The sequence below is a fragment of the Stenotrophomonas maltophilia group sp. LNF247 genome, assembly GCF_054083135.1.
The window spans coordinates 169,167-224,790 of record NZ_JBSRQL010000001.1 but is presented as its reverse complement, the minus strand read 5'-3'; the positions used below and the strand labels follow the sequence as shown (position 1 = coordinate 224,790).

Here is a 55,624-nt window from a genome sequence, read left to right as displayed (position 1 = left end):
AACCAGGCGCCCGGCTGGATCGATGCAGGACCACATTCAGGCGCGGTGGATCACCCACGCCACCAGGCCTGCAAGTGGCATCAATGCAAGTGTGCCAACGACGCCCAGGCATCCGGACGCCCCGCGGTGCGGCGCGGAAGCCTGTGGATGCGATCGCAGCCAAGCGGCATGACAGGCCCTGCAGTAGAAGCGCTGCTTCCCGGCGCGCCAAGCGCCACGGGTACGTTCGTCATGGAGGGCGGCGTTGCCGCAGCGCCCACACTTGAAACTGCGATGCGGCGGGCGTCTCTGCCGACGCAGCGCAGCCACGATTGCAACCCCGATCAGCGCAGCAGCAGCGCCCCCTGCAAGCAGTTCACTGTTGATCATTCGCCTTGCTCGATCCTGCGGTTTCCGGTCCTGCTGCGCAGGATATCGAGTCGTACACCCCCTGCGCTACGACGCCCTAGCACGCGCGCATGTCACCCACGCGCCGTGTGATCTGACACCTCTCCAGTGCTTGCGGGCGGTCACAGCTTCGTCTTTTCGTCGTTGACCGAAAGACGACAGCTTGTGACGCTTACGACACCGCAGGGCCTCCACAGCCCAACAACGCGGTCACGTCCCACCGCAATCCGCTGCACCCGACTCCGCACCGTCTCCCCGTGACCTCGCCCTGCCAGGTCGTGGCGGACGGCTGCGCCCTGAACTTCTGCTGGAGAACCGCAATGCGCCTTGCAAGCTTCTTCTTCGCGTTCGTCCTCAGTGCCTTCGCCAGCGCTGCCCAAGCCCAGGTCGTCACCCTCAACAAGGGCGGCTTCGTGCTCACCTACGACTGCAGCATCCACAGCGCCACCCGCTACGAATACACCCTGACGGCAGACACCGGTTCGGCCGCGCGCCCGTCCAGCTTCTACAAGGATCCGGACCTGCCGGCAGGCAGCCTCGGCCAGACCAGCACCGCCTCCTACGCCAGCATCACGTCCGGCTATGACCGGGGTCATCTGGTGACGTCCAATCACATGGACTACAACGCGACCTACATCCGCCGCGCCAACTACATGACCAACATCGTTCCGCAGGTCTCCAGCTTCAACCAGGGCATCTGGGTGAAGGCCGAGAACGTGGCCGAGTGCTACCGTGACATCGCACCGGTGGATGTCTATGGTGGCGTGGTCTACGGCGACGCCTCCAACGACTATTTCCTTTCCAGCCACGGCATCCCGACGCCGGAGTTCTTCTGGAAGACGATCATCACCCGTGATCCGAACACTGGCACGGCCAAGGCGATCAGCTGGATCATTCCCAACGAAGCCAATCTGGGCAGCCTCGACAGCTACCTGGTGACCATCGCCGATCTGGAGGAGCTGTTGGGTGCGAGCTACGTTGCGATCAACGCACCGGCCTCGCTGAAGAACATGCTGCCGGCCAGCACCTGGCCGCAGCCGGCGGGGTGTGATCTGGGCTGACCGGTCTGCCGGGAATGGGTGGCACCCGGTCCGGGTGCCACGCAAGGATGGCTGTGGGAAAATGGCGGGCAATTGCACCACCGCATTGCCCCCTGGAGCTGTAGATGTCCTGTTTCCCCTTCGATGCCGTGCTGTTCGACTGCGACGGCGTACTCGTCGATTCCGAGCCGCTGGTCGCCCGCGTTCTCTCGGAAATGCTGACCGCACGCGGCTGGCCGCTGACCCCGGCGCAGGCGGGTGAAGTCTTCCTCGGGCAGTCCGTGGCCCATCTGGCAGGGCTGATCGCAGAGCGCACCGGCAAGCCGTTCACCGAGGAATGGCTGGAGGAGTTCCGCCAGCAGCGCAACCGGGCGCTGGAACGGGATCTGGAGCCGATCCGGGGGGCGCCCGAGGCCGTGCGTGCGATCGCCGCAGCGACCGGTGGCCGCATTGCCTGCGCGTCCGGTGCCGACCTGATCAAGGTGAAACTGCAGCTGGGCAAGGTCGGCATCCTCGATGCATTCGGCGACCACGTCTACAGCGGCCAGGACATGCCGAACACCAAGCCGCACCCGGACGTCTATCTGGCGGCCGCTGCCGCGCTGGGTGTGGATCCGAAGCGCTGCGCGGTCATTGAAGACACCGTGACCGGCGCGACCGCCGGCGTGGCGGCAGGTGCCACCGTGTTCGGCTTCAGCGAGGGCGGCCCGCACCACAGCACACCCGAAGCTCTGCGCGCGGCCGGTGCCCAGGTGATCTTCCAGCGCATGGAAGATCTTCCCGCACTGCTGGCGGCCTACGCCGCCGACGCTGCCGCCTGACCCGGCGTCAACCCGCAGCGCCCTGCCCGGCGCTGCGGCACCTGCCGCTGTAGTGCAGCGCAAACAGGTACAACCCGGTGAACAGTTGCAGGAACAGCGGCGGCAGCGGCGCATAGGTGATCCACGCTGCAGGTTCGCCCTGCCCCAGCCCGCGAACGGCGAAGTTGGCGATCACCGCCAGGGTGAACACGATCGAGGTCCAACGATGCACGGGCCGTGCCCAGCCACCGCGGCTCATTGCCGGCGCCTCGCTTCGGAACGGGCTTCGATCATCTTCCAGCCATTGCCTGACGGGTCACGGAATCCGGCGTCGACGGCGCCATAGCGCTCGATCGGCTCCTGGGTGAATTCCACGCCCTGTGCCAGCCATTGCGTGTAGCGCGCCTGGCAGTCATCCACGGCCAGCACCAGCGGCGGCATTGCGCCCTTGGCCACCAGCTGCTGCAGCGCAAGTGCGGTAGCGGCGTCGTGGGTGGGCGGGCCTGGCACGAACAGGCCCAGCTGGAAACCGTCCTGGCCCGGGCTGCGGACCGTCAGCCATCGGTAGCTGCCATTGCGCACGTCGGTATGCACTTCGAAGCCGAGCTTGCCGACGTAGAACGCCAGCGCCTCATCCTGGTCGCGCACATACAGGCCGACCGTGTTCACAGTGTTCGTCATGGGACCTCCCTCAGGTGGGGTCCACGTTAGCAACCGCCTCGCGGCGGCGCTTCTCCAAAACTGCGATCTTCAGGTCCGGGCGCTGCGCGGCGCGTGCATGGCATTCCGGAACGCTGGCCGACGCCGCCCGGATTGCACGCTCACGCTCACGCACATTGCCCGGGCTGTCACCGGTGATGTCACGGAAGATTCGGCCGAAGGTACCCAGGCTGCTCCACCCGGTTTGCGCGGCGATTTCGGTGACCGGCAACTCGGTGTCACGCAACATCGCCACGGCCCGTTCGATGCGCCGGCTAAGGAGATAGCGGTGCGGTGGCAGCCCGAAGGCCTGCTTGAACGAGCGGGCGAAGTGCGCCGGCGACACTGCACTGACCTCGGCCAGGCGCGCGACCGGCCATTCCTCATGGCTGGCGCGGTCCATCCGGTCCTTGGCACGCAGCAGGCGCCGCAGCAGTTCGGGGCTCTGGTTCATGGCACCACCGCCTGGGCCAGGTAGTGGCGTGCCGCGTGCCGCGCCTCAGCGGCCTGCTCGACCAGCCAGTCACGCAATGCAATCACCTTGGCACTGCCATTTCGCGCCGTGGGTGCCACGAACCAGAAGCTGCGACCGTCGCTGGCGACACCCGGATGCGCCTGCACCAGCCGCCCGCTGTCCAGCTCGGCCTGGAAAAGGATCGGCGAACCAATGGCGATGCCTTGCCCGGCGATCGCGGCGCCGACATCCAGATGCTCGACGGCAAAGGGCGCGACGAAACTCTCCGGTGCCGGCGGTGGAATGTGCCCGTGCGCGGCAAACCACAGGGCCCACCAGTCCGGCCGCCCGAGCAGGGGAATCTCCAGCGCGCTGCTGCCCAGCCCACGCGCCTCGTGCAGCAGCGCCGGCGCACACAACGGTGTGAACACGCTGGGAAACAAGGGAGTTGCCTGAAGACCCGGCCATTCGCCCTGGCCATTGCGGATGGCGGCATCGAAGTGACCGGCGGCCAGATCCTGCGGCGCTGCCGACAGGTCCAGTTCCAGCACGAGCTGCCGGTGGCGGGCACGGAACGTGCCCAGTCGCGGCGTCAGCCAACTGGTGCCCAGCGTGGGCAGCACGGACAGGCGCAGTCGCGCCGCATCCATGTCTGCGGCGCGCATGAAGCTGGCGCGCAGTGCATCGAATGCCCGGGTGGCCTCCTGGGCGACGCTGGCACCCGTCGCTGTCAGTTCTACGTGCTGTGCATGGCGCAGGAACAGGCAGGTACCGGTCTGGGCCTCCAGCCGCCGCACGTGGTAGCTCACCGATGCCGCACTGGTGTCGAGCTCTTCGGCGGCACGCGCGAAGCTGCCCAGCCGCGCCGCCGCCTCGAAGGCACGGATGGCGGCAAGCGATGGCAGCTGGCGTTGGGTGACCATAAGTGTGACTTAGCCTGAGCCCCGATATCTGCGTGGTCAATCCCCCTGGTACGCGCAACGATGGAGGCACCTTCGACAGGGGATCACGCACATGGATCGACGGCAGTTCCTGGCCACCCTGGCCGCCGCGGCGGCATCTACGGCGCTGCCCTCCGGGTGGGCCCTGCCCAGCCACAGCGAAGACTGGAAATGGTTGCAGGGCAACTGGCAGGTCCGGCACCGACGCCTGAAGGAGCGCCTGGTCGGCGATACCCGATGGGAGTCCTTCACCGGTTCCAGCGCGGTCTGGCTCACCCTGGGCGGACTCGGCACCATCGATGACAACGTCATGGCGCTGCCTTCGGGCCCCTACAGGGGCCTGGGCGTGCGTGCATTCGATCCGGTGTCTTCCACGTGGTCGATCTGGTGGATCGATGGTCGCAACCCTGCCCATATCGAAGCCCCTGTGCGCGGCGCTTTCAAGGGCGATGCCGGCAGCTTCCGCGGCACCGACCGGATCGACGGGCGCCCCGTCGAGGTCTGGTTCCGTTGGCATGACATCCACGGCGAGGAGCCGTGGTGGGAACAGGCGTTCTCCGACGATGCCGGTGCGCACTGGGAAGTGAACTGGCGCAACTGGTTCCGCCGCACTGCTGCGGTCCCCTCTCCGCTTCCGAAGCTGCCGGATGCACCGGGCGATTTTGATTTCCTGGTGGGCCATTGGAACGTGCGCCATCGTCGCCTGCGCGCTCGGCTGGCAGGCAGCGATGCATGGGACGCGTTCAACGGCACCCTGCACAACTGGCCGGTCCTGGGAGGATTCGGCAACGTGGGTGACAACCTGATGGACATGCCTGGAGCGCCGCTGCGAGGCATGGGCATCCGCGCCTGGAATGCGGCGGAGCGGCACTGGCTGAGCTGGTGGCTGGATGGCCGGGAGCCAACCCGGATCGGCGCGCCACTGCGTGGTGGTTTCCATGCCGGTGTCGGCCGCTTCTTCGGCGAAGACCAGCACGACGGTCGAACAATCCAGACGCGGGTGATCTGGTCACACATCACCCCGCGTTCGGCGCGCTGGGAACACGCGGCCTCGACCGATGGTGGACGCAGTTGGGAAACCAACTGGGTCAGCGACTTCGAGCGACAGGCATGAAGGCGCTGCTGGCCGTGATGCTGCTGGTTGCTGCGTCGCCTCCCGCGTCGCCATCCAGGGTGCTGCGGATCGTCGGCCCCGCCGAGCGCTTTGCCCCGGGCGTTGCATCCACGCTATACGACGAGATTCGACTGACCTTGAGCCCGGACGGAAAAACCGCACTGTGGTTCAGCCGCAACCGGCCCGGCGGGCCGGGTGGGTATGACATCTGGGTCTCCCGCAACGATGGGCAGCGCTGGCGGCCGGCGATGCCGGTGCCGTTCAACTCGCCGGGGCGCGACTTCGATCCCGCTTTTTCCGCCGATGGCCGCGTGGTGTATTTCTGTTCGGATCGCGCAGGCGGCCTGGGCGGCGACGATCTGTACCGGGTCAGCATTGGGAGCGACGGTCGATTCGGGAAGCCGGTCAATCTTGGCCCGGCAGTGAACAGCGTGGCCGATGAGTTCGCGCCGATGCTCTCGCCGGACGCAGCCACGCTGCTGTTCTCCAGCGATCGCGCAGGCGGTGCGGGTGGCCATGACCTCTACGTCGCAGCGATGGTCCGTGACATGGCGCAGCCGGCACGGCCGCTGCCGGGAGACCTCAATACCGCAGCGCAGGAGTTCGATGCCACCTTCCTGGGCGACGGCCGGACGCTGGTGTTTGCCCGCGCCCTGGACTTCGGCAGTGCACCGGTACGCCAGTTCATCGCCTACGAGCGTGGAGGCCGTTATGACGCGGGCCTTGCATTGCCCTCCCCCTTGAACGAGGCCTCCGGCGACAGCTACGGCGCGATGCTGGATGGCTCGCAACCCGACACCTTGACCTATTCGGCGCGGCGCGCGGACGGTGCAGGGTTGGACCTGTACCGCATCCGCTATCGGATGATGCGCCCTTGAAGGCAGATGTTGTCGATTTTCCGCGCCCCGGTTCGTCGAGAGGATGACTCCCCCAGGAGAAAACGCAGATGGCCTCACACCAGTCCCTTGCCTGCGCCTGCGGCCAGGTACGCCTGACCGCCACGGGCCAATCCATTGCCACCGTCGAATGCTGCTGCGACAGCTGCCGCAAGGCCGGCGCCATGCTGCAGTCGATGCCCCGAGCCCCGGACGTGCTGGGCCCGCACGGCCAGACGCTCTTCGTAATGCACCGCAAGGATCGCGTCAGCATCGATGCCGGGCATGCCATGCTGCGTGCCTTGCGATTGTCCAGCAGGGGCGGCAGCCGCCGCGTGCTGGCCGGCTGCTGCAATACGCCGCTCTTCCTGGAGTTCAGCGGCGGCCCTTGGTTGAGCCTGTATGGCCTGTTGTGGCCGGCATCGACAAGACCTGCAGTGGAGATGCGGACCATGGTCAGTGATCTTCCTGATGCGTCTGTGCTTCCTGACGATGTGCCGAACCTGAAGACCCGGTCGCTGCGCTTCTATGCGCGGTTGATGAAGGCGTGGATCGCCATGGGCTTCCGCAGCCCACGCATCGAGGTCGCGGGAGATACCCATGCCTGAGCCAGGACGGATCGAGATCGAAAGCATCACCACGCCCGGGCACATCCAGCGCGTGGATCGCGCCAAGTACCTCGCCATGCGCCATGCCCTGCTGCGGGCGCTGCCCGCGCAACCGCCCGGCCTGACCGTCGCGCAGGCGAAACAGGCACTGCTGCCACACCTGCCCGCCGCGCTGTTCCCGGCAGGTGCCACCGCCGGCTGGTGGTTGAAGGCCGTGCAGCTGGACCTGGAAGCCAAGGGCGTGATCGAGCGCGTCGCGGGCAAACCGGTGCGCCTGTTCAAGCACCTGGCGGCCGGCTGATCAGCGCTGTGCAGGCAGTTCCAACCGGTGCTTGCGGCACAGGCGATACACCGTGACCCGCGATATCTGCATCTGCCGCGCGCACTCGGAGACGTTGTAGCCGGTCTGGCGCAGGGTCTGCAGCAGTACATCGCGCTCGGCCTGGCCGCGTGCATCGTGCAGCATCGCCGCGGGCAGGGCCGCTACCGATGCGCCCAGCTCCAGGTCACGCTCACTGATCAGCTCGCCTTCGGCCATGATCGCTGCACGCTGCACACGGTTCAGTAGTTCGCGTACGTTGCCGGGCCAGTCGAAGCGCCGCATCGCCTGCAGTGCGGCCGGTGCGAAGCCGCGTGCACGCACGCTGTGGCGCAACCGGAAGCAGCGCAGGAAGTGCTCGGCCAGCAGCTGCACGTCGGCACCGCGCTCGCGCAGCGGTGGCATCAGCAGGCGCAGCACGTTCAGGCGGTAGTAGAGATCGCTGCGGAACCGCCCCTGCGCCACCGCGTGTTCCAGTTCGACGTGGGTCGCGGCAAGTACCCGCACGTCCGCGCGCAGCGGCTGGCTGCTGCCCACCCGCTCGAAGGTCCCCTCCTGCAGCACGCGCAGCAGGCTGGTCTGCGCTTCTGCCGGCAGATCGCCTACCTCATCAAGAAACACCGTACCGCCATGGGCGGATTCGAACACACCGATCTGCCGCTTGTCGGCACCGGTGAACGAGCCACGTTCGTGGCCGAACAGCTCCGACTGCACCAGGCTGGCCGGAATCGCACCACAGTTCACCGCAATGAAAGGCCTGCCGGCGCGCCCCGACAGCGCATGCAGCGCATGTGCAGCCAGTTCCTTGCCTGTACCGGTTTCGCCGGTGACCAGCACCGGCAGTTCCACCGGCGCGAACTTGTGCAGCACCGTGCGCACCGCATGCAGCGCGGCGCTTTCGCCAATCAGCGCGTGCGGTCCGTGCCCACCGCAGGTTGCGTCGACAGGCGGATCATCCGCATCGAACTGCTGGCGCATTGCGCAGACCAGGTCCTGAAGGCCGAACGGCAGCGTGAAGCGCGCGCCACATCGCTGCAGCAACGGCAGCCAGGCCGGCGATGTGGGTCCGGCGCCCGGTGGCAGTACCGCCAGCCAGGGCAGATGCTGGTGCTGCTCGATCCACGGTTCCAGCAGCTGCAGCGACGCCGCATCGAGATGGCGCAGATCGAGTACGGCGAGCAATCGATCGCGCCCACGCAGGCCTATCGCCATGGCGGGATCGGGATGGATGCTGCGCACATGCCAGCCTGCTGCCGCCAGCGCACTGCGCTCGTTCGCCAACGGCTCGCCAAACCAGAGCACGCAACGTGACGTAGAAGCCTCCGGGACCGCTGCCATGCTTCCCCCAGCATCCGGACACCGTCGGCGGACTGTCAGGCAATCGCCGGCGTGCCGCCCCCCCGCCGGGACCTCTACGGCCACCGGGGCGGCCTTTGTTGGGCGGATCCTAGCGCTTCCCTAAACGGCGGTGCAATGAGCAATGCGTCAAGAAATTCGTGGCTGAACCGGCACCGTTGCAGACGGCGGCGCCACCTGTAACACGCATGCAACAGTTGCCCGCCGCCCTTGCCCTGCGGTGCCTGGGGCTTCGAAATCCCAACGATTCCCCGACGTGCCTGTAACACCGTGGCAGCAGCACGGTCAGGTGCTGCACGGTCCCGACATTGGCGGCTGGGCACTTCCAGGTTGGCACGGTTGATGCGTGGTTCCGCCGCACCCATCGCGGGAGATCGGCATGGACGGCACCACCCTGGTTCGCGGCCTGGCCGCAGCACTGGCAATCGCCCCGCTGTTGGTTGGCACGGGCGCATCCGCGTCCGGCGCCCGCCAGGGCGTGAAGGCACAGCCGGGCGAAATCGTCCTGTTGCGGGACGTCTCCGCGCGGCCGGCCTATCGCATGGCACCACCGGGCATGGCCCTGATTGCCGACCCGAAGCCACAGCGCGAGATCGCCACCGCATTGGGCGCCGGTGGCACGACGAACGGCATGGACGAGTTGAGCGATGAGGACTATGCCGGCATGGGTGCCGGCCAGGCAGCGTCCGTCGCGACACCGGGCGGCACTACCGTTGAACGGGTCACCCAGCAGGCCCTGGGCGGCACGCTTGGCCGCGGTGGTGATGGCATGGTCGGCAGCAACCTCGGGGGCGCCATGAGCGGTCCGCTCGGTGCGGTCGGCAGCAGCACCCGCGGTATCGCCGATACCGTGCGCGGCGCACTGGCCCAGTTCCCCCTGCAGGGCACGGCCCCGGCAGGTGGAAAATGAAGGCCCTGCACGGCGTGCTTCTGCTGCTCGCTGCCGCGCCCTGGGCGACCCGGGCCGATGACTACGGCGGCATGCTCGCCTATCTCGACGTGGCCCGCATCGACGGCCACGCACTGGCCGGGGCGAATGGGGCCATCGCCGTCAACCAGGCCGCCGGCGACCTCAACGTGCAGGCCAACCTGCGGGGTATCGCCAAGGGTGATCGCGCCGACGTGGCGATCAATGCCCGGCAACTGCAGCAGGGCAACCGCGTGCTGTCCGGGCCGCTGCAGGCCACCGCGTTCATTGGCGGTGACGCACTGGCCGGTGCCAGTGGCATCGCATCCATCAACCAGGCCAGCGGCATCGCCAACACGACGCTCAACGTCGTCAGCGCGACGCTGGCCCGACAGGGCATACGCGAAACCGACGATACGGCCTTGGCCGCCGAGGGTTCCGCGTTGGCAGGGGGGCGGGACGACACCGGTTACGGCGTCGCGACGGGCACCCGCAGCGCCGGTGTAGCCAGCACCGCACTGCGGGGATTCGACGGGGTCCTGCAACTCAATCAGATCGCGGGCAACGGCAACGACACGGCCAACGTACTGGGCCTGGTCGTGCAGGACCGCCCGTGACAACCACCCAACCGATGCACCACCTGATGAGAGAGAGGGCACCATGAAAGCGACCGTCAAAAAGACCATGCTCGCCATGGCGATTGCCACTGCCTCGACCGCCGCTGCGGCCAATGGCTGGGACAACCAGAACGCCAACGCGAACATCAACCACAACCACACCGTCAGCGAGACCCGCAACGACACGCACAACCACACCGACAACGACGTGCGCAACCGCACTGTCAACGTCAACGTGCAGAAGCACAGCAACATCCAGGCCGACGAACGCAAGGAAAAGAACAACCACGGCGTCGACGTGAACCTGGAGAAGGACCTGCGCCTGAGCACCGACATCAATTTCTCCGGCGACCCGAACATCACCGGCGACATCGACCTCGACTCGGCGGCCATTGCCGTGATCGACAACCGGCAGTCGATCAGCAACAACGCCACCAGCAACAGCCTGGTCACCAACAGCGCGTCGATCGGTGACAGCGTCGGTGCCGGTGCCTCGGGCAATCTGGACTTCAATGTCGTCTCCGGCGACAACAATGCGCAGGACAACGCGGCCTCACTATCTGCGGCCGATGCGTCCTTCAGCTTCGGCATGGCCGACGCCGAGGTGTTCGTCAACCAGGCCGGCTTCGGCAACGCCACCATGAACTCCGGTGTCACCAACGCCGCAGGTCTCAGCGGCAACGCCTTTGGCGGCGCGTCCGGCAACATCGGTGTAAACATCGCCTCGGGCAACAACAATGAGCAGAAGAACGCGCTCGCGGCGTCGGTAGCGACCACGGCGGTGGCCCAGTCGAGCATCAGCTCCAACCAGGTCTCCACCGGCAACACGGTCAGCAACGCCGGCTTCGTGCAGTCCTACACCGATACCGTGCAGGTCGGCATGCGTGGCGGCGTCAGCGGCCTGACACTGGCCTATGGCGCGGGCACCTACCGCGGCACCGGCAACGCCTACCAGATGGCCAACTACTACCTGGATACGTGGAGTGGCGAGCTGCCGCACCCGGGTGGCAACAGCACCGGCCATATCGATCTGGACAACCAGATCCAGAACGCCACGATGAACCCCAACCGGCCAGGGGTGGGCGGCCTGGGCTTCGATACGCGTGAGAGTGGCACCAGCCAGTTCGTCGAACTGGGCGTGGCTGACCTGTATGCCAGCCTCAGCGGCACGGTCAGCACCACGCGGTGGGTGAACGTCAATGCGACCAACACCTCGGCCTTGTCCGGCAGTGCCTTCTCGGGCGCCTCCGGCAACATCGGCGTGAACGTTGCTGCGGGCACCGGCAACCTGCAGGCCAACAGCCTGGCCCTGGCAGTCGCCCAGCCCAGCACCGGCGGCGGTGGTGGCAGCGGCGAGTAAGCGCAACACCCCGGCCGTCCGCCAATGGCCGGGTCCCCGGGAGCCCCTGTTCCTCCTCCCCCTTGGAACGGGGGCTCCCCCCTGCTGCCGGAGAACGTAGATGATCCGTTGCCCTCCATCGATGCGCCTGCTGGCCTGCCTGTGGCTGCTGGGCACCGCATGGGCGTGGGCCGGCGAGGTCCACTTCGCCGGCGTGCTGCCCAACGGCGCGCTGCTGCAGCAGAAGGTCGAAAGCATGCAGGAGCGGCGCTACCGCAACGTGGTGCGCCAGCACACCGATTACAGCTGCGGGGCAGCCGCATTGGCGACCATCCTGCGCCATGCCTATCACCTGCAGACCGACGAAGCGACGGTGATCGAAGGAATGATGGGGGTTTCCGATCCAGCGCTGGTGGCCGAACGCGGCTTCTCCCTGCTCGACATCAAGCGCTACGTGGAATCGCTGGGCATGCGTGGCCGGGGCTACCGCATCGATGAAACACGACTGCGCACCCTTCGCGTGCCAGGACTGGTGCTGATGGACGTGCGCGGCTTCCGCCATTTCGTGGTGCTCAAGCAGGTGCGCAACGGCATCGTGGAAGTGGCTGACCCGATCCTCGGCAACCGCAGCCTGGCGCTGCCGGAGTTCCTGGCCGCCTGGCCATCGCGCGCGGTCTTCGTGGTGATCGGCAGCGACTTCGATCGCAACACCGTTCTTCTGCAACCCAGCGAACGGCCAAGCGCCCGCGCGCTCTACGCGCGGCAAGGGCCGATCACCGATGCCGAACTGGTCGACTTCGGCTTCAGCCACGCCGACCTGTTCTGAGGAGGTACGACCATGTTCCGTCAACACGTATGGATGGCTCTGCTGCTGATGGCCCCTGCCCTGCCCCTGCAGGCCGCCGACGGCAGGACGGGGCGTGGACTCACGGAAATCCCCGACCCGGAGCTGAGCCTGATGCGGGGGCGCTACACCGTGGGTGGCAACAACGTTGCCTGGTTCGGGGTCACCATGGTGTCGCAGTGGCAGGCCAGCAACGGCACGACCCTGCAGGGCAGCCTGACCCTGGGCATGGACTTCCGTGGTGCTGGCGCGCCGAAGCTCAGCTTCCAGCCCAGCGTGAATGTCACGGCAGCCGATGCGCCGCTGCCCGATACCCACGGACGCAGCATCGACAGCAGCGGCCTGGCCAATGCCAGCGGCCTGGTGCAGAGCGTGCAGGTGGCCGGCGATGGCAATGTCGCGCGCAACGTCACCACGCTGACCGTCCGCGAGGGTGGCGTGCCGGCTGTTCTCTCTGATGGCGCAGGCAACGTCACCGCGCAGCCGGCCGGCGCCAGCGCGACGGCCGTGCTGGAAGGCAACCAGGCACACCTGCTGCTGCAGGTGGATGGCCAGGGGCTGGTGCAGCAGTGGATCCGCAATGGCAGCGTCGGCCAGGGCATCGCCCTTACCGGTGACGGCCAGATCGCCAGCAACCAGCTGCGGCTGGAGCTGGTGCGCAACGCCGTGGGCGGCAACCTGCCGTTGAGCCAGAACGTGGCCCAGGCGATTGCGTTGAACCGCGGCATGGGGCCGGGCCAGTAGCAGGGCCTGGCATTGGGGGAAACGCTCCACAACGCAGGACACGAACATGCACACCCTGATGAGGATCACCCCGTTGGCGCTGGCGGCGCTGGCGGGCACCGCCCTTGCCGTGCCGCCGACGCCTGACGATGGCGCAGACGTGCAGGCCCTGGCCAACCAGCTGGAACAGCTGAAAGCCAACTACGCACAGGAAGTGCGGCGGCTGCGCGAACTGGACATGCAGGTGCAGGCCATGCAGGCACGCTTGGGCGGGCGGGTTGGCCCAGCCTCGACCCCACCTGCCGCGCCATTGGCGCAGGCGGCGGCCGCCGCGGTTCCACCGAGCAGCGAGGGCTACGCCAGTACCGCTGCCGAGGCCCAGCAGGCCAGGCAGGAGTCGCGGCGCAGCGTGGACGACGTGAAGCAGCAGCAATCGGCCCTGTTCTCGCGTCGCTTCACCATCGAGAACAGCCTCACCTACGCCCGCTATGACCGCAAGCAGCTCACCCTCAACGGCTTCCTCGCGTTGGACGCCATCTTCCTCGGCAATATCGCCATCGAGAACGTGGAGTCCGACTCGCTGACCTATAACGTGGCGGCCCGCTGGGGCGTCAGCCCGAACCTGACCCTCAACCTGGATGTGCCCTACCTGGCGCGGCGCACCGTGTACCAGAAAGGCGGCGCCGGCGGTGCAGCGGCCGCCATCGCGCAGGAGCAGACCAACGGCAACGGCCTGGGCGACATTGGCCTGAGCGCGAACTACCGGCTGTTCGGCGAACGCGGCTGGCGCCCTGAGACCGTGCTCACGGCCGGTGTCACCGCCCCCACCGGGCGCGCGCCCTACGGCCTGGACTGGAAGGTGATCGAACGCGATGACGACGACTACATCCGCTTCGCCGTGCCGCGCGAGCAACCCACCGGCAACGGCGTATGGCAGGCCAACCTCGGCCTGTCGATGGTGAAGACCGCTGACCCGGCCATCCTGTTCGCCAACATCGGGTACGTGCACTCCATCCCTCGCGGCTTCAGCGACATCGACAGCAATCCGGATACGGTCAACCCAGGCGACGTGAAGCTGGGCGGCTCGGTGTACTTCGGTGCTGGGGTGGCCTTCGCATTCAACGAGCGGACCAGCCTGAGCCTGTCCTTCAGCGACCGCATCAGCGCCCGCGCCTCCACCCGCTTCCAGGGTGGCAAGTGGATGAAGGTGATCGGCAGTGACGCCAATGCGGCATCACTGAACCTGGGCGTGACCTATGCGTTGAACCAGCACACCACGCTGGTGACGTTGCTGGGCATCGGACTGACCCCGGACGCACCGGACTTCACGCTGGCGTTCAAGATTCCTTACATGCTCTAGCGGCCACTGCCCATGGCATGATGGGCGCTCTGCGGCCAGCGGACGTCCATTATGCGCATCGGATTCCTGGGACTTGGAGTGATGGGAACGCCCATGGCGGCCCATCTGGCTCGCGCAGGTTACGAGGTATGCGGCTGGTCGCGCTCCGACCGCAACCATGCGGCCGCGCGCACCGCCGGCATCAACGTCTGCGAGGCGGTGGACGAGGTATTCGCGGCCTGCGACACCCTCATCCTGATGCTGGCCAATGACGATGCCATCGACAGCGTGCTCGATCGGCATGGCGCGGCGTTTGGCGAGCGGGTCGAGGGCCGCCTGCTGATCAACATGGGTACCAGCTCGGCAGCGTACTCACAGGCGCTGGCCGAACAGATCCGTGCCGCGGGCGGCCGCTACGTGGAAGCGCCGGTGTCTGGCTCACGCGTGCAGGCCGAAGCGGCGCAGCTAGTGATCCTGCTGGCCGGTGCCGATGTCGACCTCGCGGCAGCCGCCCCACTGGTTGCACCGATGGGCAGGCAAACGGTGTGCTGTGGTGCAGTGCCGTCCGCACTGCGCATGAAACTGGCGGTGAACCTGTACCTGATCACCTTGGTCACCGGCTTGGCCGAAGCGGTGTACTTCGCCGAAGCACACGGCATCGAGCTTGACCGCTTCGCGCAGGTGCTCAACGCAGGGCCGATGGCCAGCGAAGTATCGCGAATCAAGCTGGACAAAATGATCCGTGGTGACTTCAGCGTGCAGGCGTCGATCACCGACGTGCGCAAGAACAGTGGGCTGGTAGCCGCTGCCGCCCATGAGGTGGGCATGCATGCGCCCTTGATCGACGCCAGCGACGCGCTGTTCGCACAGGCACTGGCGTCCGGATCGGGGGCGCTGGACATGGCGGCCGTGCTGCAGGCGGTACGGGCCGGGCCAACCGGCACTGGCCGGCGCTGATCCGGATTCATGTTCCGGCACTACTGCCGTCCTCCACCGCTGCTATATTCAGTCCAGCTCGGCAGGCATGGTGCCTGCCCTCGAATCACAGGGAGTTGGACATGGGTCTGGTACAGGCGGTGAAGGGGGCGGTTGGCGGTGTGCTGGCCGACCAGTGGAAGGACTTCTACACCGTGCCGGCGGGCCTGCCGTCCACGGCCGCCCTGTTCGCGGCGGTGCCGCAGGGCACCAATGCCGGCCGCGGCTCCAACACCAGCGGCTCGTCCAACATCATCACCAACGGCTCGAAGATCATCGTGCCCGAAGGTTACGGCCTGCTGCTGCTCCAGGACGGCGCGATCACCGCATTCGTCGCCGAACCGGGTGGCTACGAATGGCGTTCGGACGACCTGAACTCGCAGTCGATCTTCGCCGGCGACGGCCTGGTCAGCACCTTCATCAAGCAGAGCTGGGAACGCTTCAAGTTCGGCGGCCAGCCGGGCGCGCAGCAGGCGGCCTACTTCGTCTCGCTGAAGGAATTGCCGGACAACCGCTTCGGCACCCAGTCGGAAATCTACTGGGACGACGGATTCCTCAATACCCAGGTCGGTGCGATCACCCGCGGCTCGTACACGCTCAAGATCGTCGACCCGATCCTGTTCGTGAAGAACTTCGTGCCGGCCAGCTACCTGCGGCCGGGCCAGGTGTTCGACTTCACCGATCTGGACAACGCCGCTGCCAGCCAACTGTTCAATGAAGTGGTCGGTTCGCTGGCCCCGGCCTTCAGCCTGTATACCAACGATCCGGGCAAGGGCAACCGCATCACCAAGCTGCAGCAGGACTCGCTGGGCTTCGCGCAGAGCCTGTCCGCCGCCGTCGAGCAGGGTTACCAGTGGAAGTCCGACCGCGGCCTGGCCATCGTCAAGACCGCCATCGTCTCGATCGAGTACGACGCCAACACCCGCGAACTGCTGAAGACCGTGCAGCGCGCCGATGCGCTGTCCGGTTCGCGCGGCAATTCCAACCTGCAGGCCAGCGTCGCCCAGGGCATCCAGTCGGCCGGCGAGAACGGCGGTGCGGCGGGCCTGGTCGGTGTCGGCATGGCCTCGGGCATGTTCGGTGTGGGCGGCATGCAGCAGCCGGTCACCCCGGCTGCGGATGACCCGGTGGCCAAGCTGAAGAAGGCAAAGGAAATGCTGGACCTGGGCCTGATCACCCAAGGCGACTATGACGCCCTGAAAGCCAAGGCACTGGGCCTGTAACAGCGGAACGCACAACCCACATGTCCGATCCCAGAAACGGCCCACCGCCGCTGCCCGGATCCGTGCCCGCGACGCCGCCGCCCCTGCCGGCGGCGTCGTTGGATGGGCCCGGTTCGCCGCAGGACGTCCCTCCCCTGCCCGGCAGCTTCCCGCTGGACACGTCGACTCTGCCACAGGCCATCCGCGATGAAGTGGAAGCGCCCGATCCTGTGGCCATCGATACCTCGGCCAGCGAGCTGAAAGACGGTCTCAACCGCTGCCCGAAGTGCGGCGCCACCGACATCCGGCCCAAGGCCGGCACCGATATCCTGGTCTGCCTGTACTGCCGTCACGAATGGCATGGCGCGCGCGTGGAGGAGGAATTCGGGCTGGGCGAGGCCATCGACCAGCTGCGCGGTACGGTCATCGCCTCCGGCGCGCGTGACATCGACGCCGACACCTCGGCGTTGATGACGTTCAAGTGCACCGGCTGCGGTGCCGAGGTCACGGTCAATACCGAAAGCACGATGACGGCGCGCTGCCACTGGTGCCGCCACGTCTTCGGCGTCAACGAACAGATCAGCAATGGCGCCGTGCCCGATGCGGTGTTGCCCTTCCACATCAAGAAGGACGATGCGGTCGCGCGTATCCGCCAGTTCGTCGACAAGCGCCGGATGTTCGCGCTGAAAGCGTTCAAGGACCAGTTCACCCCGGAAAACGTGGTGGGCGTGTTCCTCCCCTACATGATCGTCGACAGCAAGGTAAGCGCGGCCGTGGCCGGCAAGGGCGAGATCAAGACGCGCGAGTACACGGTGGGCAGCGAGAAGAACAAGCGCACCCTCTACGACGCCGATGTCTACCAGGTCGAACGCCAGGTCGATTTCACCGTTGATGACCTGCCCCTGGAATCCTCGGCCGAGCGCGGCAATCTGGATACCCGGGCCAACACCAACAACATCATCAACACCATCCTGCCATTCGACACCAAGAACGCGGTGAAATGGAACGCTTCGTACCTGGCCGGCTTCACCTCTGAAAAACGCAATCTCGACGTGGAAAAGCTGCGGCCGCGGCTGGAAGACCAGCTTCTGTCGATTGCCCGCGCACAGGTGGAAGGTTCGGTGAGGCGCTACAACCGTGGCGTGCGTTGGGAACAGGAACAGCTGGAGGTGCATGGAACACGCTGGGTGTCGATGTACCTGCCGGTGTGGTTGTACTCGTATCACCAGCCCGGAAAGAACGGCGGCATGTTGCACTACATCGCGGTGAACGGCCGTACCGGCGAAACCATGGGCAGCGTGCCCGTGCAGCAATGGAAGATGCTGCTGGCGGCACTGGCCACCGGCACCATCATTGAAGCCCTCGCAATTGCCTTCCTGGTAGCATCGACATGAGCGACGACAGTGGACTCTGGCTGTTGGCGGCAGGTCCAGCCGGCGCGACCGCGCTGTACTGGGCGCTGTACCGCTATTACCGCAACACCGACAAATCGCATTCCTTCGAGCACGAGACCGAAATCGAGGCACAGCCCGTGACCGGTTCGGACCAGCAGGTGGGCCGGGTCACCGGCACCGAGGAAAAGCGCATCCGCGGTGACAACGTGTACGAGTACCGGAAACGGGTGGTAAGGGTGAAACCCGACCCGTAGCGCCAAGCCATGCCTGGCTGCGGGAGGTGCCGGCCGCGGGCCGGCATTCCTTCGGCTCTGGGCGTCAAAGGGGAGCCGGCCAGCGGCCGGCACTACCCTTCAGCGGACAGCACCTGTTCTTGGCTGGCTTGCCTCAGGGCGCGCCCTCACACCGTCTCCCACCCCACCGGTTCGATACTCGCGCGATCCACCCTTCCGAGGATCCTGCGATGGCTGCTCTGCTTGCCCGTAGCTGCCTGTCGGCGCTGTACTTCCTGGCCCTGCCCGCCCTTGCCCAGGACGCTTCGTCCGGCTTCGGCGAACAGACCACCCACACCGACCAGACCACGCAATCCAGCAGCACCCAGACCCAGACCAGTGGTTCGATGACCACGCAGACCACCACCAGTGGCAGCTCCCAGTCCGAGTCGCGCACCGAAAGCAAGGAGATCGACGTGGGCTTCGGTTTCCACGACGACAACGACGACTGGAACCATGACCGCCACCGCGGCGACCGCGATGTGCGCGACAGCGATCTGTTCGGCAGCTGGACGCTGGGCCAGGAGAACGGCAGCACCTGCACCATCGAGCTGAAGAACAGTGAGTGGTTCGGTGGCTACAGCGCCTACGTGCCTGCCGGCTGCCCGGACGGCTTCTTCTCGGCCAACCGCTGGGTACTGTCGGGCAACCAGCTGCTGCTGACCGATACCAGCAATACGGTGTATGGGCGTTTCCGCGCGTCGGGCAGCGGGCGCTGGTCGGGGTTCCGCGAGTCGGATGGAGCCCGGCTTTATCTCAATCCCAGGGGCCGTTGACCGCGACGTGCACGCGATGGGCACGGGCAGACCGCGAAGATCAGCCGTCTACCGTGCCCCGCTGCTGACATGTCCGCTCCCACCGGTTCCCGCCTTGTCATCTATGCCGCGCTCGCGGGCAACCTCGCCATTGCGATCGCCAAGTTCATCGCCGCCGGTATCTCCGGCAGCTCGGCCATGCTCAGCGAAGGCGTGCATTCGCTGGTCGACACCCTCAACGAGGTGCTGCTGCTGTACGGGCTGCGCCGCGCCGGCAAGGCGCCGGACCCGGTACATCCGTTCGGCTATGGCCGCGAACTGTACTTCTGGAGCTTCATCGTCGCCCTGCTGGTGTTCGCTGCCGGCGCCGGTGTGTCGGCCTACGAAGGTATCCAGCACATCCGCCAGCCGGAGCCGGCCACCAACCACGCGTTGAGCTACAGCGTGCTGGGCATCTCCATCCTGTTCGAGGGTGCCTCCTGGTGGGTGGCGCTGCGCGAGTTCCGGCGTACCAAGGGCAAGCTTGGCTACTTCGAAGCCTTCCGCCGCAGCAAGGATCCTTCCACCTTTACCGTGCTGCTGGAGGATAGCGCGGCCCTGCTGGGCCTGGGTTTCGCACTGATCGGGCTCGTGGCCGCACAGATCCTGGACATGCCGGTGCTTGATGGTGTGGCGTCGCTGTGCATCGCGGGCGTGCTTGCCGCCACCGCCTTTCTCCTCGCACGCGAAACCAAGGGACTGCTGGTGGGTGAGCCGGCCCACCCGGCGGTGGCCGATCGGATCATGGCCGTGGCGGAAACCGATCCAGACCTGCGCCGCGCCAATGGCGTGACCACCATGCAGATGGGCCCGGAACAGGTCGTGGCCATGCTCAGCGCCGAGTTCGAGGATGACCGGCGGACCCCGCAGATCGAAGCCTGCATCACCCGCATCGAAACGGCGGTGAAGCGCGAGTATCCGGAACTGGTGGCACTGTTCATCAAGCCACAGACGCCGGAGGTCTATGCCGCACGGAGAGCCGCACTGGCCGCCGGTCCTGCGCAGCAATGACACTGCGTCTGCGCCCGTTTCACCTGCCTGATGCCACAGTGCCATCACCGTTTGCCCGAGCCTGCCTCTACCGTGCCGGATTGGTTGCCTGCCTCTCTTCAGATCCTCCCTCGCAGCTTCTACCGGCGCCCGCCCGTCGAGGTTGCGCCCGAGCTGCTCAACAAGCTCCTGGTCCGTGACGATGGCCGGGCCGGTCGCATCGTTGAAGTCGAAGCCTACGCGGGCAGTGTCGATCCGGCCGCACACTCCTATCGCGGGCAGACGCCGCGCACGGCCAGCATGTTCGGTGAGGCCGGCCACCTGTATGTCTATTTCACCTACGGGATGCACTGGGGCAGCAACGTTGTCTGCGGCGAAGTGGGTGAAGGCGTGGCGGTGCTGCTGCGGGCCATCGAGCCGCTGCTGGGCCTGGAGCGCATGCGCGAACTGCGCCCCGCTGCGCGCCGCGACCACGATCTGGCCAGCGGGCCCGGCAAGCTCTCGCAGGCCTTCGGGCTGGACCGCAGCTTCGACGGCGCTGATCTGGTGACCGGCAACCACGGCATTGTCATCGTCAGCGACGGCGTGCCGCCGCCGGAGGATCCAGTGGTCGGGCCCCGCATCGGCATCACCCGCGCTGTTGATTTCCCCTGGCGTTGGCACGTCCGTGATCATCGTCACGTATCGATACAGCCACGCCGCGCTCTCTCCCCGGCGAGGAAACGATGATGACCCCGCTCGACAAACCGCTGCGACGCGAACTGGACATCGATGGCCAGCCCTACACCCTCATCGTGGACCCCGAAGGACTGAAGCTGGTTGAAAAGGGGCGCCGCAAGGGCATCACGCTGCGCTGGCAGGACCTGGTGTCCGGTGATGCCGCGCTGGCTACCGCCTTGCAGGCATCGCTCCGGCAACACTGAGTCGGCGCGCGCGCCTCACGCCGGCATCACCCTGCCATGGCGATACATAACGCCGCACGCACTACCGTGATCCAAGACAGCCGCCGCAACCGCCCTCGCCACCCAGCCCTGAAAAGCGCCATGGACGAAGCCGAACGACTGCTCGAAATCGAACGACTGCACCTGTTGGATACGCCCCCGGAGCCGGTGTTCGATGCCATCGTCGCCGCCGCCCGCGCCGCGACTGGCCTGACGATGGGCCTGATCACCGTGGTGGCCGAAGACCGCCAGTGGTTCAAGGCCAACATCGGCCTTGAGGGCGTCAGCGAGACGGCTCGCGAAATTTCCTTCTGCACCCATGCCATACGCCAGGACGAGCTGTTCGAGATACCCGATGCGCGCCAGGATCCACGTTTCTCCACCAATCCGCTGGTGACAGGTGGGCCGCGCATCCGCCACTACGCTGGCATCCCCCTGGGCTCGGCGCACGGCGCACGTATCGGCACGCTGTGCCTGCTCGACCCGATGCCCGGCGTGCTGTCCCCCTCCCAGCGCGAACTGATGGTGCATCTGGCGCGGGTCACCACCCAGGTGCTGGAACAGCGCAGTACCCTGATGGCGCAGGTGGGCCAGGCGAAAGCGCTGCAACGCGAGCTGAAACGCAGCGAAGACTTCCTGGAGCGCACCAACCGCGCGGCGCGGGTGGGCGGCTGGGAGATGGACCTGGTCACCAACGAAGTGCGCTGGACCCGCGAGACCAAGCAGTTGCACGGCGTGCGCAGCAACTTTGAACCGACGCTCGACACCGCGCTGTCGTTCTATCGCGAAGACAGCCGCAACATCATCCGCGCGGCAGTGCAGCGTTGCATCGACGAAGGCACGTCCTGGGAGGTGCAGCTGCCAATGACGACCGCCGACGGGCGCGCGATCTGGACCCGGGTGGTCGGCAGCCGGCAACAGGTCGACGGCCATCCGCGCCTGGTCGGGGCCATCCAGGACATCACGGACGAGCGGGCCGCGCTCGACGCGCTGGAAGCCAGCGAAACCCGCTACCGGCGACTGTTCCACTACAGCCTGGGCCTGATCTGCACCCACACGCTGGACGGGACATTGACCTCGGTGAATCCGGCGGCGGTGCAGTCGCTGGGCTTCGAGGAAAGCCAGATGATCGGGCGCAGCCTGTGTGACCTGATGCCACCGGAAAAGCGCGAGGGCTTCAAGGCCTACCTCGCCCGGATCCAGGCAAACCACACCGACGCTGGCGTGATCGAGCTGATTGCCGCCGATGGTACGCGCCACTACTGGGCGTACCACAACGTGCTCGACAACGAAGCCAGCCCGCCCTACGTGCTGGGGCATGCGCAGGACGTCACCGCGCTGAGGATGCAGGAGCAGCAGCTGCGCGACATGTCCTTCAAGGATCCGCTCACGCAGTGCTACAACCGGCGTTACCTGCACCGGCTGGATGAACTGATTGACGAGCGCTGGGCGTGCGTGATGTTCGATCTGGACCATTTCAAGCACATCAACGACACCCAGGGCCACCGCCGTGGCGATGCCGTGCTGGTCGAGTTCGCCACCTTCCTGCGCTCGCCGCTGGGCAAGGACGAGACCGTGGTAAGGCTGGGTGGCGACGAGTTCATGGTGGTGCTGGTCGCGCCAGCGAATGGCCGCCTGAGCGAACTGGAGCATTGGTACCAGGACCACGCCGCGCTTTCGCCCAGCGCGTTCTCGATGGGTGCGGCCATCAACACGCCCGGCGAACCCGTGGCCGACACCATCCAGAAGGCGGACAGCCGCCTGTACCGCACCCGCGCGCGGGTACGCCGCGAGCGGCGCGAAGACCCGGCCGCACGCTGATCACGCCCTGACCGTCACCCAGGCTGGCGCGTGGTCGCTGGCCTTTTCCTGCAGTCGTACCCAGCGGTCGACGCCGGCATCCTTCAGTCGCCCCGCCAGTATCGGATTCAACAGCAGATGATCGATGCGCAGCCCACGGTCGCGCTCGGCATGTTGGCGGAAATAGTCCCAGAAGGTGTAGATCGTGGCGTCGCCGTGCACCTTTCGCAGCGCATCGGTCCAGCCCTGCGCGAGCAGCCGCTCGAAGGCATCGCGAACCTCGGGCTGGAACAGCGCATCGCGGCGCCAGGCCTTGGGGTCGTAGACGTCGGCTTCGTTGGGAATCACGTTGAAATCACCCAGCAGCAGCGCCGGGTGCGGCAGCTCGACCAGGCTGCGCGCATGCCGGATCAGGCGTTCCATCCAGCGTAGCTTGTAGTCGAACTTCGGCCCGGGCTGCGGGTTGCCGTTGGGCAGGTAGAGGGCACCCACGATGACGCCGTGCACCGCTGCCTCAAGGTAGCGACTCTGCGTATCCTTGGGTTCGCCCGGCAATCGTCGGCGGCTCTCGACCGGCATGGTGCCCCGGGCCAGCAGCGCCACGCCGTTCCAGCGCGCCTCACCCTGCCAGAGTGCACCGTAGCCGGCCTCTTCCAATGCCGCAGCGGGAAACGCGGCGTCGGTGGCCTTCAGTTCCTGCAGGGCAACCACGTCCGGCGATTCCCTGTGCAGCCAGTCCAGCAGCTGCGGCAGGCGTGTGCCGATGCCGTTGACGTTGAACGTCGCAATACGAAGCGTTTTGCGGCGGGGCATGGATAAAGGTTCCTCGACGCAGCGGGACGAGCATTCACTCTGCGCGCCCAGGCATGCAGGGACCGTGGATGCCACGTCATGATGCGGTGCCGTCCGGTTCACGGACCGCTGCCATGTCGCGCAGCAGGCTGGTCACCCTTGAACGGTGCTGGAGCGGCCCAATGGCGGTGCGTCCGCTGCGTGCGATCTACCAGGTCGACCCCTACCTCTTCCGCGACAGCAATGGGCGCGGCTGGGGCACTCTGGATGGCATCACCGAAAAGCTGGACTACCTGCAGTGGCTCGGTGTCAGCCACCTGTGGCTGCTGCCGTTCTACTGCAACGCCGGCCGTGACGGTGGCTACGATGTCACCGATCACTACCGCATCGATCCACGCCTGGGTGACGAGGCGGCGTTCCAGCGCCTGGTCGATGCTGCCGCCGCACGCGACATCGGCATCATCGTCGAGCTGGTGATGCAGCACACTGCCAGCGCTCACCCGTGGTTCGTCGCCGCGCAGCGCGGCGACCCGGCCTGGCGCCGCTGGTACCTGTGGAGCGACCACGTGCCCGACGATGGCCTGAAGCCGATGTTCCCGCCGATCGAGGCGTCTGCCTGGACCTGGAACGCCGAGGCCGGCGCGTTCAACCGGCATATGTTCTACCGGCACGAGCCAGACCTGGAGCTGGCCCATGCGCCAGTACGCGACGAACTGCTGCGGGTGATGACGTTCTGGATGCAGCGCGGCGTGGCCGGCTTCCGCGTGGACGCGGTGCCGTACATGGCCGAGCGCGCGCGACACGCCGACCCCCGCGACGACGGGCTGTGGCTGCTGGAGGAAATGCGCGCCACGGCAGACGCGCAGCAGCCAGGCCTGCCGCTGATCGGCGAAGCGGACGTCCCCGCGTCGCGCTACGGTGACTTCCTCTGCCAGGGCCGGCGGCTTTCGCACCTGCTGGATTTCCACCTCAACAATCATTTCTTCCTGGCCCTGGCGCGCGGCGACGCCAGCGAAGTGGCCCGGGTCATGGCCGAATACGGACCGCAGGCGCCGCCGCACACCCGCATCGCCTGGCTGCGCAACAACGATGAGCTTGACCTGGAGCAGCTGGAGCCGGACGAGCGCGAAGCGGTGATGGGACGCTTCGCCCCTGAGCGTGGCATGCGAATCTATGGCCGTGGCATCCGCCGCCGGCTGGCACCGATGCTGGAGGGCGACATCGCATGGCAGGGTATGGCTTGGGCGGCATTGCTGTCGCTGGGCCAGGTACCGGTGATCCGCTATGGCGAAGAGATCGGCCTCGGTGACTGCCTGGAGCTGCCAGAGCGCAATGCCGTGCGCATGCCGATGCACTGGCACGGTGGACCAGCGGCGGGGTTTACCGATCAACCGCGGCATGCCTGGCGCGCACCACCGGCAGACGGCCCGTACGGTTACCGCACGGTGAACGTCGAGGCGCAACGCGCGACGCCAGGTTCACTGCTGCTGCGGGTGCGCGAGCTGCTGCAGCAGCGCAATGCACATCCCGTGCTGCAGCAGGGTCCTCACACGCTCGACCCGCCATCTCCCGCGCTGCTGATGCTCCGCTACGGTGAGGCACCCCATCAGGCACTGGCACTGATCAACTTCGGTGACGAGCCGGTCGAGGTGGACGTGCCCCTGGGCGGTCCGTTGAACACGCTGGTGGGCCAAGGCGCCAAGCTGCAGGATCGCCGCTGTTACCTGCAAGGCCATGGCTATACGTGGCTGGCCGCCGAGGGTGCCTGAGTGCGCGGCGCAGGCAATAGGTGCTCGGCGAAATCATCGATGAAGCGTTCCTGCTCGCGGTTCACGTTGTGCAGGTAGATGCGATCGAAGCCCAGTCCCTGCAGCTCCTGCAGCCAGGCCCGATGCTGGCCCAGGTCTGCCGAGACATGCACGTGCTGGCGCACCACCTCGGCGCTGACCGATCGGGCCTGTGCTTCGAACTGTTCGGGCTGGTCCAGCCCTTCGGCCAGTTCCGGCGGCAGCACGTTGGCGCTCCACTGCTCCATCGCACCTTCCAGCGCCGCCTGTTCGGCGCGCGCGTAGGACAGCTTGGCCTGCAGGTACATCGGCTTGCCCCTGCCACCGCCGTCCTCGAACGCCGCCACCACACGCCGCAACTGCGCCAGTGGCTGGCTGATGGTGATCAGGCCATCGGCCCAGCCCCCTATCCAGCGTGCAGTTTCCTCGGTGACGGCCGCCCCCAGCAGCGGCAGGGGAAGCGCCGGGCGACTGTAGAGCCGTGCCTGGCGCACCCGGAAGCCACCGTCGTGGTCGACCTGCTCGCCGCCCCACAGCCGCCGCATCACCTCGGCCGCATCGCGCAGTGCCTTCTGCCGCTCGCGCTTGGCTGGCCACGGCTGGCCAGTGATGCGCTCGTTCAGGGCCTCGCCGGTACCCAGCGCCAGCCAGATCCGGCCCGGCGCCAACTGCTCCAGCGTCGCCGCTGCCTGTGCCACCAATGCCGGGTGCTGGCGCAGCATCGGGCAGGTCACCATGCCCAGGGTCAATGCGCTCTGCACCGCCAGCGCGCCGGCCCATACCCAGCTGTGGCCGGACTGCCCTTGCGCGGTCGTCCACGGGTGGAAGTGGTCCGAGCACATCAAAGCCTCGAATCCCGCCTGTTCGGCGCGCAGTGCCAGGCCCAGCAAAGTGGCGGGCGGGAACTGCTCATGCGATGCGTGGTAGCCGATGGTCATCACGGATTCCGTGCGGGGACTGGACACGATGGCAACACCCGCCGGGCTAAAACGGCGTCATGGAAACGAACGCTTCCTGCATCGGGCATCGACGCTGGGCTATCCCCGAAGGCTACATTCCAGCCTGGAGCAACGGACCGTCACCGGAGATGCAGAGTCACGAAACCTGCTGTGTCCTCAATGCCGGCAACGAGGACGCGCATGTCACCCTGACCCTCTACTTCGAAGACCGAGATCCCGTGGGCCCGTACCGGGTCACCGTGCCGGCACGACGCACTTGTCACCTGCGCTTCAATGACCTGCAGGATCCGGCGCCGGTACCGCGCGGCACCGGCTTCGCTACCCTCGTCGAATCCGACCAGCCGATCATCGTGCAGCACACGCGACTGGATTCGCGTCAACCGGCCAACAGCATCATGACCACCATCGCCCATCCGCTGTGAAGTCCTGCGCGCACACATCCACGCCGCAACGACACCGCGCCCTCCGGCCGTTTACCGCCATGGAGGGACACTGGCCCCGGTTTCCTTCCGGAGAGTGACGATGGCCCTGCCCGACTACCCACACCCGCCCTTCCCCGCCCAACAGCAATCCTTCCCCGGCAAGACCGCGCAGATGCAGCCCCGGCCGGACCACGGCGAGGACAGCTACCGCGGGCATGGACTGCTGCAGGGCAAGAAGGCACTGATCACTGGCGGTGACAGCGGCATCGGCGCGGCGGTGGCAATCGCGTTCGCGCGCGAAGGCGCCGACGTTGCCATCGCGTTCCTCGATGGTGAGCAGGACGATGCCCGCCATGTGCAGCAGCAGATCGAACAGGCCGGGCGCAAGGCCGTGCTGGTGCCCTGTGACATCAGCGACCCGGCACAGGCGCGCTCGCTCGTGGACCGCGTGGCCAGCGAACTGGACGGTCTCGATATCCTGGTCAACAACGCGGCGTACCAGCGCTACTACGAGCACTTCGACGACATCACCCTGGATGACTGGAAGCGGACGTTCGATACCAATGTGCATGCCGTGTTCAATCTGACCCGGCTGTGCGTGCCACACCTGCGCGGTGGCGGTGCGATCATCAACACCGCGTCGGTCAACTCCAAACGGCCGACGCCCAACATCCTTCCCTATTCTGCAACCAAAGGTGCCGTCGCCAACCTGACGCTGGGGCTGGCCGGCCTGCTGGCCGAGCATCAGATCCGCGTCAATGCCGTGCTGCCCGGCCCGATCTGGACGCCGTTCATTCCCGCAGGCATGGCCGCCGAAGAGGTCGAACAGTTCGGCGCGCAGACGCCATTCGGCCGCCCCGGGCAGCCGGCCGAGCTGGCCTCGGCCTATGTGATGCTGGCTTCGGACACCGCCAGCTACACCTCCGGTGCACTGCTGACCATCTCCGGCGGCGCGGCAACACTGTGACCCCTCATGGCCGGATTGCCCGCCTGGATCCAGGATTGGCTGACCGTGGTTGTGCCGGTGGCCGAGGTGCTGGCCATCCTCGGCGTCGCGTGGGTGATGGTGCGCGCCCTGGCGTGGCTGCTGGTGCAGGCCCGGCAGCGCGGCAGGCTGGCTCCAGAGCTTCATGTGGGCCTGCGCCGCGGCGGTGCATTGCTGCTGTATCTGGCGGCCGCGCTGCTGATACTGGAGCGGCTGGGCGTTTCGCGCTCGGTGCTGTGGACCGCGCTGACCGGGTTCATGGCGGTCGGTGCGGTGGCGTTCTTTGCAGCGTGGAGCGTGTTGTCCAACCTGTTCTGTTCGTTCCTGATCGTGGCTACGCGCCCGTTCCGCATCAACGACACGATCGAAGTGCTGGAAAGCGTGGACAAGCCGGGCCTGTGCGGCCAGGTGGTGGACATCAACCTGATCTACACCACGCTGAGTGATCGTGGCGAAGGCGCGCGCGGTTGCCTGCTGCGCGTGCCCAACTCTCTGTTCTTCCAGCGCATCACCCGGCACTGGGGTGACGGCGGGTATTCCCAGCTGCCGGGAGGCGTGCCAATCAAAGGCAAGGCGCGCTGAGTAGCTGTAGAGCCGAGCGCATGCTCGGCTTGCTGCGTGCAGCGCTCGGTGCAGCGAGACCTGAACGGAGTGCAGCCGAGCGCGGGTTCGGCTCTACAGGTGCCATAGCGGGCGGCCCTATTCCGCCGTCAATGCCAAGATAGGGTCCAGCTGTGCAGCACTGTGTGCCGGGAACTAGCCGAAGCCCAGCCCGATCACAGACGAACACACCAACGCGGCCAGCACCAGATCGGCACCCATGCGCCGCTTGGCGCTACAGGAACTCCGCCATGCGTTGCAGCTCTTCGTCCAGCGCGCCACGAAACACCTTGTCGCGGGCCAGCGACTTGCCGGCATAACCCACGTTCGACACCAGCTCACCCTCGCGCACGCTGAGATTGGCCCAGCCCACCACCTGGTCGTGCCACAACACCGGCAGTGCGTAGTAGCCGTACTGGCGTTTCGGCGCAGGCGTGTACGCTTCGAACTTGTAGACCCAATCCCACAGCAACTCGAAACGGCGGCGGTCCCACACCACCGGGTCGAACGGCGCCAGCAGGCGCACCTGCTCGTCTGGCGCGTGCCTGCGCGAGCGTGGATTCTCGTCTGCCGGCCAGTACCAGGTGGTGCCTTCCAGCGTGCAGCTGGCCAGCTGCTGCTTGGCCAGCGCCAATGCCTTGCGGGTCTGCTCGGCCAGATGCGGTGCACCATAGCCCAGCAGGCGCACCAGATAGGTCAGGCTGGCCGACGGCAGCGGCGCGTATTTGCGCACCACCAGGTCGATCAGGGCGGCGGCGCGCTCGATCTGCGCTTGTTCGCTGGCATCTGGCTCGGCATGCGCGGCCACTGCATAGATGCGGGTGCCACTGTCGCGCCGCTGTACGCGCAGCAGGCCGCGGTAGTGCATGCCGTCCAGCAGGTGCGTGCTGGCATTGCTGGTGCCGCCCCAGTAGTTGGTCACCCGGCCATGCGCAAACGCCTGGTCAACCTCACGGGGGTGCACACTGCCGCGCTCGCGCACGAACGCCAGCACCTCGGCCGCGCGGCGATGGGTCTCGGCGTCCCACTCGCGCTTGGCCGCGCGCGGGTGCATCAGTGCCAGATGCTCGCGCGGCAGGAAGCCGTAGTTCACCAGGCAATCCTCTTCCACCGGCAGGCGGGTATACCGGCGCTCAAGATCGCCTGCGCGATAGCCCTTCACCCGGTGGCGCAGGGTCAGGTCCTGCGCGCGCGCCGGTGCCCTGATCGGGTCGGCCTGCACGAAGCCCAGGCGCCGGATCGCGGTCAGCAGCGTGGTCGGCTTGAACAGGGTGCGCGCCACCGCGTAGCGGCGAAGGTCATCGAGAGTGGGCGTGGCAGGCATGGCCGCATTGTAGAGCCACGCCATGCGTGGATGGGGTCACGGCAATCCGTCCCCGTCGTCCGCATCCAACAACTGCAACGACCCGATCACCAGCGCCCGCATGCCCTGCTTGAACTCGGTGATCACCTGCCCCTCCTCGTCATCCGCAATCGCGTAGATGGTGTCGGCGCCGGCGATGCAGTAGAACGCGATCGTGGCCAGCAGCCAGCGCGCCTTGTCCACCGGCAGGCCGAACACCTCGGCCACGTGGGCCTGGTGCGAGGCGATCTTTTCCAGCATCGGTGCGGTCGCCACCGTGCGCCGCAGCAGGTACGGGGGCAGCCCGGGATGCGCCTTCACCACCTCGCACAGTGACTCCACGAACACCGTCAGGTAGCCCTGCAGGCCACCCGCCGCATCGGCCGAGGCGCGGGGGATCTGCCAGCGCTGGAACACGGCTTCGGCCACCAGCCGCTTCAACGCCTCCAGGTTGGCCACGCGCTTGTACAGCGCCGCCTGGGTCACCGCCAGTTCGGCGGCCACGTTGGCCATGGTCAGGTTGGGCAGGCCCAGACGGATGCCGATGTCGGCCAGGCGCTCCGGGGTGATGGTGGGCGGGCGGCCACGGGCCGCCGCCAGGGTCTCAGGGTGCATGTTCATACCGTAGCGAGGGTGCCAGCAAAGGGACCCTCTTGTCCGCTTCATATGATTTAGTTTAATTTACTCAACTAATTAGGAACGCGTGTGGTTCGCAACCCCGCCGCCGTCCGCAATCGAGCCCATGGCTCACTTCCCGCCAGGTCCCCACCCAGCCGACAACCCTGCGCTGCGCCCTCCCCCGTGCTTGCCGTCGGCAGCGCGCCAGGCGCGCTCGCACCTGCGATTCACAGGAACCTGGCATGACCGTGCACCACCTTTCCTCTCCGCTGCAGCGTGCAGCGGCCGCCGCGACCCGCGCGCAGATGCATCCGCCAATGGCCCGGCGCTACCGGGTGTCGGCCTTGGCGCTGGGGCTGCTGGCCTCGTTTGCCGCGCTGGCCGACTCCGCGCCGTCCACCCTGCCCTCGGTGCAGGTGCAGGAACAGCGCCGGGTCACTGCAGACTATGCGGGCGGGCAAGTGGCCGCCGGCAGCCGCGTCGGCCTGCTCGGCGACAAGGACTTCATGGACACGCCGTTCAGCACGATCAGCTACACCGAGTCGTTCATCCGCGACCGCCAGGCCAAGGACCTGACCGACGTCATCGCCGCCACCGACCCCAACGTCTTCAGCAACGGCGTCACCGGTTCGTGGAGCGAGAACTACGCGATCCGCGGCTTCGCCTCCAGCACCAGCGATACCACCTTCAATGGCCTCAGCGGCATGGCGCCCTACTACCGCACTTCGCCGGAAATGTTCGAACGCATCGAGGTGCTGAAAGGCCCCTCCGCGCTGCTCAACGGCATGCCGCCGGGCGGCTCGGTCGGTGGCAGCGTCAACCTGGTCCCCAAGCGTGCCGGTGATCAACCGCTGCTGCGGGTCAGTGCCAACTTCGCCTCCGATGCGCAGTTTGGCACCCATGTGGATGTGGGGCGTCGCCTGGGCTCGAACAAGCAGTTCGGCATCCGCTTCAACGGCGCCTGGCGTGATGGTGACGGCGCAGTCGGCAAGCAGCGCAAGAAAGTACAGCTCGGTTCGCTGGCACTGGACTGGCGCGGCGAACGTGCGCGGCTGTCGGCGGATCTGTACAGCGCCGATGACCGTGTTGACGGCCCGGCACGTGGCGTCGGCCTGGCACCGGGCGTCGCCATTCCGCGGCCGCCGCGTGGCGATACGCTGATCAACCCGGACTGGGCCTACGTGGACAGCCAGGACAAGGGCGCGATGCTGCGCGGCGAACTGGACATCAACGATAGCCTGATGGCTTACCTGGCCTACGGCAGCAGCAGGACCGACTACCGCTACAACGGCTCGATCAGCGCGCAGATCCTCAATCCAGCCGGCGACTTCACCACAGTGATCGGCCAGCTCGCCTTCGATATCAGGAAGCAGTCCGCAGATGTCGGCCTGCGTGGCTCGTTCCACACCGGCAGCATCGGCCATCAATGGGCTGCCAATGTGACCCACTACCAGCACACTCAGAACGACTATGGCCGCCGCAGCGTGCCTGGCTGGGACTGGACCACCAATCTGTACAACCCGGTGTGGGGCCCAGCCGCGCCGTTCGTGGCGCCGCACATCTCGCATACCGAGCTGCGCTTGGACAGCCTCGGCTTCGCCGATACCCTCTCCTTCGCCGATGACCGCGTGCAGCTGACGCTGGGCGTGCGCCGCCAGCAGGTAGTCAGCGAGACCTTCAGCGTGGCCACGGGCGCACGCACTTCACGCTACGACGAGAGCGCCACCACCCCGGCTGCGGCGCTGCTGCTGAAGGCCACCGACACGATCTCCCTCTACACCAACTACATCGAAGGCCTTAGCCAGGGCGCCACCGCGCCGATGACCGCCGCCAATGCCGGCGATGTGTTCGCACCGTTCCGCACCAAGCAGAAGGAGCTGGGCGTGAAGCTGGACCTGGGCACCTTCGCGCACACCTTCAGCGTGTATGAAATCAAGCGACCGAGCAGCTACACCGACCCGGTCACGAATATCTTCTCGTTTGGCGGCGAGCAACGTAACCGGGGTGTGGAATGGGGCTTCTTCGGTGCACCGATGGACGGCGTGCGCCTGCTCGGTGGCATGGCCTATGTACAGCCGAAGCTGACCCGGACGGCTGGCGGCGTGAATGAAGGCCGCATGGCCACGGCAATTGCGCAGCGGCAGGCCAAACTCGGTGTGGAATGGGATGTGCCCGCGCTGGAAGGCCTGACCCTCACCGGCAATGCCACGGCGATGTCGAAGCAGTACATCAGTGCCGACAACCGCCTGTCGGTGCCGGGGCGGACGTTGTTCGACGTGGGCGCGCGCTACAGCACCACACTGGCCGGCAGGCCGCTGGCGCTGCGCGCCACGGTGAACAACGTGACCAACAAGGCGTACTGGGGCATGCCGTTGCTTTCCAGTCTGGCGCTGGGAGCGCCGAGAACAGTCTTGTTGTCGGCGACGATGGATTTCTGAGCCGGCGACGTTCTCGCCAATGGCATCCACGCATGGCGTGGATCTACTGGGGCTTGCCACCGCCCGGGTAGGTGCCAACCTTGGTTGGCACTGCAGCATGCATCCACGCATGGCGTGGATCTACCGAAACCCAGTAGAGCCAGGCCATGCCTGGCTGATACCGTGGCGATCCGCCAAACATCCACGCATGGCGTGGATCTACTGAAGCGCACTGTCGGATTCGTACGAATCCGATAGTGTCCTTCCCGGCCGGACTGCACCATCGGCGTGACCCTCCTCACGCGGTGGTGCCATGCGCCTTCCAGCCTTTCCTTCGTTTGCCACGTCGTTGCGATACGTGCTGCTCGCAACACTCCTGCTCGTACCCCATCTGGCCAGCGCCGCCTCGGTCTGCGTCATGCGTTCGGGCGAGCGCATGCTGCTGGTGCAGGATGTCACCTCGCGCTGGCAGCTGCCCGGCGGAACAGCAGAACATGGCGAGTTGCCGCAGCACACTGCCATCCGCGAAGCGCTGGAAGAAACCGGGCTTGTCGTCGCCACCACCGGCCTGCTGGACGACGAGGCGGGCGTGCATGTCTTCGCCTGCCGCGCCCTCGAACCGGTCCAGGTGCAGGGCAATGCGGTGAACCTGCTGGATGCGCCGCACCTCGGGCGGGAAATCATCCAGGCGCGCTGGGTCGGCCGCGACGAGGCTCGTAGATTGCGCACGCGGTTCCCGCAGCAGCTGGAGCGCGCCTATCAGCAGCTGCACGCTGTACCCGCCAGCGAAGTGCACGCCGTCGAGCGCTTCGCGCCGGTATCGGCGTTTCGGCAGGCCGAGGTGGATCGCGTGCAGCGCACCCAGCAGTGGCCGGTGCGCGGGCTGGCGGTGGTCGGTAACGTCCTGGGCGAATTCTGGTTCTACCTGCTGGCGATGCCGGTGTTGTGGGTGGCGTTCGGTGCGCAGGCAACGCGCCTGATGCTGATGGCGTTGATGGTGGTCACGCTGGCCGTGCAGAGCATCAAGGTCTTCGCACCGGTGCCACGCCCCTTCAGCTTCGATGCCACGCTCAGCTTGGCCGGTGCCGCTGGCCCTTCCCTGCCCAGCGGGCACACCACCAGCGCTACCTGCTTCTTTGTACTGGCCGCGCTGTGGTTGTTGGCACGCCAACACATCACCGGAGGGTTCAAGCGCGGGGCAGTGCTGGGCGTCGCGCTGATGGCCGGGGTGATCGCCGGAATGGCCCGGGTCTGGCTGGGGGTTCACTATTGGAGCGATGTTGCCGCGGGGTTGCTGTTGGGTAGCGCGATCGCAGCTGGAATCCATGCGTTCGGGACATCGCCGGCACGCCACGAACACCCGGCGGTGCGCGAGCGGATCTGTTGGGCTGCCATTGCCTCCGCCAGCCTGGCGGTGGGTGTGGCCTGGCAGGCCGTGCCGCTGCTATTGCCGTTCTGCGTAGCAGCCGCCTGCGCGGTGGTGCCACGTGCAACCCAGGAGCGAGCGTCGGTGGGATCTGCGGCATTGCTGCTGGTCGGCCTGCTGGTGCTGGGTGGCGTATGCCTGCCGATGGCCCAGCACGTCGAGCCATTCGTGCTTGCGGCCAGCCTGCAGGCGCTGGTCTACATGGGGCTGGGTGCCTGGGTGGCCTGGGGCGCGGGCGCCGTTACCGCCTTGTGGCCGATGAAGCACCCACGGTAGCGTCCACGCATGGCGTGGCTCTGCTGTAGAGCCGAGCCATGCTCGGCTGCGTATTGTCCGGTGAGCCGAGCGTGGGCTCGGCGCTACCCGTCGTCAGGCGATCCGCCAACAGCATCCACGCATGGCGTGGATCTACTCGGGGTGCAGGCGGAAGATGGCGTGGTTGGTGAGCGCCAGCGCGGCCAGCTTCAGGCCTTCCATCACGCGGTCGCCCACGTAGTGTTCCGGGCCGCCGTTCTGGCGGGCGCGCTCGGCGGCCAGCAGGATCTCGTTGACGATACGCAGGCCGGCCAGGGCGCCATCGCTGTCGGCCAGGGCCAGGCAGCGGCCGGGTAGCTGATGGCGCTCGGGCCAGGGCTGGCCGTCGGCAGCGGCGCCCAAGCCAATCTGGTGCAGCAGCGCGATGAGGTTATGGGGATCGCGCGATGCGTCCTCGCCCTCTTCGGCATTGGCCGGGGCGTAGTGCGCGCGCAGGTGGGGAATATCCGATGCGTTCATGGCTGGTCTCCGTACAGGGATACGGTGCCACCGCCCTTAACAAGGGCGGCGGGACGGTACGTGTGTGGAAACCGGTAGCTAAGCGTCATTACCCGGTGGGTGCGCTTGCGCGCACCCCACGTACCGCCCGCCATGGAACGCGAACGGAATGCCAGCCGGCGCCGCGCAAGGCGACGCCGGCTGGCAAGCGTAAACAACGCATAGCTAAACGGGTTTCCACACCCGGCCACCCTTTTCCGGTGGCGATCCATCATGGGCACAGCAGGCTTGCCATCAGCAAGCGCTGCGGTGCACAGACGGAGACATTCATGCAGCAGGCGGCATTGTCGCATACCCGCAGACGCCTGTGTTTCAGGGGGTTTGGCGCACGAAGGCCAACGATCGCGCCCCCGCTTCCCGAGAGCCCGTTCCGCGCCACCCACCGCCCTTCAAGTCATCCGCAACGCCAATCCCGACATCACGAAAGCACACGGGCCAGCAGCACCAGCGCCGCCAGATGCCCCACGTAGTAGCCATAGAACGCCCAGCGCCAGCGTGGGATGCGCCACTGCACACGCGCCAGCGCCCACGCCACGGGAATGGCCAGCAACGCCCAGCCGTTGTGATTGGCCCAGCACACCGCCGCAAAGCCGATCAGCAACAGCCACCACGCGCGGTGCCGGAACGCGATCCAGCCCAGCACCACGAAGCCGACGCCGGCCCATTGGTAGTCCACCACGGCCGGCAACACCCCTGCGGCCAGCAGCAACAGTAGTGGCCGGTTGCGGGCCAGCGCGAACACCGCCAGCGCGGCTACGGTGAAGGTCAACAGGATGTTCAACGGCAGCCAAGCGCCGAAGGCCAGCGCATGCAGCGGCTGCGCGACCAGACCCCACAGGCCCAGACGGCGGATCGACCTGACCAGGTCGGCGCCTGGCCGGGCCAGGTTGCAGGCCATCACCAGTGCGAACAGCGGAAACGCCAGACGGCCCAGCTCGCTCAGCACTGGCACGTACCCGCCGCAGAGCACCTTGGCCACGTGGTCGCCGGTCATGGACAGCAGTGCCAGCCATTTCAGCGCTTCGATGGCGCTGCTGGTGAAGGCAGGTTGCATCGGGGCAGCAGGTGTGTCTCGGACAGGTGCGCGAGTCTCCATCTTGCGATTATGGACAGGAGACTCACTTCAAGGGAGGGCAACGATCACCGTCATCACCGTTCCTTCCCGTTCGGCGGACATCCGGGCCTGGGCCTTCGACCGCAAACGATACGTCAGGGGCGGGTCGCCACGTCCAAAGTTCGAGTGGCCGGGTGCAACTGCCCGTCGTCATCGATCCACTCGATGCGAACGTTTCGTGGATTTGCGGGAGCCTCGGCAGGCACTGCAATATCCACAGCCTGTCGAGGCGGCACTGCAGGATTGTCCAGTTCAACTTCGTTGCCGGTGTCACCCAAAGTAATGCGGCCCAGGTTGAAGTAGAACGGTGTCGCGTTGGTTACCTTCAACGCGCGCCGCTCTCCGTCGCCCTGCAGGGTGAAGGTGATCCCTTCGGTGCGATCCACAGGAGGCTTGGGCAGTCCTGCCGGCCGATACAACACCTTGTACCGGCTGCGCACCATGACATTGAGCTCATTTTCTCCGCTCTGGCCCGATTTCGGTGGCACCGCCATCACGTTCAACCAGTAAAGATGCTCCCGGTCGTCAGTGGGTGCCTTTTCGCGCAGTTGCAGTACACGCAGCTGGTTCTTCTGCCCGGGCTCCAGCCGCAGCAGGGGCGGACCCACGAGGAACGGCGCAGAAGAGGCTTCCGGCGCCTGCTCCGCGTCTTCGTCACCGATCCACGCCTGCACCAGCACCGGTACCTCGCTGGCATTTGTCAATGCAACTGCAACCTCCTTGCTGCTGGCCGGGAACACCACCCGGGTGCCATCCATAGCTACCTGCGCCCAGGCCGCCACGGGCACCACCGTCAATACCGCCCCCACTACGATCTGACGCCAGCGAGCGCAGGCAGACCGGCCACTATCAGTTTCGGTTCCAACCACGCGAATCATCTGCAGGGATCCTCTGGTTTCCAGTTCAACGGCACACTCTCATGGATAATCAATGCGGAAACGCACCGTAGCGTTCGCGTCACCGGGAATCAGATCCGCAGTCTTCACCGCAATGCGGAAGTAGCGTGCGCCAAATTTCTCAGAGCGAGCACCATCGGCCGCACTGTCGCCAAACCAGTAGGCCCTATCAAGATCGATGGGTTCACTAAAGATCCCCAGCAGTTGAATGCCGACACCTTTAGCCCCCCCCTCCACATTCACAATGCCCCGGCTACGGTCAAAGACCGTGGTAGTACCTGCTGGCTCCACAAAGTAGCGGACCCGACCGGCACCCGTTTCGCACGTTAGATCCACGGTGAACTGGCGGGTGGCGCCGTAGGAATCCACCGTTGGCAGGCGGGTGACTGAAGTAAGCCCCATCGGCACTGTTTTGGATGCAACACGGCAGAGCGGTCGATGGTCCACTTCAAGGGTCATTGCACTGAGCCGGTGTTGCTGGCGGAATCTGTCACTGCTCTGGAAATGCTGCATGTCCAGCACGTGCTGCCCCGGCAGCGCGTAGCTGTCTGGCATGGTGTTTCCGGTCTTGATGAAGCGAATGGCGATCAGACCGGAATTAACCTTGTTGCTGGCCGGACCTGACCGCACCCTCTCTCCGCTGCGTATTGCCCCATAGAGATACGAACCGGCTGAAGCCGGGTCAGCGCGCACTCGGATCACCATACCGATGCCAGGGGCGCCCGTCTCGAAGACACTATAGGTACGCCCCCCCTCGTGGTATGTACCCGCTTCCGGCAGGACGCCGATATGGTAATTGATGTACGGCGCCCCGCCGCTGGTACCGCAATTCATGTACTCCTGAGCACCCGAGTCAATCCAGGGGCCCAGTGCTTCGCCAATCTCCACCGTGTTGGCTACAACGCGGGTTGTTGCCGGCAATGGAAAGGTAAACTCCGAGCCCCAGGAAATGCAGGCAGCGGCCGCCATTCGAGGCAACAGAAGCGCCACGATGACCAGTCCTGCCTGCAATCCACTATAGATATGCCTTCCGAGACTGCCATTCATGATCCCTTGCCTCGCTCCCGATTCAGTGAACCCATCGGTGAAGGGGGACTAGCAAGGTCGCCTGCCCCAGCAGCCCCCAACCTAACGGCTAGTGTCGCCGCAGATCATAAAGCATCCAGTATCGTCCGGCAGGGGGGTCAGGGGTAGTCCACGCGGAAGCGGACTGTGGCATTGGCATCGCCAGGACTCACATCCTCATTCTTCACAGCAGTACGGAAGTAGCGCGCACCAAAATCCTCACTGCGAATCCCATCTGCAGCGCTGTCACCGAACCAGTATGCGCTGTCGAGATTGATGGGGTTGCCGTCGATACCCAGCAACTGGATGCCGATGCCATTAGCCCCGCCTTCCACATTGGCAATACCCCGACTACGGTCAAAGATGGTGGTGCCACCTGTAGGCTCTACGAAGTAGCGCACTCGTCCGGCGCTCGTCTCACAGTTCATTTCGACGCTGAAGCGGCGAGTAGATCCATAGGTATTGACCGATGGCAATCGAGCGACCGCGGTCAAGCCCATCGGCACGGTTTTGGATGCTACATGACAGAGGGGGCGATGGACCACCTCCAACGCCATCGAACTGAGATGGTGTGCTTGCCGAAATTTGTCACCCCGCTGATAGTGCTGCATGTCCAGCACATGTCTTTCCGTGAACGTGTAATGCCCTGGCGTGGTTGCGCCCGTCTTGACGAAGCGGATGCTGATGAGGCCGAAGTTCCGCTTGTTGTCAACCGCTCCCGCCCGTACCCGCACCCCTTCGCGAATTGCAGCGACAGGATTCGACCCGTAGTCCGGGTCAGCTCGAGCGCGTACGACCATTCCGATCCCGGCGATGCCTGTATCGAAAATGCCATAGGTACGTCCCCCCTCTTGGTAGGTGCCCGTTTCCGGAAGAACCCCAATGTGAAAATTCTCCTGCAATATTCCGCCGGACGGCCCACAGAAGATATAGCCCTGTTCCCCCGTGCTGATCCAAGGCCCGATTGTTTCACCGATTGCGGCAGAATTTGCCACAACGACGGCTCGAGCTGGCAGCGGAAATGTGTATGAACCCCAATCGGGAGAGCAAGCTGCAGTGGCCAGTCCAGGCAGTGCCAAGGCTGCGAACGTCAACAATGCGGCGCAGCTACGGTGGGTGGAATTTCTTGAAGCAGTCTTCATTAGTTTCGTCCTCGATTTGATCGCCGACTACTTGGTGACATCAACCAGCCTGCGCTCCTCACCCGGCGCACAGCTGCTCTGATGCAACACACCGGCCTCGACGCCACGCAGGTCATACGGAATGCGGCACTGGTCTGAGACTGCGCTGCCGTAGCGCACCGTCAGTTCCCCTACCTCTTCAACACCGCGCACCCACAGGCGGCTGCTCTGGCCCACCACGCCGACCACATCACCGGCTTCATTGGTCACATCGTTGCCAAACGGCAAGGGCTTTCCATCCGGCAGCAGCGCCTCGATCAATGCGCTGCGCCCCACCTGGGTTGGCAGCACCATCCGCACCACTGCACCGGCATTGGGTACAGCCGAAACGGTCCCCGAACTCAGCTCGACATCCAGCGGCAGATTGGTGGGATCCACATCGAACGCGTTTCGACGGAATGGAGACAAATAGGGCAATACGGCATAGCCACGGGCATCGGTTTTGACGCCGGTCATGCTGTCCAGCGCCGCACCTGCCGCACCCGGGATGTGCACCACGCCCACGGTTTCCCCCAGGCGCTGGGCCAGCGTGAGGCCGCCCGCGTGCAGCACCAGGCCACCACTTGCACCCATACTTAGCTGACTGGTGGAGCCACGACGGCTGTAGCCACCGCTCACGTATACCGTAGGCATTTGGTAGTACGCGCCCAGGTCGTAACTTGTCTGGCCGCCGTCGCGACTGACCGATGCGTTGTAGTTGCCCAGATACTGCTCACCAATGGCACCAGACACACCTACGCGCTGCGTGCTCCGCCCATTGCTCTCGCGACTGATGCTGGTATCCAGGCGCGGTGCCGCAGCCGGTACGCCCAGCGGAACGCTGTAGCTCAGGTAGAGGCTGTTGCTGGTATGGCTGACGCCGCCGGAGAACAGCGACGACTCGGTCGCCCGGCGGGCGCTGACCGAATAGGTGCCCCGCCCCAGTCGATTGCTATAAGTCGCAGAGAACGATGTCTGACGGCGGTTGTCGGACCAGTAATCGGTCATACTGCCGGTGAAGTGCAGCGTACCCTTGCCCTCAGTAAGGCGCTGATTGACGGTCAGGTCCAGACGGCTGCGCTGACGGCCCACAAGATCGTAGCCATCGCTCAGGTCCTTCTGGGCGCGCAGGCGGATTGCATCACCCAGATTCAGGAAGTCGCTGGTCGAGTAGCGATAGGCCGCCAAGGTGATGTTCGTGCTGTCTGAGAACAGCGCCTTGTTGAAGGCCACGCGATAGGACTGGCCACGGCGCCGCTCGCTGGCCACCCCATCCGCTCCCGGAAGACGAGCATCGCTGAAGGTGACGTCACCGGAGAACGCGCCCAACGGTGTATTCCAGGCAGCGCCAAGTACCGCCCCGGAATAACCTTCCGCAACGGTCAGGCCAGCATAGCCGGTGAACTGATTGCTCAGGCCACGGCGCAGGGTGGCTTCCAAGAAGCGCGGATTTTCCCCGCCGAAGTCGTCACGGAGTTCACCTGCGGTGACACTGAAGCGCTGCTGGCCCGGCCGCAGCAGCTGCGGCATGGCGGTGAATGGAATGGTGAACTGCTCTACCCGGCCATCGGCTTCGGTGATCTCCACTTCAATATCGCCACTGGAGCCGGCCGCATGCAGATCATCAATCTCAAACGGGCCCGGCGCTACCGTGGTCTCGTAGATCACATAGCCACGCTGGCGGATGGTGACGCGGGCATTGGTCTGCGCCACACCGGTAACAACCGGCGCGAAATTGTTCAGCGTATCCGGCAACATGCGCGGGTCGCTGCTGATGTTCACGCCCCGGTAGTTGACACCCTGCAGCATGTCGCCGTTCGTCGACGACTCGCCCAAGGTCAACTGCGCCCCCCACTTCGGCAGGTTGCGCTGCAGGTAGCTACGGCCAGCCGCATAGTCGGTACCGGCAGCATCGGTGTGCTGCAGATAGCCACTATGACGCAGACGCCATTCGCCCAGATTCAGGCCCGCGTCGACCGTCATGCTGGTGTGGCTGGCCTGCTGGCCACCATTACGCTGCCGATTGTGACTAACGCTATACCCAAGTGTGGCCGCGTTGATGCCCTTTTCCCAAAGCGCAGGATCCACCCAGCCGCGCGGGGTACGCAGCAGGTAGATCTGGGGAACCGAAATGACCAGGCTCTGCTCGCCTGAATCGAATTCGGCCGACGCACCCGGCACATAATCCGAGAGAGGCCGACAGGCTGCCTCGGTGGGCAACGGCAAAGGACTGGCAGTGCCCGCTTCCGGCGCATCACGCATTGCGTCCAGGCGCGCATGATTCAGGCCCAGCATTTCAAAGAGCGCCGGGGTCAGGCAGATGCGGACAGCATCATCCTCAGCAACGCGCGCCACCAGATCCAGCCGCCCGACCAATGTGCCATTGAGGAGGATGTCGGCGTTGTAGGTACCCGGCAGCAGGCTGCCTTGCTCGAAACGCTCCAGATCGATACCGCTGGCATTGCCGAACAGCATGTCCGCACTGAACTCAACGTTGGGCGCAGCGAAAGCCGACACCGGCAACAGCGCTGCCACGACAGCGGCAACCAAGGGTCGGCGTCGCGAAAGGGTGTGCTGGGGATGACGGTTCATGTCGAACTTCCTTGGGCATGAGGACGCCTGCCCCGTCCATAATCGGACAGGCGCCACTCAAAGAATGGGAATCGGAGGTTGCGGGCTCAGGGGTTGCGCAGTGGCACCGTGTGCTCGATCAGAGCACCATGCTCGCTGGCAAACTTGAACTTCACGCTTCCAGAGCGTGCATTTGCGTCACCCGGTAGTGCGAAGTGCTGCGTGGTCAGAGGAGCAATCATGGCAATGCCCTTCGCTTCCGCGCTGTTGTTGCCGTTGATGACCTCGGCACGAATCAGGCTCACGTGAAAGACACTGGGGTTTCGCACCTGCAATGCCCAGCCACCTTGGTGCGGCACAACCGACCATTCCAGATTCTCGATCACTCCGCTGACCGATTGCTTGGCCAGCGACTGCGGGCGATAGAAGAGCTTGATTCGGTTGCGCACTGAAATCTGAAGCTGTGCCGAGCCTGACCCACGCTTTTCAGCGGCCGGAGCGTCCAGGATATTGAGCCAGAATGCCGACTCACGGTCCTGCGGCAACTCGCCACCGATTTGGCGCAGGCGCAGCACCTGGCTCTTTCCTGCGTCTACACGCAGCAACGGTGGTAATGCGACGAACGGAGCACGCGTGGTGCTTGGGTCGGCCTTGACGTTGATTTCATCCACCCAGACCTGCACCAGGCTCGGGACCTGCCCGGTGTTCTGGATCCGAACGGACGCCTCCTTCATGTCGGCCGTGTAGATTACCCGGGTGCCTTCCACCACCACGTTGGCATGCGCCACCAGCGAGGTGGCAAGCAACGGCATGAGAGCAGCATAGCGAAGGGCGTTGCGGAAGAAGGTCTTCATGGCACTGTCTCCTGGATCCGGATGGCAGGACCGTGAGGTTCATGACTCACGGCCCTGCGCTCACCCGTCTGTGGGTCAGATCAGTAGTTCTCGACGTCGAACATCAGCTGCGAGGTGAAGCCACCCGCCTTGGTAGCGCCTGCTGCAGCCGTGGCCTGATAGCGGGTGGCGAACTCGTATTCGAACTCACCCGAAGCCTTGGTCGCTTCCAGCTCGGCCGTCTGCAGATTGATTTCAGTCTCGGTGCCAGATTCGATGCGCGACAGCTTCAGTGCGACATCGGACGCCGGGTCATCAACTGCATCGGTATACTGATTCGCGAGGTGACCGTTGGCGTTGACGGTGCTCTTGTAGACGTAGAGCTTCGCAGTGTCCTTGTCACAGGCCGCGCCGGAACCGGTGTCGGCCGACAGCTTGATCTTGAAGGTACGCTTACCGGCGTCAGGGCCATCGACAGCGCCGACAGTGACGTCCGGCAGTGCCACGGTGGCAGTGGAGCCGCCGCCGTCGCCGATTTCCACCTTGCAGGTGGCAGCCACGATCTTGCCGGTGAAGGTAATGGTGCCATCAGCCGCCGAGGCCGAAGCAGCAGCACCCAGCGAGAGCGCGGCGGTCAGAGCAATTGCAAGCTTGTTCATGATGTTGAATTTCCTGTTGGGTTTGGTTTTTGGCGTTCAAGCCGCGCTGTGCTGGGCCTGAGCGAAGGGCATTCCCTTCGAGAGGAAATGCTAGGGATGCCGGGCATTTCCAGGCATAGGACAACGACTAGTTTTCGCTGGCCCCACCCTGCCCGGCCGATCGGTTCAGAATGCATAGCGCACGCCCAGCGTCACTTCGCGCGATGCCAGATCCAGCTGCATCTTTTCGTCCTGCAGGCCGCGCGCGTTGGCGAAGCGGTTCCATCCGCTTTCGGTGGTGCCCAGGTCCGTGTAGCGGTAGCCCAGGTCCACCGTGGTGTTGGTGCCTGCCGCAACCGAAATGCCTACGCCCGCCGACCACGCCAGTTGCGTGCGGGTGGACTTGCCGTACTGGCGGTTCGGGTTGCCCTGCCAGCCACCGGACTGCAGGTGCGACAGGCCGGCGCCGGCCATGCCGTAGACCGACCATGCATCGTTGATGGCGATATCGCGGTACGCGTTGAGCATCAGCCGCTGCGAACGCACGTCGTGGTTGTTGAAGCTGGTAGCAAAGGCGCTGGAGCCGCTGGTGTAGGTGTCGGTGCGGCGAACCACATACTCACCTTCGGTGCGCCAGCCATTGCCGTGCGCGTAGCCGAAGGCCGCCGAACCGGTGGCGAAGTGCTGGCGCTGGTCGCCGGCGACGAACTGGCCGATGCCCGGGCGGGCACTGGCATCCATGTTGCGGGCCTGGTGGTGAGCGTCGATGACGCGGATGCTGGCGTAGTAACCCGCGTCGTCGCTGGCCAGAGCCACTGCAGGCACGCAGATCGCTGCCGCGACGCAGGCCGCAGAAAGAAGGGTCTTCATGTGATACCTCGGTGAATGAGTCGATACGAACCCAGGCCGCTGAGCGGCCTGGGTGGTCTGCGTGCGACGGCCGGTTACTTGACGCGCTGGTGGATCCAGCGGCCCTGGGCACCATCGAAGCGGAAGACGTAGCGATGGCCCTTGCGGATCAGCGCACTGTTCTTCAGATCGGTGTTTTCCGCCGACACGCGGGTGAACTGCGCAGTGTCCAGATTGGTGAACTGGTAGACGTCACCACAGACCGCTTCGCGCGGCAGGCGCATCTCCTGCGGCAGCAACGGGTCATCGGCAGGGCTGCTCAGGAACACATCGGTCCAGCGCTTGGCCGGGGTCGGCAGCGATTCGGTGGCCTGTTGGCGGCCATTGCCCAGGCGCACGTACCACACGCCATCGGCACCGTACACGAACGCGCAGTTGCGGCCCGCTTCGCAGGTGCTGGCACTGCCCTGCGCCTGCACGCCGCGCACCGTCACGTCCGCACTGGAGGCGTTGGCCACCACCAGCAACGAGCCGTTGCGGGCCAAGGTCGGCAACTGCACCGTTGAAGCACGCTTGGTGTCGTACAGGCCAACCTGGGTGAGCGTGTGATCCGAGTCTGGAATCTGCAGAGTGTCGGTGTTGCGGCCGGTCACCAGGCGCGCGGTCAGCCCACCCACCACGTCCCAACGGCTGTAGGCCGCGCTCCAGCGGAACTCGGCATTGCTCAGGCTGTCGACCGGGATATGGACCTGCTCTTCAAACACGGTCTTCCGGGCGTCCAGAATCGCGTAGCTGTCGGCCAGCGAACTGAGCGTCACGCGGTCACCGGCCTGCGGGCGCCCCGGCAGGGTGACGATACGGGCGAAGTCATCCTCCGCCAGTACGAAATTCAGGTGCGAATAGCCTGAGGGCATCTTGCCGCTGCCGCCATTCGTGCCCGGGGTCAGGTAGCCATCCGCCGCGGCGGCGGAAAGCGGGGCGACGCATGCCAGCACGGCAGCGCAGAGGAGCTTGCGTGAAATCATGATGTCTCGCTGTTGATGGGTGGAATGCCGCTCCACCACCTTCGTGGCGGTCGGCATCCGAGACAATGACGTCGACTTGCCGCTCAATCTGTCTGACGAGTACGATTTTCACGTACGCTTCACATTTGTAGCAGAAGGGGAAACCGGAACCGGCATGCAGCCCTCATTTGCTGCACGCTCAACCGCAGATCTACGGAGAGCCGGGCTCGTCCTCATGGCAGGTGCAGGGTTCGATCACGAAATTCGGCCATTGACGCCGGAGCTGCCTGCGCTGCGCTGCCGAGGCGTACAGGTACTCATTGAGCTGCTCAAGGAATCGCTTCTGCGCCTGTGGCTTGAGCTGGGCGAAGCTGGACATCAAGGCAGCAATGTGGCCATCAAGCGGGCGTGGCACGGCGGCTCCGGTGTGGAAGGACAGGATTCTCCCCACCCTACCGCTTGGATCTGGCGTAGCCATCGGACGATGCCTGTTTTGCGCATGTTCCAGCATCAATCGGATCCACCACGCCGAAGGTGCGAGGCCTGCGATGCAGAGACCAGGCCTTCGCGTACGGCATACTCGAATATGTCCGACGTGCGCTTCAGGCCCAGCTTGCGCATGGCCGAGTGTTTCTGCGTGCTGATGGTCTGGCGGCTGCGTTGCAGCTGTTCGGCAATTTCTTTCTGCGAGCGCCCCTCGGCGATCAGGCGCAGCACCTCGGTTTCGCGCTTGGTCAGCGCTGCCGCCGATACCGCCTGGTCCAGGCTGCCGATCTGGCGCTCGATGTCAGGCGAGAGATAGCCTTGACCCTTGTGTGCTGCCTGGATGGCGCATACCAGGTGATCGATGAGATCGGTCTTGGCCACGATGCAGCTTACTTCCGCGCGGCGCAGGCTGGTCAGTATCTGGGTGCCGCCAATGCCGGTCAGCACCACCAGCGGCACCTTGGGAAAACGGCGCTTCAGGAACCCCAGCAATGCCACGCCATCGCCATACTGGCCGCCGGGCATCGAAAAGTCAGTGACCGCCACATCGACGGGAGTACCACTCAACGCCTCGACCAATGACGTAGAATCGGTGGCGCTGGCGATGATCTGGATGCCCGGCACCTTCGCCAGTGCCTCCTGCGCACCGGCGATGACGACCGGGTGGTCATCGGCCACGACAATGCGAATGCTCATGCAGTAGTTTCCTTGTGTATGTGCGACCGGCTGTTGAACCACTTCCATTCCACCAGACCCAGGGAACAGCGCCCCATGAATCATCTGTTGATCCGCGTGGCCCTTGCTGACGACCACCCGGTGATCCGCTTGGGCGTGCGGGCCGCGCTGGATGAGGCGCCGGCCATCCAGTGCATTGGCGAGGCCAAGGATTCGTCCGAGCTGGTGAAGCTGCTGGAACAGGCCGAGAAGGACGACGCGCCCTGCGACGTCGTGGTGACCGACTATGCGATGCCTGGCGGCGATCATGGCGATGGCCTGGAGCTGCTCGACCATCTGCAGTCGCGCTTCCCGGACCTGCGCATCGTGGTGATGACCGGCCTGGACCAGCCAGGGCTGCTCAACCGGCTGAACAGCCTCGGCGTGGCAGGCATCCTCAGCAAGGGCGATGACCTGCAGCATGTGGCATCGGCGGTGATGGCGGTCTATGCGCAACGGCGCTACCTGTCGCCCAGCGTGGCCGAGCACCTGCAGCATCTGGAAAAGCGTCGCGTGACTTCGCTCTCGCCCAGCGAGAAGAAGGTCATCGCCCTGTTCATTTCCGGCCTGAGCGTTGCCCAGATCGCGACGGCCCTGGGCCGCAAGAAGCAGACCGTCAGCACGCAGAAGATCAATGCCATGCGCAAGCTGGGCATTGCCGGCGATGCCGAGCTGCACACTTTCGCGGCCGATCTTGGCCTCAAGGCGGACTGAGCGCCCCGCCACTCTACAGCACGCCCTCATGATTCCCGCTCCAGCCTCTCGCGGTAGGCCTGCAGGCAGGCCGACAACGCAGACTGCAGCGTGTCGAGCGTGCCCGGGTCGACCGTACGGCCATCACGCAGCTGCTGCTCAACCTCGCCGCACTGCGCACCCAGCTCCCGTTCGCCGATCATCTGCAGCACGCCCTTGAAGGCATGCACGCGATCCAGCAGGCGCTGCGCATCGTTGTCGCTGCGAGCCTCGGCAATGGCGGCCAGGTCCTTGTCGCCGGTTTCGACGAACAGCCTTCGGATGGCGACAGAGATCCCTCGGGGGCCCCCGGTCTCCGCTACGACCGGCGACTCCTGCACAGGTGGGGCAATCGGCCGCAGTCGTGACAACCCCGCCTCCAGCCGTTCCAGGTTCAGGGGCTTCAGCAGCAGATCGTCGATGCCGGCCGCCAGGCAACGCTCGCGCTCACTGGCCAACGCGGTGGCGGTGATCGCCAGGATCGGCAGCGATTGGCCACGTGCACGCAGTTCCCGCGCCAGCGCGTAGCCATCCATGACGGGCATGTTGATGTCTGTCAGTACCGCCATGAAGGCATTGTCACGCCAGAGGGCCAGTGCTGCCTGGCCATCCTCGGCAACCTCCACCGCGTACCCGAGTTCTTCCAGCTGCTGCTGGATCAGTTCGCGGTTCACCGCGTTGTCTTCCACCAGCAGCACGGTGCCCCGCGACCGCGTGGGTGCTGCCGCGGTTACGGCACGTTCGGCGGCCGGTGCGCCGTCACCTTCCAACGCCAGCAGCAGCGCATCGCTGGCATAGCAGGTGACCTCAACGCGCGTACCGTGTTGCTCCGGCGTCAGCGGGCCCTGCGCATGCGCAAGCACGGTACGCCGATGCAGTGCCTGCAACTGCTGCTCTTCGTCCTCGTTCCATGCCCGGTGATCGCCGACGATCAGCAGCACATCGCCGCTGTCATCCGCATTCGGCCGATCCAGCGCGGTCACGACCGCGCCCCAGGCCTGCAGCACGCGCGTCATTTCGGCGCGCCATTCCGGCGTGGTGGACAACACGGTCACCTGCTGCCCCGCCAGTGCCGCCGTGGCAGGCGGCGCCGCCTGCAGGCGCACCGGCAGGGTCAGGGTGAAGCTGCTGCCCACGCGTTCGGTGCTGTCCACGGCCACCTGCCCGCCCATCGCCTGCGCCAGCTGCTGGCACAGGGCCAGGCCCAGCCCGCTGCCACCGAAACGGCGCGAGACGCTGGCGTCGGCCTGCTGGAACGGCTGGAACAGCTGCGCGGCCTGTTCGGCACTCATGCCGATGCCGGAGTCGATGACTTGCACCCGCAGCACGCTGCCCGCCTCCGCCGGCCGCAGCTCGGCGCGCAGCAGGATTCGCCCGGATTCAGTGAATTTCACCGCATTGCTGACCAGGTTGTTGAGGATCTGGCGGATGCGATGCGCATCACCGATGCATTGGTGGTCCGCCGGCGCTTCCACGGCGTAGTAGAGGCGTACGTTCTTGCGCAGCGCATCGGGCGCGTACAGCAGGGCAACGCTTTCAATCAGCGGGCGCAGCGCGAACGGCGCCGGTTCCACGTCCAGCTGGCCGGCCTCGATCTTGGAGAAGTCCAGCACGTCACTGATGATCCGCATCAACGCATCGGCCGAGAAACGGATGCGATCCAGGCGCTCGCGTTGCCCGGCCTGCAGCGGCGAGCGCGCGAGCAGTTCCAGATGGCCCAGCACACCATTGAGCGGGGTGCGGATCTCATGGCTCATGGTCGCTACGAAGGCGGACTTGGCCCGGTTGGCGGCCTCGGCCGAGTGCCGGGCCGACTCCGAGTCTTCGCGCGCCCGGCGCAGGTTGTCTTCCAGTTCGCGCTGCGCGGTCACGTCACGCATGGCGCAGACCCATACCGGCTGGTCGTGATAGGTGGCACGCGACAGACTGACCTGTAGCTGGCTGCCAGCCCCGCCCTGCTCCGGCGACCATTGCAGCTCCACGATCTCGTCTTCGGCCGCATTGCGCCCCAGCTCCACCAGGCGTGCATACAGCGGCGTAATGCCCTCGTGCCGCGGCGATGCGCCCGCCGTACCGCCCACCAGGTGGCGCGCGGCCTCGTTCTGCAGCAGCGCCGCCCCGCTGTCGCGCGCCAGCAGTGCCAGCCCGATCGGCGCGGTGCCGATGATCACCCGGCTCAGCGCCTCGCTTTCGTACACGCGCGAGGCATCGGCCAGCGCCGGGGTGAACACGCGGCGGTCGATGCGCCGCAGCAGCCACCACAACAGGCCGATGATCAGCAGCGCACTGAGCCAGCGCGCCAGCAGGTAATAGCCTTGGCTGCGCCAGATATCGCCCCAGTCGTAGACATGGCTTAGGGTCCAGTTCACCCCTGGCAGGCTGCAGGTGAGGATGAAACGGCCCTGCACATACTCGCGCTTGGGCTGGCTGGCGGCCGTGCCGCCCAGCGTACCCAGCAGGATGGCCTGATCCTGCGCGGACAGGCCGCCAGTGCTGAACACCACCTGCTGGTTGCTGGACGCCACCAGGTAGCGCCCCTGCTCGCGGGACTGCAGGCGGGCGCGGATGTTGTCGATGGACTCGAACACCACCCGGCGGAAGTACGGGGTGGTGCCCTCGGCCATGGTCACCATGCCGATCAGGGCCGGCTGGCCAGTCAGCGGGTTGGTGCCGTAGTGCGACAGCAGGCGCCCCTCGCGGGAGGCGGCGCGGATCGGGCCCGGCCGTGGCGCCAGTTTGCGGATCTGCGGTTCGTTGCTCAGCAGCCGCGCAAACGCCTGGCGCCGGGTCGGTACACCCAGCATCTGCAGCAGCTGGGCCTCGTCACGCACATTGGCCACCGCCACCAGCCGCCCCTGCGGCTCGTAGGCGTACATCAGCACCGGACCACCTGCGTCCTGGGCGGTGATCGAATCTGCGGTATAGGCGGAATAGATATCGACCATGCCGAGGTAGGCACGCAGCTCGGCCTCGGGCAGCGGGTTGTCGCGCGCGCCAAGCACCAGCCATGGCACGGCGGTACGGCCCTGGGCACGCACCACCACCTCGTCACCCTGGCCGTGGAAGCGCTCGGCCAAGGGTGTTCCCACGTGCTGCAGGGCCGGGCGCTGGTCGCGCCACAGCACGTCGTTGCCATTGATGGATGTGGCGTACGCACGGTCGCGCTGGAACAGGAAATAGTCCACCGCGGCGCGCGCTTCGCCGAAGGACTGCCGTTCGCGCGCGTGGAACTCTTCCACATCGGCCACCGAACTGACCAGTGTGGCCAGCAGCACCAGCACCGCGATCAGGACACCGCCGCCCAGAAGCAGGCGCCGCCGCAACCGGCGCAGGTCGTCCAGGCGTGCGGCCGCCCGGCCCGTACCGTCTGCGGTGTCGGCGTCTGCCATGACCTTGATCCTCAGCTGAGTGCACATGCAATTTATCCGATTGCGCCAACAACTGACGTATTCGACTCTGCGAGGCCGGGGCCTGCCGTCAGTGCCTGGCGCAGGGCCTCGCTGGCGTAACAGGACACTTCAACGCCACGGGGCAAGCGGTGGGGTCGCAAAGGTCCCTCCCGACCGACCCAGACCAGTGGGTGGCCCGCGTCCTGCACGGCCTTCAGCCCTGCTGGGGAAGGCTCGAAGACCACCACCGGCGTGCCTGCGCGCAGATCACCCAGGCCACCCTCGGTGCCCGGACAAAGCAGCCTGACCTGCCCGCCCCAGCCGCGCAGCCGGCGTTCCAGTTCACCGCGCCAGGGCCCTGCGGCGGCCAGCAGTCCAATCTCGCGGCCAAACAGGGGCAGTGCTGGTGGTGTGGTGATCGAGGTCAACAGGGGCACTTCGAATACGAAGCGGCTGCCGACACCCGTGGTGCTCTCTACCCAGATGCGCCCTTGCATGCGCTCGCACAGCTGTTGGCACAGGGCCAGGCCCAGGCCTGAACCGCCAAAGCGCGACAGGATGCTGGCGTCGGCCTGCATGAACGGCTGGAACAGGCGCTCGCACTCGGCTGCGGTCAAGCCGATTCCTGAGTCGGTCACGTCCAGGCGCAGCCGCGCCTGCCCTCCCTCGCGGCGGCAGGCCAGCCGCAGCTGCACGCGGCCAGAGGCCGTGAATTTCAGCGCGTTGCTGGCCAGGTTGCGCAGCACCCGTTCAATCGCCGCCATCGGTGCCACGGCCACCTCCGGCACCTCCGGGTCCACCACGCAGTCCAGCTGCAGGCCCTTGGCCTGCGCCATTGGCGCATACAGCACCGCCACCCGTTCCAGCAGCGCCGCCGGCGCGAACCGCTCGGGGTTGAGCGTCCATTGCCCGGACTCGATGCGAGACAGGTCCAGCACGTCGGTGATGATGTCCATCAGCGAGTCGGCTGACTGGCGCAGGCGGATCACCCGTTCCAGCTGTTCCGGATGCAGCGCCGCACGGGCCAGCAGCTCCAGATGGCCGATGATGCCGTGCAGCGGGGTACGAATCTCGTGGCTCATCGCGGCAACAAAATGCGACTTGGCCTGGCTGCAACGCTCGGCCTCGCGGGTGCGCTCCTCCTGCTCCCGAAGCGTATGCACCTGATCGGTCACGTCTTCCACCACCAACAGCACACTGCCCGGCCAGGTGCGGCCACCCGGCCGCAAGCGGGCGCGATGGTGCCGCAACTGGCGTGCGTCGTGGATCGAGGGTAGCTCGCTGTCGATCAGACCCGCAGCGGCAGGATCGTTGCGTAGTGCCGCTTCACACAATCGCGGCAACAGGCGGGCGCCTGTCCCCAGGTCCATGCGGCGCAGCGTTCCGTTCTGGTCCTGTACCGCGCCGCTGCGTGCGTCCAGCAGTGCCACACCCACAGGCAGGTGTTCGAGCAGCTGCTGCAGGCGTTCATCGCGCGCGTAGATGTGCTGTACCTGCTCCAGCGCCGGCGTGTACATGCGTCGATGCAGCCATATCAGCAAGGCCCACAACAGCGCCAGCGCCGCCATCAACAACAGGCCACCGGCCACCAGCACCGGCGCGATGCCCTGCAGGATGTCGCGCCAGCAGTAGGTCTCCACCAGCGTCCACGGCGTGCCGGCCACACCCAGCGCCAGGGTAAACCGGCCCTCATGGAAGCGCGCCCGGGTGGCATCGCCCAACAGCACCCAGTCGCCCTCGGACAGCGGCGACTGCGGGGCGGCGCCCGGCTCGCTGGACGCCAGCACGCGCATTCCGTCGCGGTCCACCAGCGTGATATGCCCCTGGCTGTTGCGCCGGAGCAGCGCCTGCAATCGCTCGATCGGCTCGTAGGCAACGAAGGTCGCAATGGGCGAGGCCCCGTCCAGGGCCTGGAACACCGATACCAGCGACGGCTCACCGCTGATCGGGTGGCGCGCGAACGAGCGCCTTGGCTGGCCACGCTGGGTCACGCTTTCCAGCAGCGGCACCTGGTCATGGCTGGAGGCCGGTGCCAGCAGTTGTGCCGGTGCACGCAGATGTTCGAACACCTGCTGCCGGGAGTCGACCGCCAGCGCGTCCATCAGGCTGCGCTCGGTCAGGCCCCTGTCCAGTGACAGGTACTGGCCACTGGGATCGAAGAAATAGGAGGCACTGGCGGGCTCACCGTCGGTGGTGCTGGCGGTCAGGCGCTGGATCAACGACACCGCCGCACTCAACTGCAGATACCGCTGGAGTTCGGCGGCTGGCCAGTCAGCCGTGGCAAGACCCAGCGCCATCTGCGGGCGGCTGCGGTCATCGGCGACCACCATCAGCCGCTGGCCGCCCTCGAGGTAGGCCCGGCGCATGGCCTGCGGCGGCGTATCGCCCAGTGAGATATTGCGCCCCCACGCGTAGCCCGCCATGTTGGCCACGCGCGCGTAGCTGGCATCCTGCCGCGCCAACTGGATCTGCAGTGCATTGTGCGCGCGGCGGAAATCGGCAATCCGACGTGCTTCGAACCGGTTCACCTGCACCACCAGCAAAGTGATCAGCACGCTGATCGAGAGCAGGCTGAGCACGGCACCGCAGGCCAGCATCAGCCGGCGCGGGTAGCGCTTCAGCGCACGCAGCTCATCGGCATCGGTGGCAGCTGCACGTGCACCTGGAAGGGCGCGGAACGGATCAGCAGCAGTGGAAGGAGCAGGGGGGCGCATGAGCGTGGCCAGGGGCGACCGGAGCGTTTGGGTGGATGAAGAGCATGCAAGCCGGTGTTCGCCGCAGATGTAGGACGATGTCCAAAAGAGCCGGATGCGGTGTCGCATTCGTCCTGATGTGAACGCCACATTTCGAACTTGTCCGGTTCTTCCCCATGGCGACGTTGCCGAAGCTGGGTTCCTCTGTGAAGAAGGGCCACGCAATGACGTCACGACGACTGGGAGAACTGCTGTGGGCGCTGCGCCTGATCGGCCACCATGCCGGGCTGGAAGCGGGCTGCGCGGCGGCAGCCGTGCTGCCGCTGCGGGTGCACGCCCGGCTGGCGGAGTGCGCTTTCCGGCAGTTCGGGCCCTGGCTGTGCAGGCAGCGCCTGAACCGCACGCGGCACGCCCTGCTCCGCCTGGGCTGCCCCCCCGAACATGCTGCCAACCTGGCCCCGCACGTGCTCGCACGAGACTGGCTGCGCCGTGTCACCCGCAAGCGGCTGCATGCACTGCCTTTCGATGCACAACAGCAGTGGCTGCGCGGCATGCTCTGGCGTGATCCGCAGGCGCTGTGGGCCGCCGCCGGCGGGCGGCGCCGCGTGGTCTGCCTGCTGCCCAGTGGTGACCCGGAGCTGGCGATGGCTGCCCTGCTCGATCGCCCCGGCGCGCCCGCACACTACTTCCTCAACAGCCCCCATCGCGAGAACTCGCCGCCACATCGCGCGTTGAAGCAGCTGCAGCGCCGCGGCCACAGGCTGGACATCGGCCAGCCAGGCCAACACGGACGCGCATGGCGTCAGCTTCGACAAGGCGCGACCGTGCTGACCGTGCTGGGCCCGGAGCTGCTGGTGGCATCGTCGCCGGAACCGGCGCCGATCCGCCTGGCACGCCTGGCCGGGGTGCCGCTGATGCTGCTCGGACATCGCCAGGAGACGTCCGACGTCGGCACTGTGCACGTGCTGCGCGAATTTGCCCCGCACGAACTGCACGCCGGCACGCATGCCCTCCAGAGCGTGGCGCGCGCCTTCCTGGCCGATGCGCCGCACGACTGGCCGGATCTGGACCGGTAAAATGCAACGGCCGCAGCGTTGCCACTGCGGCCGCGGCTGCCCTTGAGCCGTGGCGTCAGGCCAGGATCAGAGCGACATTGATGTTGTTGCGGGTGGCGTGCGAATAGGGGCACACCACGTGTGCCTTGCGCACCAGGTCGTCGGCCACTTCACGGTTGACGCCCGGCAGCGATACGGTCAGGGCGACGTCGATGGCAAAGCCGGTGCTGACCGCGCCGATGCCCACGCGGCCGGTGACTGCCGCAGTGTCCGGAAGGGCCACGTGTTCCTGCCCGGCCACATAGCGCAGTGCGCCCAGGAAGCAGGCCGAATAGCCGGCGGCGAACAGCTGCTCCGGGTTGGTACCCGTGCCACCGGTACCACCCAGCTCCTTCGGCGTGGACAGCACGATGTCGAGCGACCTGTCAGACGACGTGGCATGACCCTCGCGGCCGCCGATAGCGGTGGCCTGGGCGGTGTAAAGGATCGATTCAATGCTCATGGAAGCTCCAATCAGAAAGGGTGGTCAGGTGCCCGCACATGCGGCACCCCTGCATCCTGTAGGGTGATACCCGGCACTTCCATCGGACAGCGACGATTGCCAATGCGTGGTGCGTCGACCTGCAATGGCCGTAGAGACAGCACGCATTGCTCATCCCGGATGGATGGCCTGGCAAAGAACACGCGTCAGCCCGTGCCGTGCCCCTTGCTGCAGCGCTATGCTGCCCGAAGTCCCTGAAGGCACCTGCCATGCGCTCTCTCTACCCCGCCATCGAGCCCTACCGCCAGTTCACCCTGCAGGTGAGCGATCTGCACACGCTGCACATCGAAGAGTGCGGCACGCCGGAGGGAATCCCGGTGGTGTACCTGCACGGTGGCCCGGGCGCTGGCATTTCACCCACCCATCGCCGCTTCTTCGACCCGGCGCGCTACCGCATCGTGCTGATCGACCAGCGTGGCAGCGGCCGCTCCACGCCGTTTGGCGAACTGCGCGACAACACCACGCAGGACCTGGTGGCCGACATCGAGAAGGTGCGCGAGCACCTCGGCATCGAGCGTTGGTTGGTCTACGGCGGCTCCTGGGGTTCGACGCTGTCGCTGGCCTATGCACAGGCACATCCCGAGCGCGCCACGGGCCTGATCGTGCGTGGTGTGTTCCTCGGTCGTGAGATCGAGAACCGCTGGTTCGCCGAGGCCGATGGCGGTGCGCGCTGGATCTTCCCGGAGCGCTGGGACCGCTATGAGGCTTATATCCCGGAAGCCGAGCGTGGCGACATGATCGCGGCCTACTGGACGCGCATGGATGGCCCGGATCAGTCAACCCGCATCGAAGCCGCGCAGGCCTGGTTGGGCTGGGAAGACAACGCCGCCACCCTGCAGCACGACGTGGATGCGCAATCCACCGATGATCCGCTGGATACGCTGGCCAAGGCTCGTATTGAAGCGCACTACTTCCGCAACGGCATCTTCCTGGAGCCCGACCAGCTGCTGCGCAACATCAATCGCATCCGCCATCTGCCCTGCGTGATCGTGC

Annotated in this window: 54 protein-coding genes and 1 pseudogene (1 of these 55 running past the window's edge); 31 read left to right on the top strand and 24 right to left on the bottom strand. The window is 66.0% G+C overall.

The window, feature by feature from the left end; all coding sequences use genetic code 11:
• Nucleotides 1–707 precede the first annotated feature (707 nt).
• Both ACTXG9_RS01035 and ACTXG9_RS01030 read left to right on the top strand, forming a co-directional pair.
• A complete protein-coding gene (locus ACTXG9_RS01035) occupies nt 708–1,448 on the top strand; it encodes a DNA/RNA non-specific endonuclease (RefSeq protein WP_456115482.1) in 741 nt (246 codons plus the stop codon).
• Nucleotides 1,449–1,552: 104 nt separating this feature from the next.
• Nucleotides 1,553–2,248, top strand: a complete 696-nt coding sequence (locus tag ACTXG9_RS01030) for an HAD family hydrolase (protein ID WP_134729206.1) — start codon at nt 1,553–1,555, stop codon at nt 2,246–2,248.
• Nucleotides 2,249–2,255: 7 nt separating this feature from the next.
• Here ACTXG9_RS01030 and ACTXG9_RS01025 read toward each other — a convergent pair whose 3' ends face one another.
• Genes ACTXG9_RS01025 through ACTXG9_RS01010 form a run of 4 tightly spaced genes read right to left on the bottom strand, consistent with a single transcriptional unit; the run spans nt 2,256 to nt 4,303 of the window.
• On the bottom strand, nt 2,256–2,486 hold the full coding sequence (locus ACTXG9_RS01025; protein WP_021202364.1) for a hypothetical protein: 231 nt from the start codon (nt 2,484–2,486) through the stop codon (nt 2,256–2,258).
• Nucleotides 2,483–2,908 carry a VOC family protein gene (locus tag ACTXG9_RS01020; protein ID WP_005409768.1) on the bottom strand — a complete coding sequence of 142 codons (426 nt, stop codon included), beginning with the start codon at nt 2,906–2,908 and terminating at the stop codon, nt 2,483–2,485. Before ACTXG9_RS01020 ends, ACTXG9_RS01025 begins: the two co-directional genes overlap by 4 nt.
• 10 nt (nt 2,909–2,918) lie before the next feature.
• The gene (locus tag ACTXG9_RS01015; RefSeq protein WP_111098482.1) at nt 2,919–3,380 is read right to left on the bottom strand and encodes a helix-turn-helix domain-containing protein; all 462 of its coding nucleotides are present in this window, start codon (nt 3,378–3,380) and stop codon (nt 2,919–2,921) included.
• Nucleotides 3,377–4,303, bottom strand: coding sequence for a LysR substrate-binding domain-containing protein (locus ACTXG9_RS01010; RefSeq protein ID WP_021202361.1), 927 nt, complete (start codon nt 4,301–4,303; stop codon nt 3,377–3,379). Before ACTXG9_RS01010 ends, ACTXG9_RS01015 begins: the two co-directional genes overlap by 4 nt.
• Nucleotides 4,304–4,394: 91 nt before the next feature.
• Between ACTXG9_RS01010 and ACTXG9_RS01005 the strand changes: the two genes are divergently transcribed.
• The 4 genes from ACTXG9_RS01005 (at nt 4,395) to ACTXG9_RS00990 (ending at nt 7,219) form a co-directional block, all read left to right on the top strand.
• Nucleotides 4,395–5,435, top strand: a complete 1,041-nt coding sequence (locus ACTXG9_RS01005) for a twin-arginine translocation signal domain-containing protein (protein ID WP_111098483.1) — start codon at nt 4,395–4,397, stop codon at nt 5,433–5,435.
• Nucleotides 5,432–6,313, top strand: a complete 882-nt coding sequence (locus tag ACTXG9_RS01000; RefSeq protein WP_111098484.1) for a TolB family protein — start codon at nt 5,432–5,434, stop codon at nt 6,311–6,313. The genes ACTXG9_RS01005 and ACTXG9_RS01000 overlap by 4 nt, the downstream gene beginning before the upstream one ends.
• Before the next feature lie 68 nt (nt 6,314–6,381).
• On the top strand, nt 6,382–6,918 hold the full coding sequence (locus tag ACTXG9_RS00995; RefSeq protein ID WP_456115481.1) for a GFA family protein: 537 nt from the start codon (nt 6,382–6,384) through the stop codon (nt 6,916–6,918).
• Complete coding sequence (locus ACTXG9_RS00990; RefSeq protein WP_111098486.1) at nt 6,911–7,219, top strand: DUF6958 family protein; 309 nt, start codon at nt 6,911–6,913, stop codon at nt 7,217–7,219. The genes ACTXG9_RS00995 and ACTXG9_RS00990 overlap by 8 nt, the downstream gene beginning before the upstream one ends.
• On the opposite strand, the gene ACTXG9_RS00985 is transcribed toward ACTXG9_RS00990, so the two are convergent.
• Nucleotides 7,220–8,575 carry a sigma-54 dependent transcriptional regulator gene (locus tag ACTXG9_RS00985; protein ID WP_111101926.1) on the bottom strand — a complete coding sequence of 452 codons (1,356 nt, stop codon included), beginning with the start codon at nt 8,573–8,575 and terminating at the stop codon, nt 7,220–7,222.
• Nucleotides 8,576–8,972: 397 nt separating this feature from the next.
• On the opposite strand from ACTXG9_RS00985, the gene ACTXG9_RS00980 reads away from it, so the two are divergent.
• From ACTXG9_RS00980 to ACTXG9_RS00905, 16 genes and pseudogenes are all read left to right on the top strand, one after another.
• Nucleotides 8,973–9,503 carry a hypothetical protein gene (locus ACTXG9_RS00980; protein ID WP_197575001.1) on the top strand — a complete coding sequence of 177 codons (531 nt, stop codon included), beginning with the start codon at nt 8,973–8,975 and terminating at the stop codon, nt 9,501–9,503.
• Entirely contained in the window at nt 9,500–10,117 is a 618-nt protein-coding gene (locus tag ACTXG9_RS00975) for a hypothetical protein (RefSeq protein ID WP_111098489.1), read from the top strand. Before ACTXG9_RS00980 ends, ACTXG9_RS00975 begins: the two co-directional genes overlap by 4 nt.
• A 43-nt stretch (nt 10,118–10,160) precedes the next feature.
• Nucleotides 10,161–11,477: an adhesin gene (locus ACTXG9_RS00970; RefSeq protein WP_456115480.1), complete on the top strand. Its 1,317-nt coding sequence runs from the start codon at nt 10,161–10,163 to the stop codon at nt 11,475–11,477.
• Nucleotides 11,478–11,577: 100 nt separating this feature from the next.
• Entirely contained in the window at nt 11,578–12,282 is a 705-nt protein-coding gene (locus tag ACTXG9_RS00965; protein WP_134729190.1) for a C39 family peptidase, read from the top strand.
• Between the two features lie 12 nt (nt 12,283–12,294).
• A complete protein-coding gene (locus ACTXG9_RS00960) occupies nt 12,295–13,044 on the top strand; it encodes a hypothetical protein (RefSeq protein WP_197574998.1) in 750 nt (249 codons plus the stop codon).
• A 46-nt stretch (nt 13,045–13,090) separates the two neighbouring features.
• The gene (locus ACTXG9_RS00955) at nt 13,091–14,383 is read left to right on the top strand and encodes a transporter (protein ID WP_111101922.1); all 1,293 of its coding nucleotides are present in this window, start codon (nt 13,091–13,093) and stop codon (nt 14,381–14,383) included.
• A gap of 45 nt (nt 14,384–14,428) precedes the next feature.
• A pseudogene (locus tag ACTXG9_RS00950) lies at nt 14,429–14,902 on the top strand (NAD(P)-dependent oxidoreductase); the annotation flags it as partial.
• Nucleotides 14,891–15,319 carry an NAD-binding protein gene (locus tag ACTXG9_RS00945; protein ID WP_306341177.1) on the top strand — a complete coding sequence of 143 codons (429 nt, stop codon included), beginning with the start codon at nt 14,891–14,893 and terminating at the stop codon, nt 15,317–15,319. The pseudogene ACTXG9_RS00950 and the gene ACTXG9_RS00945, both read left to right, overlap by 12 nt.
• 101 nt (nt 15,320–15,420) lie before the next feature.
• The gene (locus ACTXG9_RS00940; RefSeq protein WP_111098493.1) at nt 15,421–16,560 is read left to right on the top strand and encodes an SPFH domain-containing protein; all 1,140 of its coding nucleotides are present in this window, start codon (nt 15,421–15,423) and stop codon (nt 16,558–16,560) included.
• Between the two features lie 20 nt (nt 16,561–16,580).
• On the top strand, nt 16,581–17,933 hold the full coding sequence (locus tag ACTXG9_RS00935) for a TFIIB-type zinc ribbon-containing protein (RefSeq protein WP_456115479.1): 1,353 nt from the start codon (nt 16,581–16,583) through the stop codon (nt 17,931–17,933).
• Nucleotides 17,930–18,187: a hypothetical protein gene (locus ACTXG9_RS00930; protein ID WP_005409784.1), complete on the top strand. Its 258-nt coding sequence runs from the start codon at nt 17,930–17,932 to the stop codon at nt 18,185–18,187. Before ACTXG9_RS00935 ends, ACTXG9_RS00930 begins: the two co-directional genes overlap by 4 nt.
• Before the next feature lie 209 nt (nt 18,188–18,396).
• Complete coding sequence (locus tag ACTXG9_RS00925; protein ID WP_021202346.1) at nt 18,397–18,981, top strand: AprI/Inh family metalloprotease inhibitor; 585 nt, start codon at nt 18,397–18,399, stop codon at nt 18,979–18,981.
• A gap of 69 nt (nt 18,982–19,050) precedes the next feature.
• Nucleotides 19,051–20,010, top strand: coding sequence for a cation diffusion facilitator family transporter (locus tag ACTXG9_RS00920; protein ID WP_111098495.1), 960 nt, complete (start codon nt 19,051–19,053; stop codon nt 20,008–20,010).
• A 72-nt stretch (nt 20,011–20,082) separates the two neighbouring features.
• A complete protein-coding gene (locus ACTXG9_RS00915; RefSeq protein WP_456115478.1) occupies nt 20,083–20,718 on the top strand; it encodes a DNA-3-methyladenine glycosylase in 636 nt (211 codons plus the stop codon).
• Nucleotides 20,718–20,912: a hypothetical protein gene (locus tag ACTXG9_RS00910; RefSeq protein WP_019659790.1), complete on the top strand. Its 195-nt coding sequence runs from the start codon at nt 20,718–20,720 to the stop codon at nt 20,910–20,912. The genes ACTXG9_RS00915 and ACTXG9_RS00910 overlap by 1 nt, the downstream gene beginning before the upstream one ends.
• A 120-nt stretch (nt 20,913–21,032) precedes the next feature.
• Nucleotides 21,033–22,751 carry a sensor domain-containing diguanylate cyclase gene (locus ACTXG9_RS00905; protein ID WP_134734804.1) on the top strand — a complete coding sequence of 573 codons (1,719 nt, stop codon included), beginning with the start codon at nt 21,033–21,035 and terminating at the stop codon, nt 22,749–22,751.
• Here ACTXG9_RS00905 and xth read toward each other — a convergent pair whose 3' ends face one another.
• Nucleotides 22,752–23,543: an exodeoxyribonuclease III gene (xth, locus tag ACTXG9_RS00900; RefSeq protein WP_111098498.1), complete on the bottom strand. Its 792-nt coding sequence runs from the start codon at nt 23,541–23,543 to the stop codon at nt 22,752–22,754.
• 161 nt (nt 23,544–23,704) lie between these two features.
• Here xth and ACTXG9_RS00895 point away from each other — a divergent pair, with 161 nt between their 5' ends.
• Nucleotides 23,705–25,291, top strand: a complete 1,587-nt coding sequence (locus tag ACTXG9_RS00895) for an alpha-amylase family glycosyl hydrolase (protein ID WP_456115477.1) — start codon at nt 23,705–23,707, stop codon at nt 25,289–25,291.
• On the opposite strand, the gene ACTXG9_RS00890 is transcribed toward ACTXG9_RS00895, so the two are convergent.
• Nucleotides 25,261–26,247, bottom strand: coding sequence for a TIGR03885 family FMN-dependent LLM class oxidoreductase (locus ACTXG9_RS00890; protein ID WP_188249870.1), 987 nt, complete (start codon nt 26,245–26,247; stop codon nt 25,261–25,263). The two genes, ACTXG9_RS00895 and ACTXG9_RS00890, sit on opposite strands and share 31 nt — an antisense overlap.
• Nucleotides 26,248–26,306: 59 nt before the next feature.
• Here ACTXG9_RS00890 and ACTXG9_RS00885 point away from each other — a divergent pair, with 59 nt between their 5' ends.
• The 3 genes from ACTXG9_RS00885 (at nt 26,307) to ACTXG9_RS00875 (ending at nt 28,257) form a co-directional block, all read left to right on the top strand.
• Nucleotides 26,307–26,690, top strand: a complete 384-nt coding sequence (locus ACTXG9_RS00885) for a sensory rhodopsin transducer (protein WP_111101918.1) — start codon at nt 26,307–26,309, stop codon at nt 26,688–26,690.
• Between the two features lie 100 nt (nt 26,691–26,790).
• Nucleotides 26,791–27,657 carry a glucose 1-dehydrogenase gene (locus ACTXG9_RS00880; protein WP_111098500.1) on the top strand — a complete coding sequence of 289 codons (867 nt, stop codon included), beginning with the start codon at nt 26,791–26,793 and terminating at the stop codon, nt 27,655–27,657.
• A 6-nt stretch (nt 27,658–27,663) separates the two neighbouring features.
• Nucleotides 27,664–28,257, top strand: coding sequence for a mechanosensitive ion channel domain-containing protein (locus tag ACTXG9_RS00875; protein ID WP_111098501.1), 594 nt, complete (start codon nt 27,664–27,666; stop codon nt 28,255–28,257).
• Between the two features lie 253 nt (nt 28,258–28,510).
• On the opposite strand, the gene ACTXG9_RS00870 is transcribed toward ACTXG9_RS00875, so the two are convergent.
• Both ACTXG9_RS00870 and ACTXG9_RS00865 read right to left on the bottom strand, forming a co-directional pair.
• Nucleotides 28,511–29,623, bottom strand: a complete 1,113-nt coding sequence (locus ACTXG9_RS00870) for a DNA glycosylase AlkZ-like family protein (RefSeq protein WP_241744960.1) — start codon at nt 29,621–29,623, stop codon at nt 28,511–28,513.
• A gap of 12 nt (nt 29,624–29,635) precedes the next feature.
• Nucleotides 29,636–30,238 carry a TetR/AcrR family transcriptional regulator gene (locus tag ACTXG9_RS00865; RefSeq protein ID WP_111101915.1) on the bottom strand — a complete coding sequence of 201 codons (603 nt, stop codon included), beginning with the start codon at nt 30,236–30,238 and terminating at the stop codon, nt 29,636–29,638.
• Nucleotides 30,239–30,477: 239 nt separating this feature from the next.
• Here ACTXG9_RS00865 and ACTXG9_RS00860 point away from each other — a divergent pair, with 239 nt between their 5' ends.
• Together ACTXG9_RS00860 and ACTXG9_RS00855 are read left to right on the top strand one after the other, a co-directional pair.
• On the top strand, nt 30,478–32,673 hold the full coding sequence (locus ACTXG9_RS00860) for a TonB-dependent receptor (RefSeq protein WP_456115476.1): 2,196 nt from the start codon (nt 30,478–30,480) through the stop codon (nt 32,671–32,673).
• A 292-nt stretch (nt 32,674–32,965) separates the two neighbouring features.
• Nucleotides 32,966–34,354 (top strand): phosphatase PAP2 family protein, encoded by a 1,389-nt coding sequence (locus ACTXG9_RS00855; RefSeq protein ID WP_456115475.1) that lies wholly within the window; start codon nt 32,966–32,968, stop codon nt 34,352–34,354.
• Between the two features lie 132 nt (nt 34,355–34,486).
• Here ACTXG9_RS00855 and ACTXG9_RS00850 read toward each other — a convergent pair whose 3' ends face one another.
• From ACTXG9_RS00850 to ACTXG9_RS00795, 12 genes are all read right to left on the bottom strand, one after another.
• Nucleotides 34,487–34,852, bottom strand: coding sequence for a hypothetical protein (locus tag ACTXG9_RS00850; RefSeq protein ID WP_329858979.1), 366 nt, complete (start codon nt 34,850–34,852; stop codon nt 34,487–34,489).
• A gap of 457 nt (nt 34,853–35,309) precedes the next feature.
• Nucleotides 35,310–35,945 (bottom strand): TraX family protein, encoded by a 636-nt coding sequence (locus ACTXG9_RS00845; protein WP_188249865.1) that lies wholly within the window; start codon nt 35,943–35,945, stop codon nt 35,310–35,312.
• A 155-nt stretch (nt 35,946–36,100) separates the two neighbouring features.
• A complete protein-coding gene (locus ACTXG9_RS00840; RefSeq protein WP_111101910.1) occupies nt 36,101–36,883 on the bottom strand; it encodes a fimbrial biogenesis chaperone in 783 nt (260 codons plus the stop codon).
• Between the two features lie 39 nt (nt 36,884–36,922).
• On the bottom strand, nt 36,923–37,948 hold the full coding sequence (locus ACTXG9_RS00835) for a fimbrial protein (protein ID WP_111101909.1): 1,026 nt from the start codon (nt 37,946–37,948) through the stop codon (nt 36,923–36,925).
• Nucleotides 37,949–38,085: 137 nt separating this feature from the next.
• Nucleotides 38,086–39,108, bottom strand: a complete 1,023-nt coding sequence (locus ACTXG9_RS00830; protein WP_111101908.1) for a fimbrial protein — start codon at nt 39,106–39,108, stop codon at nt 38,086–38,088.
• A gap of 27 nt (nt 39,109–39,135) precedes the next feature.
• The gene (locus ACTXG9_RS00825; RefSeq protein WP_456115474.1) at nt 39,136–41,775 is read right to left on the bottom strand and encodes a fimbria/pilus outer membrane usher protein; all 2,640 of its coding nucleotides are present in this window, start codon (nt 41,773–41,775) and stop codon (nt 39,136–39,138) included.
• Nucleotides 41,776–41,804: 29 nt separating this feature from the next.
• Complete coding sequence (locus tag ACTXG9_RS00820) at nt 41,805–42,551, bottom strand: fimbrial biogenesis chaperone (protein ID WP_111101906.1); 747 nt, start codon at nt 42,549–42,551, stop codon at nt 41,805–41,807.
• A gap of 80 nt (nt 42,552–42,631) precedes the next feature.
• Entirely contained in the window at nt 42,632–43,189 is a 558-nt protein-coding gene (locus ACTXG9_RS00815) for a fimbrial protein (RefSeq protein WP_111101905.1), read from the bottom strand.
• Between the two features lie 165 nt (nt 43,190–43,354).
• Nucleotides 43,355–44,038 (bottom strand): outer membrane protein, encoded by a 684-nt coding sequence (locus ACTXG9_RS00810; protein ID WP_180832477.1) that lies wholly within the window; start codon nt 44,036–44,038, stop codon nt 43,355–43,357.
• A gap of 74 nt (nt 44,039–44,112) precedes the next feature.
• Complete coding sequence (locus tag ACTXG9_RS00805; protein WP_180832479.1) at nt 44,113–45,042, bottom strand: hypothetical protein; 930 nt, start codon at nt 45,040–45,042, stop codon at nt 44,113–44,115.
• 190 nt (nt 45,043–45,232) lie between these two features.
• Nucleotides 45,233–45,436 carry a hypothetical protein gene (locus ACTXG9_RS00800; RefSeq protein ID WP_146268403.1) on the bottom strand — a complete coding sequence of 68 codons (204 nt, stop codon included), beginning with the start codon at nt 45,434–45,436 and terminating at the stop codon, nt 45,233–45,235.
• A 95-nt stretch (nt 45,437–45,531) separates the two neighbouring features.
• A complete protein-coding gene (locus ACTXG9_RS00795; RefSeq protein WP_180832481.1) occupies nt 45,532–46,203 on the bottom strand; it encodes a response regulator transcription factor in 672 nt (223 codons plus the stop codon).
• A gap of 75 nt (nt 46,204–46,278) precedes the next feature.
• Here ACTXG9_RS00795 and ACTXG9_RS00790 point away from each other — a divergent pair, with 75 nt between their 5' ends.
• Entirely contained in the window at nt 46,279–46,935 is a 657-nt protein-coding gene (locus tag ACTXG9_RS00790; RefSeq protein ID WP_180832483.1) for a response regulator transcription factor, read from the top strand.
• A gap of 26 nt (nt 46,936–46,961) precedes the next feature.
• Here ACTXG9_RS00790 and ACTXG9_RS00785 read toward each other — a convergent pair whose 3' ends face one another.
• Together ACTXG9_RS00785 and ACTXG9_RS00780 are read right to left on the bottom strand one after the other, a co-directional pair.
• On the bottom strand, nt 46,962–50,342 hold the full coding sequence (locus ACTXG9_RS00785; RefSeq protein WP_180832485.1) for an ATP-binding protein: 3,381 nt from the start codon (nt 50,340–50,342) through the stop codon (nt 46,962–46,964).
• A 32-nt stretch (nt 50,343–50,374) separates the two neighbouring features.
• Nucleotides 50,375–53,056 (bottom strand): ATP-binding protein, encoded by a 2,682-nt coding sequence (locus tag ACTXG9_RS00780; protein WP_180832487.1) that lies wholly within the window; start codon nt 53,054–53,056, stop codon nt 50,375–50,377.
• A 203-nt stretch (nt 53,057–53,259) separates the two neighbouring features.
• Between ACTXG9_RS00780 and ACTXG9_RS00775 the strand changes: the two genes are divergently transcribed.
• Entirely contained in the window at nt 53,260–54,111 is an 852-nt protein-coding gene (locus ACTXG9_RS00775; RefSeq protein ID WP_206621585.1) for a hypothetical protein, read from the top strand.
• A gap of 55 nt (nt 54,112–54,166) precedes the next feature.
• Here the strand turns inward: ACTXG9_RS00775 and ACTXG9_RS00770 are convergent, their stop codons facing one another.
• Nucleotides 54,167–54,592 (bottom strand): organic hydroperoxide resistance protein, encoded by a 426-nt coding sequence (locus ACTXG9_RS00770; RefSeq protein WP_180832489.1) that lies wholly within the window; start codon nt 54,590–54,592, stop codon nt 54,167–54,169.
• A gap of 248 nt (nt 54,593–54,840) precedes the next feature.
• On the opposite strand from ACTXG9_RS00770, the gene pip reads away from it, so the two are divergent.
• A protein-coding gene (gene pip, locus ACTXG9_RS00765; protein ID WP_180832491.1) for a prolyl aminopeptidase crosses the window boundary here: on the top strand, nt 54,841–55,624 show its 5' portion. The gene runs 164 nt beyond the window's last position; the window shows 784 of its 948 coding nt (coding positions 1–784); it begins with the start codon at nt 54,841–54,843; its stop codon lies beyond the right edge, outside the window.

Bases quoted from the DNA above. Each gene is read 5' to 3' on its own strand.
- ACTXG9_RS01035 (WP_456115482.1), top strand. From the start codon at position 708: ATGCGCCTTGCAAGCTTCTTCTTCGCGTTCGTCCTCAGTGCCTTCGCC.
- ACTXG9_RS01030 (WP_134729206.1), top strand. From the start codon at position 1,553: ATGTCCTGTTTCCCCTTCGATGCCGTGCTGTTCGACTGCGACGGCGTA.
- ACTXG9_RS01025 (WP_021202364.1), bottom strand. From the start codon at position 2,486: ATGAGCCGCGGTGGCTGGGCACGGCCCGTGCATCGTTGGACCTCGATC.
- ACTXG9_RS01020 (WP_005409768.1), bottom strand. From the start codon at position 2,908: ATGACGAACACTGTGAACACGGTCGGCCTGTATGTGCGCGACCAGGAT.
- ACTXG9_RS01015 (WP_111098482.1), bottom strand. From the start codon at position 3,380: ATGAACCAGAGCCCCGAACTGCTGCGGCGCCTGCTGCGTGCCAAGGAC.
- ACTXG9_RS01010 (WP_021202361.1), bottom strand. From the start codon at position 4,303: ATGGTCACCCAACGCCAGCTGCCATCGCTTGCCGCCATCCGTGCCTTC.
- ACTXG9_RS01005 (WP_111098483.1), top strand. From the start codon at position 4,395: ATGGATCGACGGCAGTTCCTGGCCACCCTGGCCGCCGCGGCGGCATCT.
- ACTXG9_RS01000 (WP_111098484.1), top strand. From the start codon at position 5,432: ATGAAGGCGCTGCTGGCCGTGATGCTGCTGGTTGCTGCGTCGCCTCCC.
- ACTXG9_RS00995 (WP_456115481.1), top strand. From the start codon at position 6,382: ATGGCCTCACACCAGTCCCTTGCCTGCGCCTGCGGCCAGGTACGCCTG.
- ACTXG9_RS00990 (WP_111098486.1), top strand. From the start codon at position 6,911: ATGCCTGAGCCAGGACGGATCGAGATCGAAAGCATCACCACGCCCGGG.
- ACTXG9_RS00985 (WP_111101926.1), bottom strand. From the start codon at position 8,575: ATGGCAGCGGTCCCGGAGGCTTCTACGTCACGTTGCGTGCTCTGGTTT.
- ACTXG9_RS00980 (WP_197575001.1), top strand. From the start codon at position 8,973: ATGGACGGCACCACCCTGGTTCGCGGCCTGGCCGCAGCACTGGCAATC.
- ACTXG9_RS00975 (WP_111098489.1), top strand. From the start codon at position 9,500: ATGAAGGCCCTGCACGGCGTGCTTCTGCTGCTCGCTGCCGCGCCCTGG.
- ACTXG9_RS00970 (WP_456115480.1), top strand. From the start codon at position 10,161: ATGAAAGCGACCGTCAAAAAGACCATGCTCGCCATGGCGATTGCCACT.
- ACTXG9_RS00965 (WP_134729190.1), top strand. From the start codon at position 11,578: ATGATCCGTTGCCCTCCATCGATGCGCCTGCTGGCCTGCCTGTGGCTG.
- ACTXG9_RS00960 (WP_197574998.1), top strand. From the start codon at position 12,295: ATGTTCCGTCAACACGTATGGATGGCTCTGCTGCTGATGGCCCCTGCC.
- ACTXG9_RS00955 (WP_111101922.1), top strand. From the start codon at position 13,091: ATGCACACCCTGATGAGGATCACCCCGTTGGCGCTGGCGGCGCTGGCG.
- ACTXG9_RS00945 (WP_306341177.1), top strand. From the start codon at position 14,891: ATGGGCAGGCAAACGGTGTGCTGTGGTGCAGTGCCGTCCGCACTGCGC.
- ACTXG9_RS00940 (WP_111098493.1), top strand. From the start codon at position 15,421: ATGGGTCTGGTACAGGCGGTGAAGGGGGCGGTTGGCGGTGTGCTGGCC.
- ACTXG9_RS00935 (WP_456115479.1), top strand. From the start codon at position 16,581: ATGTCCGATCCCAGAAACGGCCCACCGCCGCTGCCCGGATCCGTGCCC.
- ACTXG9_RS00930 (WP_005409784.1), top strand. From the start codon at position 17,930: ATGAGCGACGACAGTGGACTCTGGCTGTTGGCGGCAGGTCCAGCCGGC.
- ACTXG9_RS00925 (WP_021202346.1), top strand. From the start codon at position 18,397: ATGGCTGCTCTGCTTGCCCGTAGCTGCCTGTCGGCGCTGTACTTCCTG.
- ACTXG9_RS00920 (WP_111098495.1), top strand. From the start codon at position 19,051: ATGTCCGCTCCCACCGGTTCCCGCCTTGTCATCTATGCCGCGCTCGCG.
- ACTXG9_RS00910 (WP_019659790.1), top strand. From the start codon at position 20,718: ATGACCCCGCTCGACAAACCGCTGCGACGCGAACTGGACATCGATGGC.
- ACTXG9_RS00905 (WP_134734804.1), top strand. From the start codon at position 21,033: ATGGACGAAGCCGAACGACTGCTCGAAATCGAACGACTGCACCTGTTG.
- xth (WP_111098498.1), bottom strand. From the start codon at position 23,543: ATGCCCCGCCGCAAAACGCTTCGTATTGCGACGTTCAACGTCAACGGC.
- ACTXG9_RS00895 (WP_456115477.1), top strand. From the start codon at position 23,705: ATGGCGGTGCGTCCGCTGCGTGCGATCTACCAGGTCGACCCCTACCTC.
- ACTXG9_RS00890 (WP_188249870.1), bottom strand. From the start codon at position 26,247: ATGACCATCGGCTACCACGCATCGCATGAGCAGTTCCCGCCCGCCACT.
- ACTXG9_RS00885 (WP_111101918.1), top strand. From the start codon at position 26,307: ATGGAAACGAACGCTTCCTGCATCGGGCATCGACGCTGGGCTATCCCC.
- ACTXG9_RS00880 (WP_111098500.1), top strand. From the start codon at position 26,791: ATGGCCCTGCCCGACTACCCACACCCGCCCTTCCCCGCCCAACAGCAA.
- ACTXG9_RS00875 (WP_111098501.1), top strand. From the start codon at position 27,664: ATGGCCGGATTGCCCGCCTGGATCCAGGATTGGCTGACCGTGGTTGTG.
- ACTXG9_RS00870 (WP_241744960.1), bottom strand. From the start codon at position 29,623: ATGGCGTGGCTCTACAATGCGGCCATGCCTGCCACGCCCACTCTCGAT.
- ACTXG9_RS00865 (WP_111101915.1), bottom strand. From the start codon at position 30,238: ATGAACATGCACCCTGAGACCCTGGCGGCGGCCCGTGGCCGCCCGCCC.
- ACTXG9_RS00860 (WP_456115476.1), top strand. From the start codon at position 30,478: ATGACCGTGCACCACCTTTCCTCTCCGCTGCAGCGTGCAGCGGCCGCC.
- ACTXG9_RS00855 (WP_456115475.1), top strand. From the start codon at position 32,966: ATGCGCCTTCCAGCCTTTCCTTCGTTTGCCACGTCGTTGCGATACGTG.
- ACTXG9_RS00850 (WP_329858979.1), bottom strand. From the start codon at position 34,852: ATGAACGCATCGGATATTCCCCACCTGCGCGCGCACTACGCCCCGGCC.
- ACTXG9_RS00845 (WP_188249865.1), bottom strand. From the start codon at position 35,945: ATGCAACCTGCCTTCACCAGCAGCGCCATCGAAGCGCTGAAATGGCTG.
- ACTXG9_RS00840 (WP_111101910.1), bottom strand. From the start codon at position 36,883: ATGATTCGCGTGGTTGGAACCGAAACTGATAGTGGCCGGTCTGCCTGC.
- ACTXG9_RS00835 (WP_111101909.1), bottom strand. From the start codon at position 37,948: ATGAATGGCAGTCTCGGAAGGCATATCTATAGTGGATTGCAGGCAGGA.
- ACTXG9_RS00830 (WP_111101908.1), bottom strand. From the start codon at position 39,108: ATGAAGACTGCTTCAAGAAATTCCACCCACCGTAGCTGCGCCGCATTG.
- ACTXG9_RS00820 (WP_111101906.1), bottom strand. From the start codon at position 42,551: ATGAAGACCTTCTTCCGCAACGCCCTTCGCTATGCTGCTCTCATGCCG.
- ACTXG9_RS00815 (WP_111101905.1), bottom strand. From the start codon at position 43,189: ATGAACAAGCTTGCAATTGCTCTGACCGCCGCGCTCTCGCTGGGTGCT.
- ACTXG9_RS00810 (WP_180832477.1), bottom strand. From the start codon at position 44,038: ATGAAGACCCTTCTTTCTGCGGCCTGCGTCGCGGCAGCGATCTGCGTG.
- ACTXG9_RS00805 (WP_180832479.1), bottom strand. From the start codon at position 45,042: ATGATTTCACGCAAGCTCCTCTGCGCTGCCGTGCTGGCATGCGTCGCC.
- ACTXG9_RS00795 (WP_180832481.1), bottom strand. From the start codon at position 46,203: ATGAGCATTCGCATTGTCGTGGCCGATGACCACCCGGTCGTCATCGCC.
- ACTXG9_RS00790 (WP_180832483.1), top strand. From the start codon at position 46,279: ATGAATCATCTGTTGATCCGCGTGGCCCTTGCTGACGACCACCCGGTG.
- ACTXG9_RS00785 (WP_180832485.1), bottom strand. From the start codon at position 50,342: ATGGCAGACGCCGACACCGCAGACGGTACGGGCCGGGCGGCCGCACGC.
- ACTXG9_RS00780 (WP_180832487.1), bottom strand. From the start codon at position 53,056: ATGCGCCCCCCTGCTCCTTCCACTGCTGCTGATCCGTTCCGCGCCCTT.
- ACTXG9_RS00775 (WP_206621585.1), top strand. From the start codon at position 53,260: ATGACGTCACGACGACTGGGAGAACTGCTGTGGGCGCTGCGCCTGATC.
- ACTXG9_RS00770 (WP_180832489.1), bottom strand. From the start codon at position 54,592: ATGAGCATTGAATCGATCCTTTACACCGCCCAGGCCACCGCTATCGGC.